Origin of the sequence: Klebsiella sp. MISC125 (assembly GCF_051131775.1) — a bacterium.
GTDB lineage: Bacteria > Pseudomonadota > Gammaproteobacteria > Enterobacterales > Enterobacteriaceae > Klebsiella.
In genome coordinates this window covers 4,413,698-4,471,368 of record NZ_CP180448.1, presented here as the reverse complement: position 1 = coordinate 4,471,368, position 57,671 = coordinate 4,413,698, and the positions used below count along the sequence as shown (strand labels likewise).

Sequence of the window (57,671 nt, the reverse complement as noted above, 5' to 3'; positions counted from 1 at the left end):
AACGACAGGATATCGGCCTGATAGCGTTGGCGTAAGGTTTCCGCCGTTTCGTGAACGCGATCGGCGTTAGAGACCATCACCAGATTCGCGCCGTCCCGAGCAAAGCGCTCAGCAATACCGGCACCAATTCCACGGCATGCACCAGTGATAACAACCGTTTTGTTTTTGAAATTTCTTTGCATTTTTTCTTCCCTTGTATAGGCCGGACGCAAGTGCGTCCGGCGGGGTAATGAAGACGTTATTAGCTGGTGGCTCCTGCCGTCGCCAGTTTCTCTTCATGGCGGCGCATCAGGATGACCTTGTTCTGTAGTTTCTGCTGGAACTGGTCGACGACGACGGCGGTGACGATAACCACGCCCTTAATGACCATTTGCCAGAAATCGCTGACTCCCATCATCACCATGCCGTCGGCAAGGAAGACGATAACGAAAGCACCAATGATTGAGCCAGTCACCCGACCACGGCCGCCCGCCAGCGCGGTTCCGCCGAGTACGGTGGCACCGATAGCATCCATTTCGAACATATTGCCGGTCATTGGGTGCGCGGTTTGCAGCTGCGAAGCGACAATCAGGCCAACGAACGCAGCGCACAGGCCAGAGAAGGCGTAGACGAAGATTTTTGCTTTAACGATTGGGACGCCGGCCAGGCGAGCGGCGGATTCGTTACCGCCAATAGCGTAGATATAGCGGCCCAGCGGGGTTTTGGTGGTCAGCCAGAAGCCAAGCAGCAGGAAGCCGATCATCAGCCAGATGGGCAGATAAATCCCCATTAACGTCCCGGACCCCAGGGTGGAGAAACCGGTGTTGCCCAGCGCTTCTATCCCGTTGAGGTTAGGATAGGTGCTGCCGTTGTTGAACAGCAGGGCGGAACCCCTGGCGACATACATCATGCCCAGCGTACAGATGAAAGGCGCGACGCCGAAGCGGGTGATCACCGCGCCGTTAATAAAGCCGACGAGGATGCCGAAAATGGCCACGCACAGAATCACTTCAGGCACATTGAAGAAGATGACGCTGCCGTTCCATAAGGGCAGACCGTTGGTCAATAATGCCCCCGCAACCATTCCGCAGATCCCGGCGACGGCACCGACGGAAAGGTCGATCCCTCCGGTCAGGATAACCAGCGTCATGCCGATGGCCAGCAGGCCGGTGATGGCCACGTGCTGAGTCATTATCAGCAGGTTAGATGTGGTCAGGAAATTCGGTACCATCACGCTGAAGAACGCGATAACCAGCAGCAGAGCGATAAACGTTCTGGCCTTCAGCAGGTACATATAAATCATATATTTCTGGTTCATGATGGATTCCAGCCTGATTAATCTTGAGGTGTTGAAGCCGCGATTAATTTTTCGCGGGTAACCGCATGACGCGGTAAATCGGCGGTAATACGGCCATCGGCCATCACCAGGATGCGATCCGCCAGCGCCATGACTTCATCCAGTTCCGATGAAGAGAACATCACTGCCAGACCCTGGTGGGCCATTTTGCCAATCAGGTGATAAACGTCAGTTTTGGCACCCACATCGATGCCGCGCGTTGGCTCATCGAGAAAAACAACCTGTGGTTGTGTCATTAACGCTTTGCCCAGCACCACTTTTTGTTGGTTGCCGCCGCTTAAAGAGGTGATTGGCAGTTCAGGATCGCTGACCTTAATAGCCAGTTCGCGAATCATCTCTTTGACGCTGACAATCTCTTTTTGCGGGTTCAGCCACTTCCATGCCTGGCGAAAACCTTTCAGGCTGAAATCAGATAAGGTCATATTCGATTGAATCGACATCATCTGCACCACGCCTTCGCCCTGCCGGTCCTCAGGAACTAACGCCAGCCCTTTTTTAAGCCGCGCCTGAAACTGAGTTTTGCCAATATTTTCACCGTTAAGATGGACGCTGCCGTTCTGGCAAGGCATCAGCCCGACCAGGCCTTTAAACAGCTCCGTGCGCCCGGCGCCCAGCAGGCCGTATATACCAATCACTTCCCCTTTACTTAATGTGAAGGTCACATCGTTGAGCTTATAACCGCCGCTGTGGTGTAACGCCGTCAGACCTTCAACGGCAAGTACCGCCTCGCCCTTCGGTGCGGGCTGATAGTCGAAATGTTTTTTCTTATCGCCGACCATCTGTTCGATGATCCACGGGATACTGGCATCACTGACCTCGCGCTCGCTGATAAAGCGTCCGTCGCGGAAAATAGTGATGTGGTCACCAATTTCCATCAGCTCTTCCAGTCGATGGGAAATATAAATAATGGTGACGCCGCGACGTTTAAGCTGCTCAATGACGTTAAACAGGATTTTGACTTCCGACTGACTGAGTGCAGAAGTAGGTTCGTCCATGATTAATACGCGCGTGTCCTTTGAAAGCGCGCGTGCAATTTCAACCAACTGCTGGTGACCGATGCCTAATTCACCAAGTTGGGTATAGGGATCGACATTGAGCTCCAGCCTTTCCAGTAATTTTTTGGCTAACTCATATTGATATTTTTCGTTGATCTTCCCTTTCTGGAAGAACTCGTTAGCCATGAAAATATTATCCATGACGTTCATATTCGGGAATAAATTTAATTCCTGAAAAATGATGCTGATTCCCTGCTTTTCGGCCTGGTGAGTCGAGCTAAGGGTAACCGGAGTACCATCAAGAATAATTTGACCGGAGGAGGGAGTTTCAACGCCAGCAAGCATTTTCATCATGGTGGATTTACCCGCACCATTTTCACCGATCAGAACGTTTACTTTATTTCGATAGACCCGATAGTCCACGTTATCTAAGGCAATAACGCCTGGATAAACGCGAGATAATCCGCGGGTTTCGATAATAACTTCAGATTCGACTGGTTGGGAATTGACGAGTTCTTGCCGTTGCATGTTATTGTCCTCCCGCACGAACAATTTTCGCTGGCGTAATATCAGGAATGGTCTGCGGAATATCCCAGGCTGAAAACACGCCATATACCTGTGTCGTTTCGCCGGTTTTCACCTGTGCCGCTTGAATCATATTGACCGCATGTTCGTTAATCGCCCGACCATATTCGCCAAACAGTACCTGGTCGTTAAAGTCCTGATAGCTGGCACCTTGATAGCCGTCGCGTAATAACGTCCCGCGCAGCGTTGGGCCAATTTGCACCACCACGTTGCTGCCGCTGAGATCCTGAATGGTCATTTTTCCGCTACGGGAAGCAGAATCAATTTTGCTGATATTACCTTCAACTTTGACGTAAAAAACGCATGGATTCTCATCCTGAGCGCGATAGCCTAACGTTTTGCAGGCGCTGTCGAAATCTTTCGCCGCGCGCAGGGCGGTCATCAACTCGGCAACGGGACGAGCCCTGGCAACGACCTGCGGAACGATCTGGTCCTGCCATGTTTTATCAATACTCGTCATGTGCGGATTGGGCGGGGATTTAAGATCGGCCAATTCTTGCTGAGAGACAATACGGCAGCCTCCAAGCGTAAGAACGGCCAGCGCCAGCCAGGTTTTTTTAAACATAATACTCTCCTATGCGCCCCCGTAGGGGCGCAACAACCCGAACTCAGGACTTGATATTGAAGTCCTGAACTTTGTCTGCATTGTCTTGAGTGATCAGAATCCCGCGGAACATCACGCGCTGCTTCGCTGGTTTTTCACCTTTTTGCAGGTAGTTATCCAGATCGGTCACGCCCTGAGCGGCGATAGCCTGGGCCTGGAGCATCACCGTCGCCTGCAGGGTTCCGGCTTTCACCGCATCGCGTTCGTCGTTGCTACCATCGATACCAACAACCACGACATCGGTTCGATTGGCGGCTTTCAGCGCGGCAATTGCGCCAAGAGCGACAGGACCGTTGCCGCAAATTACGCCCTTCACGTCAGGGTGCGCTTGCAGAATACTGTCCATAATGCGTTTGCCATCGATCAACGTCCCTTTGGCATCTTGCTTCGCCACGCTGACCATATCCGGGTATTGGTCGATAACCTGGTGGAAAGATTTAGAGCGGGTAACGCAGTTATTATCCGCAAGGTTACAGGTCAGTTCGGCATATTTTCCTTTCTCTGCCATCTTCTCAACAAATACGTTGGCGACTTCAGAACCGGCCTGGAAGTTATTATGGGTAATCTGCTCAAGGGCGACGTCATCGACAGGGATTTCGCGGTTGATTAATACCACTGGAATACCGGCTTTTTTCGCTTTTTCAATCGCCGCGACGCTGGCGGTAGAGTCAGCATTATCCAGAATAATGCCCTGAACTTTTTTACCGATGGCGGTATCGATCAGTTCATTCTGTTTTTTTACATCTTCGCCATGCGAAAGAATGGTGGTCTGGTATCCCAGCTCTTTTGCTTTCTCACTGGCGCCTTTGGCTTCAGAAGCGTAATACGGATTATCCAGCGAGTTTACCATGATCATGATGGTGCCTTTTTCCGCTGCCTGGGCGGCAAAAGAAAAAGCGGTCAGGGTAGCGGCTGTTAAAAGCGTTAAACGTAATTTCATGACAATTTTCTCTCTTGGTTGTTATTGTCGGGTACGGTGAAACAACGTAAGGCCTGAAAATCAAGTTTATGGGCCGGGGGTCTCCTTCTGTTGATGATTAAGGTTCGTCACACACGAGATTCCCTGGTGGGCGTCAGGCGGACGTTGCCGGTTTCCATAATGTTCTGTTCACCGCATGGCGCCACTCCTGCCATCTTTTCTGCAGGCGCTGGTGGCGGGCCATATCGGGGATAAATTCGCTGTGTTCGGTTAAGAAGGCTTTCAGGTCGGTCACCGAGCCTGGGGTCAGGGCTTTGCGGGCCAGAAGGGCTGCGCCAATCGCCGAGAGTTCGGCAACATCGCTGCGCATCACCGGGCATCCCAGCAGGTCGGCCTGATACTGCATTAACCAATCATTTTTCGTTGGGCCGCCGTCGACCATTAATGCCGCCAGGTGGAAGTCATCCTGCTGACGCATGGCGACAACAACATCGGCGATTTGATAGGTAATGGACTCCAGCGCGGCGCGAATCAGGTGCGCGCGTTTAACGCCACGGCTCAGACCGCAAATCACGCCGCGGGCGCTGTCATCCCACCATGGTGCGCCAAGTCCGGTAAGGGCTGGCACAAAATAGACGCCCAGCGTAGAGTCCACGGAGGCGGGGAGGGTATTGAGTTCGTGAGCCAACTCGGCATCAGAAAGCTCGCTTAAGCCGGTGCTGTCGGCCATCCACGCCACGGCATCGCCGGTATGCGGAATATTACCTTCTAGTCCGTAGGTGATGCTGTCGCCGTCGTGCCAGGCGATGGTGGTGGCCAGTGCGTCGATATCGCACTGTGCGGATTTTACCGGCGCCATCACTGATGACCCCGTGCCGTAGGTGGCTTTAACGCAGCCCAGTTCGCCAAGCGCGTGACCAAACAGCGCGGCGTGGGAATCACCCACCATCGCCATCACTGGGATACCGTCAGGGATATTGTTCAGCCCGCGGGTATAGCCAAATAATCCGCTGGAAGGTTTAATTTCCGGCAGCGCGGCGCGAGGGATTTGGAACAGCGCCAGCATCTCATCATCCCACTGCCCGGTTTGCAGATTCAGCAATTGGGTGCGTGCAGCATTGGAGTGATCGCAATGGAACGCTTCGCCCTGGGTTAAATTCCACAGCAGCCAGCTGTCGATGGTGCCGAGGCAGATTTCTCCGCGTTCAGCCAACATGCGGCCCTCAGGAATGGATTCCAGCAGCCAGCGCATTTTTGAGGCCGAGAACAAAGGCGCAATCGGCAGGCCAGTGATGGTTTTGATTTGCTGCTCTTTGTTGTCGCGGCGTAGTTCATCGCAAAACGCGGCGCTGCGGGTACACTGCCAGGTGATGGCGGCGTTAATGGGTTTACCGCTCTGGCGATACCAGCCTATGGCGGTCTCGCGCTGGTTGCTGATGGCCAATGCGGCGACGTTCTCTGCACCGACGTGTTCAACCGCTTTAGCGATTACGTCGAGCGAGGCTTCGACCAGAACTTCTCCCGATTGCTCGACCCAACCATCGCGCGGTGTTTGAATCGCCAGCGGCTGCGAGAATTTCACTACCACGTCACCGCGGCTATCGAGCACGACGGCTTTGGCGTTAGTGGTGCCTTCGTCCAGTGCAATGATGAACTCTTTACGTGTTGCCTGCATTAGGTAGTCTCCTGAGTCACACTTCGTCCTGGCGCGGAGGGGGAAGAGTCGGCATTCCTCTTTATCGCATTGCTTCTTAGCAGGCCATGATGTGACAATTCGTTTTCACTTTTTTAATCACTGAATATATATTCGATAGTGATTATTTATTTGATACCTTAGCCAGAAACTTCCCATCGGGCTACAGGAAAAGTTATCAATTGTGCTGGCAATCACACTTATCCGTTCGGTGGAGCATCTGACAATGAGTGAAAAAGAGAGCAGGTTAACGCATTTATCGTATTGAAATATAAATATTTATTTGCATTACCTTTACGCTTCCTGGAAAGCGTAAAGGCTGTGGGAAAGTGTTGGAATGAGGAAGTTAACCCGCGATAAGCAGGCGTGCGGTGGGGTAGTCAGTAATTAACACATCGATATAACCGCCTGATAGCGCACCTTTGATAGCCGCAACCTTATCGCTGCCGCCGGCAAGGGCCACCACGTTGGGGCACTTCTTCACTTTTTCCAGCGCCATGCCGATAACAGGATCTTCATCATCGCGTAACACCGCTTTGCCGTTTTTGTCGTAGTAGTGCAGGCAAATGTCTCCGACCGCGCCGCGTGCAGCCAGCACCTGAAGCATATCTTCGTGATAGTAGTTCCCCGACGTTTTAAGCAGTTGCGAAGGCTCGAGGATGCCAATGCCGACGATGGCAATATCGACTTCGTCAAAGCGGGCAATGACATCGGCGACATCTTTGCTGGCAACGAGACGATTTTTCTCCTCCGTTGAGCCTTCAATGCTTTGGGAAGGAAGCAGCCAGGCATCACAGTTAAGATGATGCGCCAGGGTCTGGGTGAGGATCGTTGCCTGGACATTGCCGTTTGGCCCTACGCCACCCAGCAGTTGAATCACGCCGTTGGCCTTCAGATTTTGCGCGTGAACTTCATCGACCATCGCACGAATGGTCGAACTCCAGGAGGAGACGCCAATCAGGTCTTTTGGGCGTAATCGCGTTTCCAGATAGTGGGCGGCGGCGGAACCAATGGCGCGCTTGATGGTGTGATCGTTCGCGTCCTCTTCGGTATCCACCACGATGGCTTGTTTAATTCCGTAGCGATCCTCGAGACCTTTTTCAAGATTGAGGAAAATATTGGATGGCTGAACAACGCTAATTTTGACCACGCCTTCCTTTTGGCAACGGGTAATCGCTCGGGAGATAAATGACTGAGAAAGCGAGAGAAGTTGAGCGATATCGGACTGCTTTCGTCCTTCAAGATAGTAAAGAGTGGCAATCTTAACTAATAGCCGTTGTTCATCCTGCTTAGCCATATATTTCCCCGAAAATCATTTACGTGCAGCCATTATCTTAGAGCTCATCATCATACGCGAAAAGAAAAGACAGTTAAGTGTGATGGATATCTAACTTTCGCCAATCCTCAAAAACAGCTATGGACAAAAACAGAACAGTGGCTGCATAATTGAATAAAGAATCATTATTGAATATATATTCATGATGATTTCAGGTCAACTGAAAAGTACCCAGGCGCTGTCAGGCCTGGTGGTAAGGAGGCAGAATGTTCCTGAGTATGATGCAGCGGCGTAAGCCTTGCGATGCGTTGCCTGGGGATGTCTGGTTTTTTTAGTCCCTGACGGAATAAATATTCCAAGTTGAAAATAAATTCAGAGGTATTAAATGAATCCCTATAGCTATGATGTCCAGGCACTTGAGCGTAAAGCCCGCGCCGTTCGTCGCCATATCGTCAGATTGAATGCCAACAGCCCTGCGGGTGGGCACACCGGAGCCGACCTGTCTCAGGTTGAACTGATTACCGCGCTCTACTTCCGCATTATGAACGTTGCGCCGGACCGTATTGCTGACGATCAGCGTGATATCTACATCCAGTCGAAAGGCCACGCGGTGGGTTGCTACTACTGCGTATTGGCCGAAGCGGGTTTCTTCCCCGTTGACTGGCTGGATACCTATCAGCATGCCAACTCTCATCTTCCTGGCCACCCTGTACGTCAAAAAACGCCGGGCATCGAACTCAACACCGGCGCGCTGGGCCACGGTTTGCCTGTTGCGGTGGGGCTGGCGCTGGCTGCGAAGAAAAGCAACAGCTCCCGCCGCATCTTTTTAATTACCGGCGATGGCGAACTGGCTGAAGGCAGCAACTGGGAAGCGGCTCTGGCCGCGGCGCACTATGGGCTTGATAACCTCGTCATCATTAATGACAAGAACAACCTCCAGCTGGCTGGGCCGACCCGTGAAATTATGAATACCGATCCGCTGGCCGATAAATGGAAAGCCTTCGGCATGACGGTAACCGAGTGCCAGGGCAACGACATGGCGTCGGTGGTGGCGACACTGGAAGGGCTGAAGCAGGAAGGTAAACCGAACGTTATTATCGCCAACACCACAAAAGGTGCCGGTATTTCCTTTATCCAGGGGCGTCCGGAATGGCACCACCGGGTACCGAAAGGCGAAGAAATTGCACTGGCACTGGAGGAATTGAAAGATGAGTAATGCAGAACACCTGGCGAGCGTGATGGTTGAAGCGTTTATTGATGCAGTTGAAAGCGGTGTTGATCTGGTACCGGTGGTAGCTGACTCAACCTCGACGGCAAAAATCGCCCCGTTTATTAAACAATTCCCTGGCCGCCTGGTTAACGTGGGCATCGCCGAGCAGAGTATGGTCGGCACAGCAGCTGGCCTGGCGCTGGGCGGAAAAGTTGCGGTGACCTGTAACGCCGCGCCGTTCCTGATTTCCCGCGCTAACGAGCAAATTAAAGTCGATGTTTGCTACAACAACACCAACGTTAAGCTATTTGGCCTCAATGCCGGGGCCAGCTACGGCCCGCTGGCGAGTACCCACCACGCGATTGACGATCTGGCGGTGATGCGCGGCTTCGGTAATATCCAGATTTTTGCCCCTTCTTCACCGCGTGAATGTCGGCAGATTATTGATTACGCCATTCGCTATCAGGGGCCGGTTTATATTCGCCTCGATGGCAAGGCGTTGCCGGAGCTGCACGACGAAAATTATCAGTTTGTGCCCGGTGCGGTAGTGACGCTGCGCGAAGGCGAAGATATCGCGCTGGTAGCAACTGGCTCTACGGTGCATGAAATCGTTGATGCGGCGCAGATTCTGGCCGATGCAGGGGTTCAGGCTAAAGTGGTGAGCGTGCCTTCAATCCGCCCTTGCGATACCGCCGCGCTGCTGGCAGCGCTGAAGCCATGCAAAGCGGTGATTACGGTGGAAGAGCATAACGTCAACGGCGGACTGGGTAGCCTGGTGGCGGAAGTGCTGGCGGAAGCGGGCGTCGGTATTAAGCTCAAGCGCCTGGGGATCCCGGATGGTGAGTATGCGGCTGCGGCAGATCGCGGCTGGCTGCGTAAACATCACGGTTTTGATGCGGCCTCTATTGCTGAACTGACGCAGAAGATGCGTTGATTTCAGCTTGTAGAAAAGTGTATGTCTCTGGAATTGCCCGGTGGCGGCTAGCGCCTTACCGGGCCTACAAAGAAAGCGCAACATGCTGATGTCGTGGTGTTTGTAGGCCGGGCAAGGCGTCAGCCGCCGCCCGGCAGAAATACGAGCACGGTGTCTAAAACGGCACCTTTTACGACGTGCAAAGCGTAATAACAAATTCTCCGGCCTTGATCCATTGCAGCCTAAACTCTTTAGCGGATAACCGAAGAAGCAAAATTCCTTCCTTTATATACACCAACTCAAAATCGGTAAAACCTCTTCCGGCTTGTACGTCCACATGGCAGGCCTTAAACGCGCTCTCTTTCGCCGAAAACGCCAGCGTCAGCGCCAGCTCAGGCGGTAAACCACTGTCATCCAGAACTCTTTTTTCCGCTGCGTTGACGATACTGCTTTCCAGATCTGCCGCCAGCGAAGGCGTCATGATCCTTTCGATATCAATGCCGACCGGCTGGGCAGAAACTACCGCCAGCGCGGTCTGTTTGCTGTGGCTGATGCTGCCGTACCACGGGGTGGGCCATAGGGGCTGGCGCTGGTCGCCAATGGCAGGAACGCTTTTCTCTCCCACTTCCTGTAGCGCATAAACCGCCGCAATACGCCCGGCAAGATGTTCGCTCTGCCGCTTGCGGGCACAGTCGGATAGCAGGACGTGATGCGGGAGCCAGAACAGATCTTCAGGCTGAAAGGTCGCCGGGTCGAAATCCACCCGCTGAAGTGAATGATCGGCAAGCTGAATGATTGAGTGTTGGATTTGCATCGTGGAATGTTAGCAGATTCTCCCGTCCGCCCTCTATGAGAAGAGGGCGGAGGAGATCAAGCTGAGCAATCAGAAGTGGGTATTGACGCTCATATACCAGGTACGGCCCGGTTCGTTGTAGGTATACGCACCTGCGCCAGCTATGTAGTTTGCACCTGCAAGATCGCCAGTTGTTTGTGCGTTACCTGCGCGCCACTGACGCTTATCAAAGACATTATCCACGCCGCCGGTCAGGCTGACATTTTTGGTTAGATCCCACGTCGCGCTTAGGCCAACGATGCTATAAGGGCTAACTTCAGCAGTTTCTGGACCAACTGCGGGTTGTCCTTTGTAGTTGTATTTTTTGGGTTGTTGTTTACCGTACCAAGTAAAGGTGGATTGTACTGAAAGGTCATCACGAGCCTGCCAGCTAAGGGTCGAATTCAACGTATACTCTGGAACAATCGATAAGCGATCGCCGGTTGTTTTGTTCTCGCTTTTCAGCATATAGGTGATGTTATTGGTCCAGTTCACCGTTTCACTTACCGGTACGTTTAATGTCCCCTCAAGGCCTTCAACAACGGCTTTTGGCACATTCTCCCATTGATACAGATCGGTTCCACTGTCATTTTTGTCAATGGGAGCATAGCCCGCTTCAATTTTATTCCGGTAATCGTTACGGAACCAAGTAATGCCAGCCAGCCAACCATCACGTTTAAACTCAAGACCGATTTCTTTATTGATGCTGGTTTCGGCCTTCAGATCATCATTACCTTGTAGATAGCAGCCACCGGCACTGGCATAACAGCCTTGGCCCTTACTGTATAAAATATAGTTTGGGTTGGTCTGGTATAGACTTGGTGCTTTATAAGCGCGAGCGATACCCATTTTCAGAGTAAAGTCATCGCCCAGACCTTGAGACAGATTTAGTGACGGGCTCCAGTTATTACCAACGATGCTATGGTGATCGAAGCGCAGCGCCGGAGTTAGCATGGTGCTCTCGGTTACTTCCATATTGTTCTCTGCAAACAGAGAAAAAATTTCTGCTTTTGAGTATGGGCTGCGATTTGTTGAATCTACGCCGGGAATCGTACCGCCAGTATTGTTACCGGTTAGCGGCTGACTATTGGAGCTCAAGTCTTTCATCCGCTGTTGGTTCCATTCAGTTCCAAGCGTCAGATTTTGGTTCACCAAAAGGTCGAAAGGTATGCTGATTTCACTGTGCAGCATAACGTCATCAAGATCGGTATCAACAAAAGATTCGCTGGCTTTTTCATTGAACTTGCCTTCTGTCCCCCCGGCGAGTCCTTCAGGAATTCGCGTGTTACGCGTGTGTTCATATTGTACCCAGTTACTGGTTGTAACTCCGTTATTCCAGCCACCATTCCATGTCAAAGAATAGTTTTGGCGATACATACGATTTGTTTCATCGCCGTATTTGGAGCGAGTATACGCGTCAGAGTTAGTGTTCTGGGTATCTCCCGCGTACAGATTGCCCTGGCGACTATAGCCAGCCTCAAACTCTAGAGACTGCATTGGAGCGAAATCCCAACGGACGGAACCATTGATATCTTTATTAATCACACCTTCTCGCCCAGCAGGGAGTGTAGTGGAATAAGTTCCTGCTCGTGCAGATTGATGCCCTTGGTTGATATCCCATGCGTCGGCTTGGGTTTTATCTAGGTTGCCGTACAACCGGAAGCTGAAATCCCCACCCATCGGCCCATTAAGACTAAAATTGGTTCGTTTGGTGGAACCTTCATCTTTATGTTCTGGTACATTGAAATATGTGTCCCATGAACCGTGCCACTCATCGCCGCCTTTTTTGGTGATGATATTCACGACACCGCCTGCCGCGCCGTTACCGTAGCGTGCGGCAGCCGGGCCGCGCAGGACTTCAATGCGTTCGATCATTTCTGGCGGAACCCAGCCGGTATCGCCGCGGGTATCGCGCTCACCGCGCCAGCCCTGGCGCACGGAGTTGCGGCTGGTGACGGGTTTGCCGTCAATCAGGATCAAAGTGTTTTCCGGGCCCATACCGCGAATATCAATCTGGCGGTTGTTGCCGCGCTGGCCGCTGGTGGAGTTGCCGGTCAGGTTAACGCCCGGCATGGTGCGGATAATTTCAGATACATCGCGCGCAGGCGGACGTTTACGGATTTCATCGGCGGTGATGGTTGAGACGCCCGGAGCCTGAAGGTTCTGTTCGGCGGCGGTAACGACCATGGTTTCGTCAGCGGTTGCGGCTTTGCTATCAGAGGAGGTTTCCGCCGCGCTCAGCGGAAAAGCAGCCCCATAGATTCCCAGATTGACCAGCAAGGCCAGGGATTTGATCCTGTTATTCATTGTAAATCCTGCTTTTCGTCGCCACCTTCCCCAAAAGCCCTTTCCCGTCGGGAGGGGAGGCGGTATCAATGTTGCCAGTAGAGGGCACAGGCACTCCGTCGCTGACTAAGAACCCGGCAGCAGGCTATTTTATTTGCCAGTTTGGACCTGGGCAGTGCTCGTACTCCTCGCGTACTCTATGTACGCTCCGGGTTCTCCGCGCTGTCCGTGTTCAAACTGCCGGCAACAATGACGCCTGCTGTCCTGGCTCTAAATAAGCCATCTCTGACATGTTTAATTTTGAAAGACGCGCTTCCCACAGCGCGCTAATACGCTATTGCAAATGAAAATAGTTATCAATAATATTATCAATAAATATTACGTTTATTGATACGTTTGTTGATAAATGTCACGATAAACATAAGGTTAAAAAAGGAATGCAAAAGACAGGAAGTGACGACTGGTGGCGAAGTATCTCCGGTCCGCAGATTGAGGCCGTTGACGACGCGTATCGGGTGACGTTCTGGTGGCGAGACCCGGCGGGCAGCGAGGCCTCCTCGACGATCCAGCGGGTATGGATTTACATCACCGGCGTCACCGATCATCATAAAAATTCGCTGCCGCAGACGCTGCAACGCGTTCCCGGTACCGATGCCTGGTTCTGGCAAACCACGCTCTCACCCACCTGGCGCGGGAGCTACTGTTTTGTTCCCTCCGAGCGCGATAACGATTTTTCCCCTGAGCTTTTTAACGGCGATAGCCCGGACCGTACGCTGCTGCGTGAAGGCTGGCGCAAACTGCTGCCGCGCGCGATCTCCGACCCGCTCAATCCGCAAAGCTGGAAGGGCGGCCGCGGTCATGCGGTGTCTGCGCTGGAGCTGCCTGAAGCCCCGGAACAACCGGGCTGGGCGCTGCGCGATGAACCTTATCAGCCGCCGGTCTGCATTGAGTGGCAGAGCCAGCGCCTGGGCAATACGCGACGGATCTGGGTTTACGCTACCGGTGATGCGAATCCGCAAGAGCGCCCTCTGGCGATTCTGCTTGATGGCCAGTTCTGGGCCGAAAGCATGCCGATATGGTCACCGCTGGCGGGGTTAACCCGCGAAAAGCGGCTCCCGCAGGCGGTTTATCTGCTGATTGACGTGATTGATAACCAGCATCGCGGCGAAGAGCTTCCCTGCAATGAAGCGTTCTGGCTGGCGGTTCAGGAAGAGCTGCTGCCGTTAGTTCGTCATATGGCCCCTTTCAGCGATCGCGCTGACCGAACCGTGGTGGCAGGCCAGAGCTTTGGTGGCCTGGCTTCAATGTTCGCTGCGCTCTACTGGCCGCAGCGCTTTGGCTGCGTGCTTAGCCAGTCAGGTTCCTACTGGTGGCCGCATCGCGGTGGGGTGCAGACGGGACTGCTGATTGACCGCCTAAGCCGCGGCGAGTTACACCCGCAAGGGCTGCGAATCTGGCTGGAAGCCGGTATTCGCGAGCCGATTATTTTTCGCGCGAACCAGGCGCTTCTCGCGCATCTGGAACAGCAGACGATTTTCTGGCGTCAGGTTGACGGCGGGCATGATGCGCTTTGCTGGCGCGGCGGGCTGACGGCGGGGTTAATCCAGCTGTGGCAGCCTTTATGCCGCGAAGAGTAGCAAAGTGCGCTTTACGAGGAATTTGAAATGCAATTCAGTAACCCCTTCGACAATCCGCAAGGGCAGTTTTACATTCTGCGCAATGATTTACAGCAGTTCAGCCTGTGGCCACACCACTGCTCGCTGCCGGAAGGCTGGGCGGTGGAGTGCCAGCCGCAGTCGCTAGAAGCGTGCAACGCCTGGCTGGCGGCGAACTGGTCAACCCTCACCCCCGCGCACCACGCGTCCTAAGGAGCTGATGATGACCACTCGTTTACCGCTGGTTGCGGCACAGCCGGGGATCTGGATGGCAGAGCGCCTCTCGACGCTGCCCGGTGCCTGGAGCGTCGCCCACTATGTAGAACTGCGCGGTGAGATCGACCCGGTTCTGCTCGGACGGGCGATTGTTACCGGACTGTCGCAGGCCGATACCCTCCGCATGCGTTTTTGTGAAGATAACGGCGAAGCCTGGCAGTGGGTCGATGAAACTCATGTGTTTGCCGAACCGGATTATCAGGATCTGCGCGCCGCGAGCGACCCGCACGCCGCCGCGCTGGCGCTGATGCAGGCCGACCTCGGGCAGAATCTGCGCGTAGACGGCGGCAATCCGCTGGTCTGCCATCAGCTGTTACGGGTAGGAGATAATCGCTGGTACTGGTATCAGCGTTATCACCATTTGCTGGTCGATGGCTTCAGTTTCCCGGCGATTACTCGCCAGATCGCTGCAATTTATCGCGCCTGGCAGCGGGGTGAAGAAACGCCTGATTCGCCGTTTACTCCCTTTGCGGAAGTCGTGGAAGAGTATCAACGCTACTACGGTAGCGACGCCTGGCAGCGTGACAAACAGTTCTGGCAGGCGCAGCGTAAAGCGCTACCGTCTCCGGCTTCGCTGTCTGCCGCGCCGCTGGCGGGAAGGGCGAGCGGCACCGATATCTGGCGCATGAAGCTGGAGGTCGATGCTGGCGTCTTTAGCCGTCTGGCAGCGAGTGCTCCGCAGTGTCAGCGTGCGGATCTGGCGCTAGCGCTGACCACCCTGTGGTTGGGGCGACTGTGCAGCCGAATGGATTACGCGGCGGGCTTTATCTTTATGCGCCGCATGGGGTCGGCGGCGCTAACCGCAACTGGACCGGTACTGAACGTCCTGCCGCTGGCGGTCAATATTGACGCGCAGGAAACGCTGCCCGAGCTGGCAACGCGCCTTGCCGGGCAGCTGAAAAAAATGCGCCGCCACCAGCGCTATGACGCCGAGCAGATCGTCCGCGACAGCGGCAAGGCGGCGGGTGATGAGCCGCTATTTGGCCCGGTGCTCAATATAAAAGTTTTCGATTATCAGCTGGATATCGACGGCGTGCAGGCGATAACCCACACTCTGGCGACCGGCCCGGTCAATGACCTTGAGCTGGCGCTGTTCCCGGACGAAGCGGGCGGTCTGTCGCTGGAGATTCTGGCCAATAAACAGCGTTACGATGAACAGACGCTGCGCGGGCATATCGCCCGGCTCTCCGCGCTGCTGACGCAGTTTGCTGACCATCCGGGCCTGCGCTGCGGCGACGCGAATATGCTATCGGCGGCGGAAATAACGCAACTGGAGCAGGTTAACAATACCGGCATTGCTCTGCCTTCCACCACGCTGAGCGCGCTGGTGGCGGAGCAGGCAGCGAAAACCCCGGATGCCCCGGCGCTGGTGGATGCCAACTGGCAGTTTAGCTACAAAGAGATGCGCCAGCAGGTGGTGGCGCTGGCGGAATTGCTGCGCGCACGCGGGGTTAAACCGGGCGATAGCGTGGCGGTGGCGCTGCCGCGTTCGGTGTTCCTGACCCTGGCGCTGCACGGCATTGTCGAAGCCGGGGCCGCATGGTTGCCTCTGGATACCGGTTATCCTGACGATCGTCTGCGAATGATGCTGGAAGATGCGCGTCCATCGCTACTGATTACTTCTGAGGATCAGTTGGCGCGCTTTAGCGATATCCCCAACCTGGAAAGTCTCTGTTACCAGCAGCCGCTGGAAGCGAGTGACGCTGCACCGCTGGCCATATCTCAGCCTGACCATACCGCTTATATCATCTTTACCTCCGGCTCTACCGGACGTCCTAAAGGGGTGATGGTCGGGCAAACCGCCATCGTCAACCGCTTGCTGTGGATGCAGAACCACTATCCGCTCTGTGCTGACGACGTAGTGGCGCAGAAAACGCCGTGCAGTTTTGATGTCTCGGTATGGGAGTTCTGGTGGCCGTTTATTGCCGGTGCGCAGTTGGTGATGGCCGAGCCTGAGGCCCATCGCGACCCGCTGGCGATGCAGCAGTTCTTCGCCCGCTACGGCGTGACCACGACCCACTTTGTGCCGTCGATGCTGGCGGCGTTTGTTGCTTCGTTGGATGCGCAAAATGTCGCCTCCTGTCAAACCCTGCGGCGGGTATTCTGCAGCGGTGAAGCGCTGCCGACGGCGCTGTGCCGGGAGTGGGAATCGCTGACCGGCGCGCCATTGCATAATCTGTACGGCCCGACGGAAGCGGCAGTGGACGTCAGTTGGTATCCGGCCTGCGGGCCTGAACTGGCGGCGGTCACCGGCACCAGCGTGCCGATTGGCTGGCCGGTATGGAATACCGGTTTGCGTATTCTGGATGCGTCGATACGCCCGGTACCGCCGGGCGTGGCGGGAGATCTCTACCTGACCGGCATTCAGCTGGCGCAGGGCTACCTGGGGCGTCCTGATTTAACCGCCAGCCGCTTTATTGCCGACCCTTACGCACCGGGCGAGCGCATGTATCGCACTGGCGACGTTGCCCGTTGGCAGGATTTCGGCGCGGTGGAGTATCTCGGGCGCAGCGACGATCAGCTGAAAATTCGCGGTCAGCGTATTGAGCTGGGCGAAATCGATCGCGTGATGTCGGAGTTGCCGGACGTCGCGCAGGCGGTGACTCATGCCTGCGTCTTCAACCAGGCGGCAGCCACTGGCGGTGATGCTCGTCAGCTGGTGGGCTATCTGGTTTCTGAATCTGGTCTGCCGCTGGATACCGCAGCGCTCAAAGCGCGGCTGGGGGAACAGCTGCCACCGCATATGATGCCGGTTGTGCTGATTCAATTACCGGAGCTGCCGCTGAGCGCCAACGGCAAGCTGGATCGCAAAGCGCTGCCGCTGCCGACGCTAAGCCGCGAGCGCAGCGGTCGTCCGCCGAAGCCGGGGATTGAAAGCACCGTGGCAACGGCGTTCAGTCAGCTGCTGGGTTGCGAAGTAAACGATATTGAAGCTGATTTCTTCGCTTTAGGTGGTCATTCGCTGCTGGCAATGCGCCTGGCGGCGCTGCTGAGCCGCGAGCTGGAACGTCAGGTGACGCCGGGGCAGGTGATGGTCGCCTCGACCGTTGGCAAGCTGAGCGCGCTGCTGGCTTCGGATCTCAGCGATGAGCAGGTGCAGCGCCTGGGCTTCGACACGATACTGCCGCTGCGAGCGAGCGATGGCCCGACGCTGTTCTGCTTCCATCCTGCTTCTGGTTTTGCCTGGCAGTTCAGCGTGCTGGCGCGTTATTTAAGTCCGCGCTGGTCTATCACCGGCATTCAGTCGCCGCGACCGCAGGGACCAATGGCGACGGCGGCGGATCTGGATGCGGTCTGCGAGCATCATCTGCAAACCTTGCTTAAGCAGCAACCGCACGGCCCTTATTACCTGTTCGGTTATTCGCTCGGCGGCACGCTGGCGCAGGGCATTGCCGCCCGTTTACGTCAGCGCGGCGAAGCGGTGGCGTTCCTCGGGCTGCTGGACACCTGGCCGCCGGAAACGCAGAACTGGGCGGAGAAAGAGGCTAACGGTCTGGATCCTGAGGTGCTGGCGGAGATCGAACGGGAACGTGAGGCGTTTCTTGCCGCTCAGCAGGGGCAGGCTTCCGGCGAGCTATTCAGCGTTATCGAAGGCAACTATGCCGATGCAGTACGCTTGCTGACTACCGCCCACAGCGCGAAGTTTGACGGTAAAGCGACGCTATTCGTGGCGGAGAGAACCCGTCAGGCGGGGATGGAGCCGCAGGTGGTCTGGGGGCCATGGGTTGGTGAGCTGGAGGTCTTTAGCCAGGATTGCGCCCATGTGGATATTATCTCTCCACAGGCCTTTGAGGCGATCGGCCCGGTAGTCAGGGAGATTTTGGGGTAATTGAACGCCGGGTAGCCCTCACCCTAACCCTCTCCCACAGGGAGAGGGGACCGATCGGCAGGGCGCGGGCGGTGGCTTTCTACCTTCGAATTGTCGTTGGGGGCCAATGTCAAAAATGAGCGCGGGTTTTCTCCCTCTCCCTGTGGGAGAGGGGACAGATCGGCAGGGCGCGGGCGGTGGCTTTCCACCTGCGAATTGTGGTTGGGGACCAATGTCAAAAATGAGCGCTGGTTTTCTCCCTCTCCCTGTGGGAGAGGGGCGGGGTGAGGGGAAAGGAACTACCGACGTCCTAACGGCACCACCAGCGGCGTATGCGCCACCGGATCTTCAATGATCGTACAGCGCAGGCCGTAAATCTTCTCGATCAGCTCCGCGTTAACAATCTCTTTCGGCGCGCCTTCCGCGACGATTTTGCCATCGCGCAGGGCAATCAAATGGGTGGCATAGCGGCAGGCCTGGTTCAGGTCATGCAGCACCGCCGCCAGCGTATATCCCTTCTCCCGATTTAGCTCGCTTAGCAGTTCCAGCAGATCGATCTGATGGCTGATGTCGAGCCAGGTGGTCGGCTCGTCGAGCAGCATTATTGCCGTCTCCTGAGCCAGCACCATGGCAATCCACGCCCGCTGACGCTGGCCGCCTGAGAGCGTATCGACGCTTTGCAGCGCCAGGTCGGTGATCCCGGTGGCTTTCATCGCCTTGCTGACCGCCTCTTCATCCTCTTTGCGCCAACGAGTAAACATCGGTTGGTGCGGATAGCGCCCACGAGCCACCAGCTCCTGAACGGTGATATCGCCCGGCGTGGTGGCGTTTTGCGCCAGCAGGCCAATGCGTTTTGCCACCTCTTTACTGGCGTAATGCTGGATCTGCTCACCATCGAGCCAGACATGACCGCTGGTCGGCGTCATCAGACGACTAAGGGTGCGCAGTAGCGTCGATTTACCGCAGCCGTTAGGGCCAATAATGGCGGTAAAATGTCCATCGGGAATGGTCACGTTCAGCGATTCGGCGATGGTCTTTTTGCCGTACGCCAGGGTCAACTGGTCGCCGCGCAAACGGGAAGTTACAGCGGTCATTTTTTGCGGGACTCCTGAATTAACAACGCAATGAGGTAGATACCGCCGAGGCTGACGGTCACCACGCCCACCGGTAACTGATAAGGCATAAACAGGCGCTGCGCGCAGTAGTCAGAGAGTGCCAGCACCAGCGCGCCGCACAGTGCGGATTGAGTCAGGCCCCAGCGAGCGGTACCGCTAAGGCGGCGCGCGATATGCGGTGCCACCAGGGCGATAAATGAAATTGGCCCGGCAAGCGCGGTGGCGGCGGCGGTAAGTACCACCCCGACCAGCATCATCAGCAGGCGCGAACGCTCAACCCGCACGCCCAACGCGCAGGCGGTATCGTCGCCCATCTCCAGCAGCCGCATGCGTCGCGCCAGCAGCGCGGCAAAAACCAGCATCAGCAGAATCAGCGGCGCGGAGGGCCAGGTTTTGCCCCAGGTCAGGCCGTTAAGGGAACCGGCATACCATAACCCGGCTGAGAGCGCGGTTTCCAGCGAGGCGCGCAGCAGCAGCCAGGTGTTAAACGCCACCAGCATGGCGCGGATGCCGATGCCGATAATAATCAGGCGAAAGGTCTCAATGCCGTTGCGCCAGGCCAGCAGCCAGACCACCAGCGCGGTGAGGATGCCGCCAGCCATTGCCGCCATGGCGATGGCTGCCAGGTTCTGGCCGAACATAACCATCGCCACCAGCACGCCGCTCCAGGCACCGGTGTTAAAGCCCATGACGTCCGGGCTGCCCAGCGGGTTGCGGGTCAGCGACTGGAAAATCGCCCCGCTGACGCCGAGCGCGGCACCGATCAGCAGCGCCATCAGCACGCGCGGCAGACGCCATTCGGTCACCACCATGGTGACGTTGCGCGGCGCATCGCCAATCAGCGCGGAGATAACTTGCTCAACGCTTAACGGTACCAGGCCGGTGCCAAGCCCCCACAGGGAGACCAGCACGCTGGCGATCACCAGCAGCAGGCAGCTAAAAATCAGGCGGCGAGAAGGGGCAATCACATTCCACCTCCGCGCGGCTGGCGGCGCACCAGCCAGATCAGAACCGGCGCGCCGATAAAGGCGCTGACCACCGATACACGAAGCTCGCCGGGAACCAGCAGGCGGCCAAGCACATCGGCAAACAAGAGCAGGGCAGGAGTGGCCAGCAGGGTGACCGGCAGCGACCAGCGATGATCGGCTCCCACCAGCCAGCGGGCCATATGCGGCATCATCAGGCCGATAAAGGCAATTGGCCCGACGACTGCCGTGGCGCTACCGCACAGGACGGTAATCGCCAGCAGCCCAATCAGTTGAGTACGCGCGACCCGGCTGCCGAGCGCGGTCGCCGTATCGTTGCCGAGACTGAGGCTATTGAGCGCCCGGCTGAGCAGCAGCGAAACGAGACCGGCAATCAACACCGGGATCAGGACGATTTTCAGGGTTTGCAGCGTGCGCACGTCCAGTGAACCCGCTTGCCAGAAGCGCAGTTGATCGTAGACGTCGGGGTTAAGCAGGGCGATACCGCTGGAAAGGCCTTCGAGCACCGCCGCCAGAGCCACACCCGCGAGGGTCAGGCGCACCGGGCTAAGCTGACCGCCGCCCTGGCTGCCGGTAAAGGCCACCAATAACGATGCGCCGAACGCGCCGCAAAAGGCCATCAGCAGTTGTTCCTGTGGCGAAGAGATACCAAACAGCGCCGCGCCGAGCACGATAGCAAAGCTGGCGCCGGAGTTGACGCCGAGGATCCCCGGGTCGGCCAGCGGGTTGCGGGTCAGGGTTTGCATCAGCGCCCCGGCGAGGCCCAGCGCGGCGCCCGCCAGCAGTCCGGCGAGGGTTCGCGGCAGTCGGGCATCAAGGACGATGGTGCAATCGGCGCTTTGGCAGGTACCGGTAAAAGCATCGACGACGACGCTAAACGGCAGGGGTTTCGCGCCAATCAACAGGCTGAGCGCAACGGCGATGGTTAAAACGATCAAAAGACCCGGCACGGCAAAGGCGCGCGCCGTGGTCATGGAAGACGACATGGCTTACATCCCTGACATGATAATGATAGTAATTATCGTTATCGATTCTATTCGGTTATGTTAGCATGTGCACCCATAAAAATGGTATGGAAAATAATAACAAGGCGCTGTCATGAACCGACAATCCCGGCTGCTGAATCTCAGCCTGCTGAAAACTCATCCGGCCTTTCGCGCCGTCTTTATCGCCCGCTTTATCTCAATTCTGTCGCTTGGCCTGCTGGGCGTGGCGATCCCGGTACAGATCCAGATGATGACCCACTCGACCTGGCAAGTGGGGTTGTCGGTCACCTTAACCGGCGCTTCGATGTTTGTTGGCCTGATGGTGGGCGGCGTGCTGGCCGACCGCTATGAGCGCAAGCGCTTGATTCTGCTGGCGCGCGGTACCTGCGGGATCGGCTTCGTCGGCCTGTGCCTGAACGCCATGCTGCCGGAGCCGTCGCTAATTGCTATCTATCTGCTGGGGATCTGGGACGGCCTGTTTGCCTCCATTGGCGTGACTGCGCTGCTGGCGGCGACTCCGGCGCTGGTCGGGCGGGAAAACCTGATGCAGGCGGGGGCGATCACCATGTTGACGGTGCGTCTGGGTTCGGTGATTTCGCCGATGATCGGTAGCCTGCTGCTGGCCACCGGCGGGGTAGCCTGGAACTACGGTCTGGCGGCGGCCGGGACCTTTATTACCACTCTGACGCTGCTGCGTTTACCGCAGTTAGCGCCGCCTCCGCAGCCGCGTGAACATCCGCTGAAATCGCTGCTGGCGGGAGTGAAATTCCTGTTTAACAGCCCGCTTATCGGCGGCATCGCGCTGCTCGGCGGTTTGCTGACGATGGCGAGCGCGGTTCGTGTGCTCTATCCGGCGCTGGCCGGAAGCTGGCAGATGTCGACATCGCAGATTGGCCTGCTGTACGCCGCGATCCCTCTGGGTGCGGCGCTGGGGGCGTTGACCAGTGGGCAGCTGGCGCAGACGGCGAAGCCCGGGGCGCTAATGCTGGCGTCTACCGTGGGGTCGTTTGTGGCGATTGCGTTATTCAGTCTGATGCCGATGTGGGAACTTGGCGCGCTGTGCCTGGCGGTGTTTGGCTGGCTGAGCGCGATAAGCTCGCTGCTGCAATATACGTTGATTCAGAGCCAAACTCCGGAAAATATGCTCGGACGCATCAACGGCTTGTGGACGGCGCAGAACGTGACCGGCGATGCGATTGGCGCGGCTCTGCTCGGCGGTCTGGGTGCGATTCTGACGCCAGTGGCTTCGGCAAGCGCTAGCGGCTGGGCGCTGGTGATTGTTGGGGTGATCCTGGTTGGATTGTTGCGTGAGCTGCGCCGCTTTCAGCGACCGGAGATGGTCAGCGAAAGTTAAATACGCTGGGCTTTCCCGGAGGCGGCGCGTTGCGCCTGTCCGGGCTACCAAACCTGCAGGTGGCGGCGAACCCGTAGCCCGGTCAGCGCAGCGCCACCGGGACGAAGCCGCGCTGATGCATGAGGTCCGGCACATTTCCCGGAGGCGGTGCGTTGCACCTGTCCGGGCTACCTGAGCGGCAGACGGTGGTGAATCCGTAGTCCGGTCAGCGCAGCGCCATCGGGAAAAATAACCGAGAGGCGAGAATAGCAATAATAAAAAGCCCCGGATGGCTCCGGGGCTTGTTATCACTCGTCAGTGAGGGTTAACGCTTAGTACGCGCCAAGGTCGGTCCAGACGGCGAACTGGCCGCAGTTCAGGTCCGGCTGGTTGCCCTGAGACCACCATTTCACCTGGTAGTTATGACCTTTCCAGCTTACGATTTCGAAAGTACCCCAGTTTCCGCCATAAACAGTGCTTGAGCTCCAGGTTGGGTAAGGTGCAGTCTCATCCGCTGGAACAACATCATCTTCCTGCTGAGATTCGTCATCGGCATCATTCTGATCGTCCGCAGGCTCATCATCGAACTCTTCTTCGGACTCGTCTTCGTCTTTGTCCGTCTGGGAAGCGGCAACCACAGAGAGCACAAAGCGCTGCTGTGTTGACGGCTCGCCCCAGGTATCGCGAACGAACAGAGTGAAGGTGAACTCAGTATCCACGGTCACTTCCGGAACATTGAACTCGATAGTCGCAGTGGTTTTGTCCGCCAGATCGATAGCCGCAGGCACGCCCCAGCTGTAGGTCAGGTCGTCTTGATCTTCATCAGACGATTTTTCGCCGGAAAGACGAACGCGGGAGCCGCCAACTACCATCAGCTCAATAGCCGCTTTTGGCGCATGGTTTACTGACGGTTCGATCTGCTCTTCATCTTGATCCTGTTCCTGCTCTTCTTGCTCTTCTTCATCAGTCGGTTCAACGTTGATACCTTCGAAGTAGAACGGCGCCATATCAACGACTTTAGAAGAGATCTCGTAGCCCAGACCTTCACGCGCGGCGTTAACCAGCACGCCGTTGTCCTGATCGATAGTCCAGGTGAACATCGCGCCCAGGCCCAGGCTCGCTACGTATTCGCCTTTGGCTTTCACTGAACGCGGGGTGTCCAGAGACATAAACAGTTTGGTTTCCGGATTGTACAGGTAGTCAGCGTCGGCAACCTTGTCGGTGTAAACGTTAAAACCGTTACGGCCTTTCTGGTTTTCCAGATCCAGGTAGTTATAAATCACGTCATACCATTCGGTCGTGCCGGATTCGAAAGTACCCACGGTGGTACCGGTGCCTGCATCATAGGTGCCTTTCAGCGGAGACAGGGATTCCAGTTCGGCGTTGCGGCCGTTACGGGTGTAGCCTGCATAACCAACGTTGATACGGTCAGCCGGGAAGCCTTCGGACAACAGGTGATCAACGATGGTGTTCACTGCCCAGCCGCCTTCTTCCAGCGCTTTCAGGTTAGTGTGGTGCGCAACGGTCTCAGCCCACGGGGTGCCGAAGAAGTCATAGGTCATCAGGTTGATGCCGTACAGACCGGCATTCAGCAGCGCTTTGACGTTAGAGTAATCGAACGTTTTAACCACAGCGGAGCTGGCGATAGAGATTTTTACGTTGCTCAGGCCTGCGGAATCCAGTTGCTTACGTAGCTCGCCAATCAGCAGGGCATAGTTTTCACCATCTTCCGGACCGCACGGGTTACCCGCGCCTTCATGGTTCGGGTATTCCCAGTCGATATCCACTTCGCTGAACATCGGGAACTGTTTGAACAGTTTCACCACGCCTTTGGCGAAGACTTTACGGGATGAATCAGAAGCAGCGGTTTCGTGGAAACCGTTACTCATGGTCCAGCCGCCGATGCTCATGGACAGCGCCAGTTCGTGGCCCTGAGCTTTTGCTTTGGTTTGCAGGTCACGCAGGCCGCCGAGCAGGCCTTTGGTGTTCGACTGAGTGACGGTTTTCGGATCGACGTCCCAACCGCTGACATCGTGTCCGACGTTAACGTAGGACTGGAAATCGCCCCACGGGTCGAGGAAGGTCGGCTCATATTGCACTTTACCGCACGACTCTGCGCCTTCGGCAACCACGTCACGCCATAGACCGTCCACTTTATGGAATCCGGTCACGCCGACAAAACCGACAATGATTTTGTCATAGGCTGTCGGGGAAACGTTGGTCAGATCGTAGCCGCGACCGCGGTTATCTTTTGAATCCCCACCCTGCAGACGGCCATCGTACTGAGACCAGTCGGTGTAGTAACCGAAGACTTTTGGTTTAGTGGTAGAGGACTTGTATTGGTTATAAACCGGTTTTGTGACGCGGGCAGAGGTATAGCTATAGTTGCTCACTTCGGTTGCCGGGTTAAAACCATCAGCTGCGTTGCTGGTTTCAGTAAGGGTATCGCCTTTAATCAATTTGCTGGTTGCCACGTTAATTTCCTTTTGCTGTGAATGCTCACCGTGAGTGGTGTGGAGCAGATAATCGGCTAACGGGCTGCCCAGGGCTAATCACAAAACAACACAAAAAACGATGATATTTCGGCTGAGGAAAGAGTGATGGCGATGAGGTGTTTGGGCTGGATATAAATAAGAAAGTGTTTTTATAACAAAGAGATGATGTTGGAAATGATGTCTGATGATATCCCGGCGGCATGCGCCGGGACGATGATGTTAACCAAAGAGCGTTGATAACCGTTGCAGCACCAGCAGGGCGCTGTAGTAATCAAGGCGGAAGGTTTCGGTCCCCAGCGGATAAACGCGTTTGCCTTCGACCGCAGGCAGATGCGACAGCAGCGGGTTGGCGTAAATCGCATCGGCGTCTTTTTGGTCACCGGCGAACAGGAACAGGCTCTGGCCGTTAAGCCCGGCGGCTAAATTCTCCCCACCCAACTGCACAATATCATGGCGTTTCCCCTGGCTCTGGCTGGCGTGTAGCCCGGTGGGCAGGTCGGCAAGAGTAAAGCCCAACTGTTCGAGCATCTGTCCCTGAGCGGATTCTTTGGTCCAGATATTGGCGCTGTGGGCCGCTGCGGTGTAGACCAGCGCGGTGACCGGCTGCGGCGGTAGCTTCATCTTTTCTTTCAGCGCCACCAGCTGTTTATCAAATTCAGCAATTCTCCCGGCGGCCTGTTTTTCATGGCCGGTGATATTCCCCAGTTGGGTCAGCAGCGCCTGCCAGCTTTTATCATCGTAGTTAATGATGAGCGTCGGGGCGATGGTGGAAAGCTGATCGTAGAGCGTCATTGCCGAATCACCGCCGGTGGCGCTAATCAGTATCAGGTCCGGCATCTGGGCTGCAACGGCTTCGGCGCTCGGCTCGCCAATATAAAGTCGCGACAATTTGCGTTCTTTCGCCACATCGCTCCACTGACGCAGAAAACCCTGACTATCGGCGACGCGGTTATTGGGCGTGGTGGCCCCGCTGGCGACGACTGGCGCGTCAATTGCCAGTAGCGAGCCGGTTAGCGTTACGCTGGTGGAGACAATGCGCAGCGGCTGGCTTTCCAGCGTATGCGTTCCGCGGCTGTCGGTAATCTGGCGCGGCCAGTCTGCCGCCAGCGCTGAGCTAATTCCTAAAATCGCCAGACCGCTGGCGAAGAGAGTACGGCGGCAAAAAGTGGAGAAATTCACGTATTCGCATCCTGATTAAGTTGTGATAAATGCTTCTCATTTTCAGCTTTGCGCCGCGTGGATGCAAGTCTAAGTAGCACAACATGCTACCTGTACGGTTGACATGTAGAGCAATACCTTTTAGGTTAGCCAACCAAAATATAAATGATAATTATTCGTAATATCTTTATCGTTTTTTGGAGGATGATATGGAAACGTCTTTGGCTGAGGATGTTCGGGAGAAAAAAATGACCCTGTCGCCGGAAAGCTTCTTCTTTATGTCGCCGTACCGCAGTTTCAGAACGTCTGGCTGCTTTAGCCGCTTTTCGCATCCCGCCGCCGATGGCGACAATCTGGCCGGTGAGTTCCAGAGCAAGATGGCGGCTGCGTTTAAAGAGGCGCGTGCTGCGGGGATTGCAAAGCCAGTGATGGTTGGCGCTATCCCGTTTGATACCAACGAGCCGTCCGAGCTGTTCATCCCTGAGCGCTGGGAAGACTTTTCTCGCACCGAAAAACAGCAGTCCGCGCGTTATGCATCAAGCCAGACGCCAATGGACGTGGTGCAGCGTCGGGAAATTCCCGAGCAGGACACCTTTATGGCGATGGTTGAGCGCGCAGCGGCCCTGACCGCGACGCCGGAAGTGGACAAAGTTGTCTTGTCGCGCCTGATTGATATCACCACTCGCGAACGGGTTGATAGCGGGGCGCTGCTTGAGCGCCTGATCGCCCAGAACCCGGCCAGCTTTAACTTTCACGTGCCGTTATCAGACGGCGGCGTGCTGCTGGGCGCCAGCCCGGAACTGCTGCTGCGTAAAGAAGGGGCGCATTTTAGCTCGGTGCCGCTGGCCGGTTCGGCCCGCCGTCAGCCGGACGATGTGCTGGATCGCGAAGCGGGGCATAAGCTGCTGGCGTCGGCAAAAGACCGTCATGAGCACGACCTGGTGACTCAGGCGATGAAAGCCGTATTAACGCCGCGCAGCAGCGAACTCTCTCTGCCGGACTTCCCGCAACTGACCACTACGCCAACCCTGTGGCATCTGGCGACGCAGATTCAGGGGACCGCGCTGGCAAAAGAAAACGCCATGTCGCTCGCCTGCCTGCTGCACCCGACGCCAGCGCTGAGCGGTTTCCCGCATCAGGTGGCGAAACGCCTGATTAACGAACTGGAGCCGTTTGATCGCCAACTGTTTGGCGGCATTGTCGGCTGGTGCGATGACGAAGGTAACGGCGAGTGGGTGGTGACGATTCGCTGCGCCCGTCTGCATCAGCACACGTTGCGCCTGTTTGCTGGCGCAGGCATCGTCCCGGCCTCTTCGCCGCTGGGCGAGTGGCGCGAAACCGGCGTCAAATTGACTACCATGCTGAACGTATTCGGCTTGCAATAAGGGACTATGATGATTGAATTTAATCGCTGGCCGGAAGATTTTGCGGCCCGCTATCGGCAAAAAGGTTACTGGCAGGATCTGCCGCTCACCAATCTGATTACTCGCCATGCGGAAAACGACGCCATCGCGATTATCGAAGGCGACAAACAGTACAGCTATCGCGAATTCAACCGTCTGGTGGATAACCTTGGCTTCTCGCTACAACGTCAGGGCCTGAAGCGCGGCGAAACGGCGCTGGTGCAACTGGGTAACGTTGCGGAATTTTATATCACTCTGTTTGCGCTACTGCGTATTGGCGTTGCGCCGGTTAACGCGTTGTTCAGCCATCAACGTAGCGAGCTGAATGCCTATGCCACCCAGATTGAACCCGCGCTGCTGATTGCCGACCGCGAACACGCGCTGTTTGCTGGTGATGCTTTTCTTAACGCGTTTGTTGAGCAGCATCCGTCGGTACGCGTGGCGCTGCTGCTGAACGACAGCGGCGAGCAGAGCCTGACGGCGGCCATTGAACAACCGGCCGATAATTTCGTGGCGAATCCGACGCCTGCCGATGAAGTGGCGTTTTTCCAGCTTTCCGGCGGCAGTACCGGCACACCGAAGCTGATCCCGCGCACCCATAACGATTATGACTACAGCATTCGCCGCAGCAATGAACTGTGCGGTGTGAGCGCCGAAACGCGCTATCTGAACGCGCTTCCCGCCGCCCACAACTACGCCATGAGCTCGCCGGGTTCATTAGGCGTGTTCCTCGCCGGTGGCGTGGTGGTGCTGGCGCATGACCCGAGCGCCACGCTGTGTTTCCCGCTGATTGAAAAACACCAAATCAACCTGACCTCGCTGGTGCCGCCTGCGGTGAGCTTGTGGCTACAGGAGATCCATGACTCCGGCAGCAATGCCCAGCTGCAATCGCTGCAGCTTTTACAGGTTGGCGGAGCGCGCCTGTCCGCGACGCTCGCCGCCCGTATTCCGGCGGAAATTGGCTGCCAGCTTCAGCAGGTCTTCGGCATGGCTGAAGGGCTGGTGAACTACACCCGCCTCAACGACAGCCCGGAGCGCATTATCAACACCCAGGGCTGCCCGATGTGTCCGGATGATGAAGTGTGGGTGGCCGATGCCGATGGTAATCCGCTGCCGCGCGGTGAAGTGGGGCGCCTGATGACCCGTGGACCCTATACCTTCCGCGGCTACTACAAAAGCCCGCAGCACAATGCCGAAGCGTTTGATGCCGACGGTTTCTACTGCTCGGGCGATCTGATTTCGATCGACGAGGATGGCTACATCACCGTGCAGGGTCGGGAGAAAGATCAGATCAACCGCGGCGGTGAAAAGATCGCAGCGGAAGAGATCGAAAACCTGCTGCTGCGCCATCCTGCGGTGATCCACGTTGCGCTGGTCAGCATGGAAGACAGCCTGCTGGGCGAAAAAAGCTGTGCATATCTGGTGGTCAAAGAACCTCTGCGCGCGGTGGCGGTTCGCCGCTTCCTGCGTGAACAAGGGGTCGCTGAATTTAAACTTCCGGACCGCGTGGAGTGCGTTGACGCGCTGCCGCTGACGCCGGTGGGCAAAGTCGATAAAAAACAATTACGTCAGTGGCTGGCTGAACGCAAGCTGGGCTGAAGGAGAAGACAGAATGGCAATCCCTAAATTACAGGCTTACGCGCTGCCGGAAGCCAGCGATATCCCGGCGAACAAAGTGAACTGGGCATTTGAGCCGTCCCGTGCCGCGCTGTTAATCCATGATATGCAGGAATATTTCCTCAATTTCTGGGGCGAAAACAGCGCAATGATGGAGAAAGTGGTGGCCAACATCGCTGCCCTGCGCGATTTCTGCAAACAGAATAACATTCCGGTGTTTTACACCGCGCAGCCAAAAGAGCAGAGCGATGAAGACCGCGCGCTGCTGAACGATATGTGGGGGCCGGGCCTGACCCGCTCGCCGGAACAGCAGCAGGTGATCGCTGCACTTGCGCCGGACGACAACGACACCGTGCTGGTGAAGTGGCGCTACAGCGCATTCCATCGTTCACCGCTGGAAGAGATGCTGAAAGAAGCCGGTCGTGACCAGCTGATCATCACCGGTGTTTACGCCCATATTGGCTGTATGACCACGGCGACCGACGCGTTTATGCGCGATATTAAGCCGTTCTTCGTTGCCGATGCGCTGGCTGATTTCAGCCGTGAAGAGCACCTGATGGCGCTGAAATACGTCGCGGGTCGCTCCGGTCGGGTGGTGATGACCGAAGAGCTGCTGCCGCTACCGGCGTCGAAAGCCGCGCTGCGCGCGCTGGTGCTGCCGCTGCTGGATGAATCCGACGAGCCAATGGATGATGAAAACCTGATCGACTACGGTCTGGATTCGGTGCGTATGATGGCGCTGGCCGCCCGCTGGCGTAAGGTTCATGGCGATATCGACTTCGTGGTGCTGGCGAAAAATCCGACCATTGATGCCTGGTGGGCGCTGCTTTCCCGCGAGGTGAAATAATGTCTGGATTAGATTTTCACGGACAGACCGTGTGGATTACCGGCGCGGGCAAAGGTATCGGCTATGCGACCGCGCTGGCGTTTGTTGAGGCTGGCGCGACCGTGACCGGTTTTGACCTGGCGTTTGAAGGCGACAATTATCCTTTCGCCACCGAGACGCTGAACGTTGCCGATGCGCAGCAGGTGGCGCAGGTCTGCGGCCGCCTGCTGGATAATATCGAGCGACTGGATGTGCTGGTCAATGCCGCCGGAATTTTGCGCATGGGGGCGACCGATACGCTGAGTCTGGAAGACTGGCAGCAGACCTTTGCCGTCAACGTCGGCGGAGCATTTAACCTGTTCCAGCAGACGATGGCGCAGTTTCGCCGCCAGAAGGGCGGGGCAATTGTCACCGTGGCTTCCGACGCCGCACATACCCCGCGCATTGGCATGAGCGCTTACGGCGCTTCGAAAGCGGCGCTGAAGAGCCTGGCGCTGACCGTCGGCCTTGAGCTGGCGGGCAGCGGTGTGCGCTGTAATCTGGTTTCTCCTGGATCGACGGATACTGATATGCAGCGGACGCTGTGGGTCAGCGACGACGCTGAACAGCAGCGTATTCGCGGTTTCGGCGAGCAGTTTAAGCTGGGCATTCCGTTAGGGAAAATTGCCCGCCCGCAGGAGATCGCCAATACGATTCTGTTCCTCGCTTCCGCCCACGCCAGCCACATCACGCTGCAGGATATCGTGGTGGACGGCGGCTCGACGCTGGGGGCATAAATGGCCTGGAAACGTCAGCTGACGCTGGATGAGCTTAATGCGACCAGCGCGAATACGATGGTGGCGCATCTGGGTATCGTCTATACCCGGATTGAGGAGGGTGTGCTGGAGGCCGAAATGCCGGTCGACGGCCGTACTCATCAGCCTTTTGGCTTGTTACACGGAGGCGCATCGGCGGCGCTGGCGGAAACCCTCGGCTCCATGGCCGGGTGGTTGATGACCGAAGAGGGCCAGTGCGTGGTGGGGACCGAGCTCAACGCCACCCATCACCGGGCGGTTTCCAGCGGCAAAGTGCGCGGCGAATGCCGTCCTCTGCACCTCGGACGCCAGGGCCAGAGCTGGGAGATTGCCGTATTTGACGAGCGGGGCCGGCGCTGCTGTACCTGCCGTCTGGGCACGGCGGTCCTCGGCTGAGGAGACGCCTGTTCCCGGCTTGCGGCGTGAACGCCTTCGCCGGGCTACGGGCTACCGTGGCAGCTGTGCGGAATATTGTCCCGGAGGCGATGCTGCGCATCTGTCCGGGCTTGTATGATGACTCCATCAGAAAGAACCGGCCAGTTCTCTCTGATGGCGGTCCGGATGCCGTGTCCGGGCTTAGGCTTTCGCGCCTGTTCCGTAGATCTTTGCACCGGACTGCCGTTCTTTCTCATGTGATAAACCGGACAGTATCATGGACCGGCTTTCACCGGTAACCCGTATTCGCAAGGTTGGTTTCACTATGGAAAATGAACTGTACTTCATCGGCATTGATGTTGCCAAAGCTAAGCTCGATGTTGATATCCTGCGCCCTGATGGTCGACATCGCGGTAAAAAATTCGAAAATACGCCCTCCGGACATGAAGCGCTTGTCCGCTGGCTTCGCAGCCATGATGTGAACCATGCCCATGTCTGCATGGAGTCCACCAGTACCTACATGGAAGAGGCTGCCGCGTATCTGAGTGATGCCGGTTATACCGTCTCCATTATCAACCCCGCCCTGAGTGCCGCCTTCGCCCGTAGTGAAGGGTTGCGCAGTAAAACCGACAAAGTCGATGCCCGTATGCTGGCGCACTTCTGCCGGGAGAAACGTCCGTCAGCATGGGAGGCACCGCACCCGACAGAGCGAGCCCTGAAAGCGCTGGTGTTACGGCATCAGGCGCTGACAGAGATGCAGACGCAGGAGAAAAACCGTCAGGAAACAGCCCCGGAGGTCCAGTTAGCGAGCATCGATGTGCTCCTGGAGTGCCTGAGTGCTGAACTGAAACGTATCGAAAAACAGATAAAAGACCTGACGGACAACGACCCGGATATGAAGCAACGGCGGAAGCTGCTGAACAGCATCCCGGGTATCGGCGAGAAAACGGCGGCGGTCCTGCTGGCGTATACGGGACTGAAGCTGAGGTTTGCCACAGCGCGGCAGTTCGCCGCGTATGCAGGGGCTGACGCCGGTGCAGCATGAGTCAGGCAGTAGCGTGATGCGGGCGAGCCGGATGAGTAAAGCGGGTCCGGTTCAGTTGCGCAGAGCATTATATATGCCAGCAATATCAGCGCTGTATCACACGGCGTGGGGAAAAGCGTTCAGAAAGAGACTGGAAGGGAATGGCAAACGCGCGAAAGTTATCATAGGGGCGATGATGCGCAAGCTGGCGCAGGTGGCGTACGGAGTGCTGAAGTCAGGGGAGCCGTTCGATGCGTCACAACATGGAATAGCGGTAGCGTAGGGACGAAAAGACTGCGGGAATAGAAAAACAGCACCCAGAGGGTGCTGTCGGTGGTGTGTCTGTCATCCAGAAACCGGAGAGAGCCCCGCAACTAAAAATGGTTGCCGATGCTCACAGTATCTACGGGTTTGCAACCGTCTGCGGTAGGGTAGCCCGGACAGGCGCAACGCGCCGCCTCCGGGAAACACATCGCGGTGCAGCTACAGAATATCCATCTCCATTTTCATTCATTTTCCTGCCAGAAGTGATCTCGCTAGCAATGTGAGATAAATCATTGCCGTCAGGCGACATCTGCATCGTTTCTAAGTTGTTAAAATCCATATTGTGTTCTAGAAACAAATTGTAACATCCTGATTACCCTACCTGTGGAACACAATGATGAATAATTCAGGGAAATACCTTATCTGGACACTGCTCTCCGTTATCGGAGCCTTTGCCCTTGGTTATATCGCGTTAAACCGGGGTGAACAGATCAACGCGCTATGGATTGTCGTCGCGGCAGTCTGCGTGTATCTGATCGCCTATCGTTTCTATGGCCTGTATATCGCAAAAAACGTGCTGGGAGTTGACCCGACGCGGATGACGCCTGCGGTGCGTCACAACGACGGTCTCGACTATGTCCCGACCGACAAAAAAGTGCTGTTCGGTCACCATTTTGCGGCGATTGCCGGAGCGGGCCCGCTGGTCGGGCCGGTGCTGGCAGCGCAAATGGGCTACCTGCCGGGGATGATCTGGATCCTCGCGGGCGTAGTGCTGGCCGGGGCGGTGCAGGACTTTATGGTGCTGTTCGTCTCTACCCGACGCGACGGGCGTTCGCTTGGCGAGCTGGTCAAGGAGGAGATGGGGCCCACCGCTGGGGTACTGGCGCTGGTGGCCTGTTTTATGATCATGGTGATCATCCTCGCGGTACTGGCGATGATCGTGGTGAAAGCGCTGACTCACAGCCCGTGGGGGACTTACACCGTGGCCTTCACCATCCCGCTGGCGATATTTATGGGGATCTATATTCGCTATCTGCGCCCGGGTCGCATCGGCGAGGTATCGGTGATTGGCCTGGTGATGCTGGTATTCGCCATTATCTCCGGCGGCTGGGTGGCGGAAAGCCCAACCTGGGCACCGTGGTTTGATTATACCGGCGTACAGCTGACCTGGATTCTGGTGGGCTATGGCTTTATCGCCGCCGTCCTGCCGGTGTGGCTGCTGCTGGCACCGCGCGACTACCTCTCCACTTTCCTCAAAATCGGCACCATCGTCGGTCTGGCGATCGGTATCCTGATTATGCGCCCAACCCTGACGATGCCCGCGCTGACCAAGTTTATTGATGGCACCGGTCCGGTCTGGAGCGGCAGTATGTTCCCGTTCCTGTTTATCACTATCGCCTGCGGCGCGGTCTCCGGCTTCCATGCCCTGATCGCCTCCGGTACCACGCCGAAAATGCTGGCTAACGAAGGTCAGGCCTGCTTTATCGGCTACGGCGGTATGCTCATGGAGTCCTTCGTGGCGATTATGGCGCTGGTGGCAGCCTGTATTATCGACCCGGGCGTCTACTTCGCCATGAACAGCCCGATGGCAGTGCTGGCCCCGGCGGGCGTCACCGATGTGGTGGCATCAGCGGCGCAGGTGGTGAGCAGTTGGGGCTTTACCATTACGCCTGATACCCTCAGCCAGATAGCTAAAGAAGTGGGCGAGCAGTCGATTATCTCCCGTGCGGGCGGCGCGCCGACGCTAGCGGTGGGGATGGCCTACATCCTGCACGGCTCGCTGGGTGGGCTGATGGACGTCTCCTTCTGGTATCACTTCGCGATTTTGTTTGAGGCGCTGTTTATCCTCACGGCGGTAGACGCCGGGACGCGTGCAGCGCGCTTTATGCTTCAGGATTTGCTGGGAGTGATAAGCCCGGGGCTGAAGAAAACCAGTTCGCTTCCGGCTAACCTTCTTGCGACCGGGCTATGCGTACTGGCGTGGGGTTACTTTCTGCATCAGGGCGTGGTCGACCCGCTCGGCGGCATCAACACCCTGTGGCCGCTGTTTGGTATCGCCAACCAGATGCTGGCAGGGATGGCGCTGATGCTCTGCGCGGTGGTACTGTTTAAGATGAAACGCCAGCGCTATGCGTGGGTGGCGCTGCTGCCAACATCCTGGCTGCTGATTTGTACCCTGACGGCAGGCTGGCAGAAGTCATTCAGCACCGATACCAAAGTCGGCTTCCTGGCGATTGCCAATAAGTTCCAGGCGATGATCGACAGCGGCAACATCCCGCCGCAGTACACCGAATCGCAGCTGGCACAGCTGGTGTTTAATAACCGTCTGGACGCCGGTCTGACCATCTTCTTTATGGTGGTTGTGGTGGTGCTGGCGCTGTTCTCAATTAAAACCGCGCTGGCGGCGCTGAAAGAGGACAAACCGACGGCGAAAGAGACCCCTTACCAGGCGATGCCTGCTGATGCAGACAACCTGGTGGCTCAGGCTAAACGCGCGCACTAATAGAGTTAGCCCCTTTCCTGAATGGGAAAGGGGCAGTGGTTAGAGGTAAATATGTTCGATACCCTTTCGAAAGCAGGAAAATATTTAGGTCAGGCGGCGAAAATGATGATTGGCGTTCCGGATTACGACAACTACGTCGAGCACATTCGCGCCACTCACCCTGAGCAGACGCCGATGACCTACGAAGAGTTTTTCCGCGAACGCCAGGATGCGCGCTACGGCGGCAAAGGTGGGGCGAAGTGCTGTTAATAAAAAGGGCTTCAGATTCTGAAGCCTCAGATTACTGACAAAGTGCGCTCTTCTGGAATTGCCCGGTGGCGGCTAGCGCCTTACCGGGCCTACGGGGAGTGCATAACTTGATGATATTGATGGTTTTGTAGGTCGGGTAAGGCGTCAGCCGCCACCCGACAGGAATACAGCACCATATCTAAACCAAGTTTGTCATCAGTCTCGGGCTTCAGATTCTGAAGCCTTTTTCTTTTTTACGCCGTCTCACCCTGCGCCAGCTTCTGTTTGATGCCTTCGTAGTACTGATCGTTGATCACGTATTTCTTCATAAACAGACCGACGATCAGGTTAAATGCGGACGGGATCAGCGTCATCATCAGGGTGATGCCCAGCAACGATGACGGCGACTGTTCGACATCTGCCTGATAACCGAAGAAGCTCAGCGAAAAGCCGATAAATCCACCCGCCAGCCCCATTCCCAGCTTTTGGAAGAAGAGGATCCCGCCAAACGCCAGCCCAGAAACGCGGGTGCCGGTTTTCACTTCGCCGTAGTCCACTGCTTCTGCGATAGAGGCCCAGTACACCGGCAACTGCATGTCGCCCAATAGCGTAATGATGAAAAAGAAAACAAACGCCAGATAAATGTTCTGCTCGCCAACGACGAAGTACATGGCAACCCCGGCGACGAAGGTTAGCAGCTGGGTATAACGGAACATTTTGATTTTGTCGTAGTAGCGAGTAATCGTCCCGGCCAGCAGCATCGCCATAACGGACGCCACAACCCCGGTGGTCAGAAACGGAGAAATCAGCTCGTTGCCGCCGTGCAGATAGTACTTGGCATAATAAGCCGCGACCGAGTTACGCACGATACCGCCAAACATGATTAACGCAATCGATACGCCGAGGATCAACCACTGGTCATTCTTCATCAGATTCTTGAACTGAGTCGGAAAATGGATGTGCTCGGTTTTATGCGTAATGCGCTCTTTTACCGTGAAGAAGCAGCAAATACACAGCAGCGTCGACACAATCCCCATCGATCCCATCGCCAACTGGTAGCCGCTGGCCAGGTTGTTTTTGCCAAAGTACAGCGCCGCCATCGGTACGATAATGGTGACTAAAAACATAGCGATTTTGGTCATCACAAAGCGATAGCTGTTCGCGCTCAGACGTTCTTTAGGATCGTCGGTGATGACGCCGATGAGTGAAACGTAAGGGATTGAGATAAACGTATAGGTCAGCGTCAGCGCAATGTAGGAACCCCAGGCCCAGATAAGCTTGCCTGTATAGTCAAAATCTGGCGTGGTGAACATCATCCAGATGGTTATCCCAAACGGGATGGAGAAAAACAGCAGATAGGGACGATATCTTCCCCAGCGACTCTCTGTTTTGTCGGTCATCATACCAATCAGCGGGTCGATCACCGCATCGATAAAGCGTACGCCAATCAGCAGAATCCCCAAATCGCCAGGGGTCAGGCCGTAAACGTCCGTATAAAAATAGGTGATAATCATCGCCATCGACATCATGACGATAGCGATAGCCATATCACCAGCACCAAAGCCAATCTTTTCCCCGATTGAAAGTTTCATAGTCTCACATGTCCTGATACGAGAGTTTTTGAGGCGTCGCCGCAGTTCATTAAAAGTAATATCACCAAATTGGTATCTACCACAATAAAAATAAATGCCTTTTGAGATGCTGAGTATTTATTTTTATAATTATTTGATTTGATTAATTTTATTAAAATTTATTTTGATGTTTATCACATATTTTTGCACTTTTAATTTTTATTTCTTCTGATTGTTGGTTTGATTGGTATCTACCAATTTTGATTGTCAGTGTGATGTTAATGAATGAGAGCCTGATTCTGCTAGCGCAAAATCAGTAACCGGTCAGCTAGTCGGATCGGGCTCTTACCTCTATGACTATTAAGGATATTTATATGGCTTTAGTTGGATACGATTCGGTGGTTTACAACAAAATTTTCGGGGCGCTGGCGTGTGCGGGGATGGGCGATGCGCTCGGCGCGGCGACGGAATTGTATAGCATCGATGAGATTAAACAGAAGTGGGGCGGTTGGTTAGACAAGTTTGTCGAGCCGCCACTGGATACTTTTGCCGGTTCACTAAAGGGTGTGGCGGGTTTAATCACCGACGACTCAAGCCAGATGTATGTTTTAGCGGAAGCGCTGATTGCTGCGGGCTACGGGCAATTTACCAATGATGACTGGAAAGCCGCGCTGCTGCGCTGGGCCGATATGATGCCTTACGCGATGTACAAAGGGCCAACCACAGAACAGGTCGTCAAAGCGCTACGTGAAGGGTATCCGACCAATACTATCGGGCGTATTGGTACCTCGACCCGTCAGGCACCCAATGTTGGCACTACCAACGGCGCGGGAATGCGCGTGGCACCAGCCGGGTTAATCTATCCAGGCCAGCTAACGAAGGCCTGCGACCTCGCGCTGCTGACCTGCATTCCCTCGCATGATACCAATATCGCTATTGCCAGCGCCTGTGCAATTGCGGGCGCAACTTCTCAGGCAATGGTGGTTGATACCACGCTGGATGAGATTATTGACGCCAGCCTGGAAGGTGCACGCTATGGCGAATCGCTGGCGAAAAAACATGCGCGCTGCGTCGCCGGTCCTTCCATTGAAATGCGCACCCGACTGGCGGTAAAAATCGCCCGCGAAGCAGATTCACTGGAAAAATGCCTGTATGAGATTGAAGGCTATATCGGTAACTCCGTGGCGGCGCATGAGTCCATCCCGGCGGCAATTGGTCTGCTTGCCTTCTGCGAGGGGCGTCCGTGGGAGACCATTGTCGCCGCAAGTAATGTCGGTAACGACACGGACAGTATTGCTACGATGGCCGGGGCGATTGCGGGTGCCTGGAAGGGATTCGACGCGCTGCCGAAAGAGCAGTATGCGTTTTTCAACTCCGTAAACAGTCGCGACTTTAATCTGCCGGAGATAGCTTCCGGGCTGACGAAGCTGGCCATGGAATCTCTAAAAGGTTAACGAAAAATGAGAGCGGATAGGGAAGAGAAGGTCATCATGCCATTGTCCAGCACCCGGCAAGAAATTGCCGGGATCTCCGGTCTGCTATCCGCGATTCAGTCTCAGTCTGATGGTCTGGAGGCACTAGCGGATATTGATTTTTCCTCGCTGGAACAGCTGTACCTGGTGGGGTCTGGAGATTCATACGCCATTGCGCTGATGGTAGAGGCATATCTGAATCGTTGTGGGGCGATTCGATGCCGCGCCGTGCAGTCGTTTACCTTCCTGGGCCTGTCAGCGGCGCATTTTAGCGCTGGTTCGCTGGTGGTTGTCATCAGTGCCAGCGGCAGGCCTTCTCCGGTTCTCGATGCGCTTGCCCATGCGCTCACGATGAAAGCCGGGGTTGTAGGGATGACCAACTCACCGGGAAGCCCGTTTGCTAACTTATCGTCGCGAATGCTGTTTACACAGGCATGTAAAAAAGGGATGCCGACCCAAAGTAGTTCCGCAACGCTGTTTTTATTAATGAGGCTGGCTGAGCGGATTATTCAGGCGAAAACGGCGGTGCCAGAGATAACCAATGTCGATATTCCACATTTGGCTCAGGATTGGGAAAACGTGCAGTGGCAGACATGGCTGACGGAGTATGCTGAGGCATTTTTCTCCCGTCGGGTGGTGTTTCTGGGAAATGGAATGACCTGGGGGATGGCGTATCTGGCGTCAAATCTTATGTCCTGCGGGCCGCAGATAGAGGCTCATTTTTTCCCGATTGAAGAGTATTGCCATGCACTAAGGCTCAACCAGGCCAATCAACAGCACCTTGTGGTGATGTTTCCCGAAAAAGATAAAGACCTGGCACTGTGTGCCTCTATTCAGCAGCGTTTGACTCGCCAGGGGGCATTGTCATATTGCTTTGCGCCGCCAGGGAATTTCAGAGCGCATGATTATTTACAGCGAAATATACTGCTGCTTTTCCAACTCTCTTTAACACTGGCGGAGCGTTATGTCGCAATGGGTGGAGAGCGCGTTACATTCGAGGATACGAAATGATAAAAAAATATGATGTCGTTGCGGTCGGAAGTGGCAACATTGATTTGGTTTTTCGGGTGCCCAGGCTGCCGGGAAATGATGACAAAGTCGTTGGCAAAAAAATATCCGAAAATGTGGGCGGCACTGTAGCGAATAGCGCGTGCATGATGTCAACGCTGGGGTTGAAGGTGGTCTCGTTATCCAGCGCTGGCGACGATCGCTATGGTCAGTTGATTGTCGATGATTTTAATCGTCACGGTGTTGATACCCGTTATATCAAAATCAACCCAGGCCAGGACCCCAATATGGCGATTATTATTCTCGATGAGAGCGGAGAGAAGTCATTAATCTATGCTCCGGGGGATAATTGTGAATGGGATCCGCAGACGGCGTTTACCGCGATTGCTGAAAGCGACATTATGTACACCATGCCGGGCGACCTCGGAAAATATGCTATTCAGGCACAGTATGCTCATGCACATCATACCCTGGTGGCGGTCGATATTGAGCCGCATATTGCCAGCGATAAAGAGCAACTGGCGGAAATATTAAATCTGGCCGATATTGCTATTTTTAACCAGGACGGTTTTACCGCCAGCTGCAATTGCGACCCGGAATGGCCGGTGTTGCATGCGCTACGCCGCAAATATTCGCTGTCTGCGCTGGTGGTGACCTGCGGCGCAGCAGGAGTTATCGCCGTAACCGAGCAGGAAGAAGCTCGTCATCCGGGTTTTAAGATCCCCGTTGTTGATACCACTGGCGCAGGGGACACCTTTAACGCTTCATTTATTTACACCTGGGCACATAACTATAAATTAGCGCCAGCGATAGAGTTTGCCAGTGCTGCCGCCGCGCTGAATATTATGCAGATAGGTGCCAGAGGACATTTGGCCAGTATTGACGAAATTAGCCAGTTTATTTCATCCGCAAAAGGAAAGGAGTAGGTTTTGAATATTAAAAATATTTTATTATCCGGTGCTGCACTTTCAATATTACTGGGTTTTTCAACGTACTCTGTTGCCAATGAATCGGGCCTTAAATTTCTTGGCGAGTATACGATACCGACGTCATTTACCTGGAAGAATGTGCCCTTTGGTGGACTCTCGGCAATTCGCTGGCATGAAGGCGAGCAGCGTTTTTATGCTATTTCTGACAGTCGAAATACCCCGACGGAAGGTAAACCGCGTTTCTATAAACTGAAAGTCGATCTCTCCGCCGAAGGCATTAAGGATGTCGTCGTTGAGCAGCAGTACGATCTTCTTGATGCCGGTGGCGAAGCGTTTAAAAAGGGATTTGTCGATGCGGAAGGGATGGTCATCACCCCAGAAAATCAGCTGCTCTGGACCTCTGAAGCCGGTAGCCCGCTGCGTAAAAGCACGTTAACCGGCAAATTCGTTGAAGACCTGAGCGCTGTCTTTCCTGAGGGGTATTCGGTTGATAGTAAAAAAGAGGATCCCGAAGGATTTCGCAGCGGCATTTCCTGGGAAGGACTTTCGTTTACCCCGGATAATCAATATCTGTTCGTGGCGGCTGAAGGGGCATTAAAACAAGATGGTCCGCTGGCCTCGCCAATGAACTCAAGCCCGGCGCGGATTTTAAAGTTCCGCTATCACGGCGGTGATAAGAAGCCCGAACTGGAAAAATCCTTCCTTTACAACGTTGATCCAGTGGCTCATATCTCGACGTTTGGGATTAACGATAACGGCGTGTCGGAAGTTTTAGCGCTTAATGAAAATAAACTGCTGGTGGTTGAGCGTTCCGGACGTAATGCCTCGGAAGGGTTTAACGACTGGGATTTTTCCGTCAAGGTGTGGCTGGCGGACACTACGGCAAGCACGGATATCAAAGAGATTAAATCGCTGGCGCAGGTTGAGAAGCGGAGCATTATTCAATCGGCGGTGAAAAAATTGCTGATTGATTTCTCTGATGTGACGAATGCACCGGACTGCATAGAAGGTGTCACCTTCGGCCCGCTAATTGACGGTAAAAAGACGTTGATATTTGTCTCGGATAATAATTTCCAGCCGTATCAGAATACCAAGTTTTATCTGTTCCAGGATGTAAACGATATTCTGAAGTAGCCGAAGTATTTCCCCCGGGAATAAAGCTAATTTCGCCGGGGGATCGGTTTATTTACGGTTAAAGCTGTCTTTGGTAATTTTTATTTCGTAAGAGTAGCGGCTGGCAGGGTAGATCATTTCGACATATTCCATCGGTTTTCTATTAATGGAAAGTGTGACTCTGGTACAGGTCAGAATGACATCATGAACGGAGAGTTCCAGCAGCGAGGCTTCAGCAGAAGAGGGCTGGCGAGCGCTAATGGTTTCATAAGCTTCGAGCAGTTCAAGTCCCATTTTCTCGGCCAGGAGTTTATACAGAGAGCCAAATTCCAGTAGCTCTTCCTCGGTAAACGCATTGTTTTCATCGATAGGAAGATAGGTCGTTTGAATACCCATCGGGGTGGTATTGTCAAAACGCACTCTCTTGATCCGCAAAACTCGGGTATGACTAGAGAGCTGTAACGCATTACGGATAGGTTCATTCACCGCAACGAAGCCGAATTCGAGGATCTGCTGTTTCGGCGTGCCTTTACGCGCGAGGATATCATCGGTGAATCCGTGTAACTGGCGCTGGGAACGACGGCTGAGTTCAGGAAGAACGAATGTCCCGCGGCCGTGTTCGCTATGTAGATAGCCTTTTTGGCGTAAATGTTCGATAGCCTTGCGCACGGTGGTACGACTGGTTTGATAGCGTTCAGCTAACTCGCGTTCGGTGGGGATGGTTTCATTTTCTGGCCATTCATAGTTATCGATTTTTTCTTTAATGATGGTGAACAGATCCAGATATTTTAGCGACTGTGAGTCATTGCTCGATGGGGAAGACAAACCTGACATATGCTTTTTCGTTCCGTGGTTGGTACCAATAATGCATTAACTGTAGTGGTTTTTAGATTTTGATGCAATTGAAGCACGATTTTGAATAAATGAATTAACATAACTTATTGTATTTAAATGATTTTTTGATTATTGTTTTGAATGTGAACTTTGTCACACCTTGCTTTATTGTTATAGTGGTATCTACCAATTTTTCATTGTATACTTTTTACCATGAACAATCTCTGGTAGAGATGATTAACTGAATATATAGGATTTCTTTCCTTTATTAAGGACGGCCATTCTTTATTTCTACTCAAGGGTTTTGTATGTCTGAGGTTTTTATTGCTCTTTTGGTTGGGGTTGTGACTGGCCTTATATTTAGTATTTTTAAACTGCCAATACCTGCACCGCCGGTGCTACCGGGAATTATCGGTATTGTTGGCGTCTATCTTGGTAGTAAAAGTTATCACGTTATTATGCAATTCATTGGATGATATAAAGTTTTAAGGATAATATCAGTGTTATCAATACCAAAGATTATTTTGCATGAACATCTGGAGGGGTCAGTGACGGCTAATTTAGCGGTCCACCTGTCGCGAAAAAATGGAATTGCTTTATCAAATGATTATATAAAGCAGCGTGCCATCCCCGGAGATTATGAGTATGTGTGGGACACATCAGATTTCAGTCATTTTATTAATATTTATGACTTTATCTCATCATTAGTTCAGACTCCGGAAGATTATTATCTGATAGCGATGGATTTCATTTCACGCAATGCGCAAGCGGGGATGATCTATTGTGAGTTGCTTATTTCACCAGACCATATGATGAAGGTTGGCGACGGTGATGGCGAGAGCAATTATCTTGCCTGTTTGCGTGAGGTGACGCGGGCAATAAAAGACGCTGAGGAACGATATGGTACGGTCACCCGCCTGCATGTTGTTCTTATCAGGCACGATGGAATAGAGCGAGCGGGTGCGGTTGTGGATCTTTTTCTGAACAACCCAGATCCTTATATTGTTGGTGTCAATGTCGCCGGGCATGAAGGAATACATCGTTTCAATGATTATGTTCCTTCTCTCAACATGCTCTATCAGCAAGGTCTGCGCGGCTCTTTACATGCCGGGGAAATCTGCGGTGCACAAAGTGTAAAAGAGGCGCTGGCTGCCGGTGCTTCGCGTATTGGTCACGGTATTCGTGCCATCGAATGTCCGGAGCTTATTGCGGAACTTGTTGAGAAAGAAATATTACTCGAAGTCTCATTAACCAGTAATCATTTGCTGATTAATGATATCCGGCAAGGGAATAGCACTCATCCCATCAGAGCGCTTTATGATAGTGGCGTGAGGCTAAATCTTAATACGGACGATGCCGGCATTTGTGCAACGGATATATTAAAAGAATATCAGTTTGCTATGGACTCATTTGGTTTTCAACGCGCAGAACTGATTGATGTTTCGATGATGGCGATTGAATCTGCATTTGTTAATGAAGATATACAGAAAACGCTTTTAGATAAATTGTGCTCAGCGGTGACGGATGATGATATGGCCTTTTTTGCTAAAGGCAGTGAAGTCGCTCATTCGCCAGCGCTCCGCGCCAGGTTTGCTACACGATATAAACAACTACGTCGACCAGACAATTATGATAAGGGGTAGATAATGAAAAGAATAATTCCAGTTGCAGCATTAGTATTGACCGGTCTGGCGGCGCACAGCGTTTACGCTGAACAGCCGCATGGTTTTATCGATTATCGTCACGAATATTTAGATAAGAAAAGAACCCACGCCGATCGTGTTGAATTCGGAACCTTCTTTAGTAATGGTATCGGGTTAATGGGTGAGTTACGTTACAACACTCAGGAAGGCAATAAGGATAAATGGGACCCGTCGCAGTTTAATAACAATGGTTCCGGCCTTTCTATTGTTTACCGTTTTAAGCCACTGGATGATAAAAACTTCTGGCTGGAGCCGATGTTCTGGTTGGATTCTACCGAATACTGGACCACCTACGAGTATGGTTTATCCGCGGGTTATAACTTTAGCAAAGCCTGGCGCGTCTCCGGTCGTTTCCGTTATGACATGGATAAAGCCACCAGTAAATCAAAAGGCTATGGTAACGATGATCGCAATAACCGCCGTTACGATCTGTGGGTTGATTATCGCCCGGATAATAGCAATTTCCAGTATCAGCTGAATCTTGTTTATTATAACAACGGCTATATTACCTGGGATAATGGCAACGAAAACTATACCGCTTCGTTCAAAGTCGGTTATAAGTTTGGTTCATGGGTGCCTTACGTCAGTATTGCTGATTACCGCGGTACCGATAAAACTACTGATGAGCGCCAGGGTCGTTATCGTATGGGTTTAACTTATACCTTTTAAAAACTAAACATTATTAAATAAGGGACTGTTATGATTAAAGTCTGCAGGTATGCTATTGCCCTGTCTTTATTAAGCTATATTCCTCTTTCTCTGGCAGAAGTGACGACGATTGAATCGGATTCCTATGAAACCGTCGGTAAGATAATTAAAGAGAAGGACACACGTTATCAGCCAGAAAATGTCTTACTGGTATTTGATATCGATAATACGGTCCTGACCAGCCAGCTCGAAGTGGGCGGCGATATCTGGTATCAATGGCAAACCAATAAGCTACCGTTGAAACCCAGCGCTGACCAGAAGGTCTCTTGCTTATATGAAGATTCCATTGCGCTGCTTTATAATATTGGCACCATGACGTTGACCGACCCCGGGTTAGCGGCGCAGATGAAATCCTGGCAAGAGAAACACAGCGTTTTCGCGCTAACCTCGCGCGCTCCGGATACCCGCTATGCTACTGAGCGTGAGCTGAAAAAGAACGGTATCAATTTTAGTGCTTCACCACTTAAGCCGCTTAATGCAACCGATGCGCCTCTTTATGAGGGCAGACTGAAACGCTCTTATATTTATGGCAACGGCATCATGCTGTCATCCGGGCAGGATAAAGGCGTGATTCTGGATTTCTTGCTCGATAAAACGCAGCGTCAATATCAGTCCGTTGTTTTTGTTGACGATGGTATTGCCAATATCAACGCTATGAAGAATATGCTGGCGAGCGATAAATATAAAAATGTCGATTCCGTTCTGGTTCATTACACCAAAGTAGAATCAGATCTGATTAAGAAGCAGGGGGCGGTATTAACCGCTGAACAGGCGCAGCAGATGAGCAGCGAATGGACAAAGCTCTCCAGTACTTTGCAGACCATTTTCCCGGAGCGGGTGCAAAGCTGTAGTTCAGACAAGAAATAGCGTCTTCGACATAAGTAAAGATTAACGGCTCTGGTCATAGCCGTTAATCTTACTTCGCACGGGGGTTAACCCTCTTTCGGCAGATACAGGCTGATTTGTTCCTGTGTGCAGCCGTATATTGCCGCCAGCTTTTCGCGGGTGCGCTTTTGCGGGCGGGAGTCGATAGCTTCTAGCTGGGAAACCGCAGACTGACTCACGCCAAGCTTATCGGCTACTTCCTGCTGCGACAGGCCACGTAGGATACGCCAGGCAGCCTGCAGGCTGACTTTCTCACGATGCATGATGTCGCAGACGCTGTCAGGTAATGGGACATCGTCGAATTCATCAGATTCGTAGGGGACGTCTTCCCACTCTTCCTCTTTTTCATCATCGTATTCCGCCATTTTCAGACGCATCTGGAAGTATTCGTTATAGGGGATCACCACATATTGTGGGTTGCCCTCGTCATCCTTAATTAGTTGCACAGCCATAAGGCGTTGCCTCCTCGTGAAGATAGGTTGTTGAGGTTCTGCGCTTTATCGCGACGACATAGCAGCTTTCAGATATCCCCTCAAACTGTGTGAAGATGATTCGATAATCGCCTACACGCAACCGATAATGATCTTCGGGCGCCGACTGCTTGAGTTTTTTAATATCCGGAGCCGGTGCATTTTTATCATCCATGGTGCGTAGCTTTTCTTTGATTCTCTCCTGATAGCGGGAATCTATTGCGGCGAGCTGTTTTTCTGCGCTTTTCGACCAAAAAACGATCATCCTGACCTCCACTTTATGTCAAAGCTCATCATAAGTAAATAATAAGATTATAAGTAAATTTAAATTATCTTATAGGAGACGATAATGCAGATTTTATGCGGAATAAAGACAGAAACATCGGCTTTGCGAGGCGACTCGAAATCGCCTCCGCCGGGCGGCAGAGGCGAATTAAACGGGGGAATTAACCGGCGAAGCGTTCGACTTTTTCGAACGCCGCGCGCAGGGTTTCGGCGTTCAGCTCAACCGGCAGGAAATGGATGGACTCCACCGGGCGCAGGGTATGAGCGATGACTTGATCCAGCTCCTGGCGATTGTTGATATCGACCTCCAGCGCTGCCAGGGTGGTCGGCAGGTTAAAGCGCTGATACGCCTGCACCAGCTGCGCCAGCACATCGTCCTGACCAAGCAGGGCGCTCTGTACCAGAATGCCGTAGGCGACTTTGGTTCCATGCAGATATTTCTCGGTCTGCGGCAGCACCGTCAGGCCATTGTGCACCGCATGGGCGGCGGCGACGCGAGTGTAGCGCTCGCCTAATCCGCCGACCATACCGCCGCCGGCGATAACCGCGTCTACCACATCGCGGAAAGCCTGAGTCAGCTCGCCGCGCTGCTGGTCGGCCAGCGCGGTTTCGCTGCTTTCCAGCAGCACATCGCGGATCGCCAGCGCGCCGTTGATGCCGAGGCGCACGGTGAGCGGCAGCGTCTCCGGCTGCGGGGCCAGTACCACCGCTTCATACCACTTCGCCAGCGTATCGCCGATACCCGCCAGCAGATATTCCGCTGGTGCGTTGAGGATAATTTGCGGCTCCACCAGCACGAGGAAGTTGGCGTCGTCGAAGATTTCAAACTGCAGCGCCTGACCGGCGTCGTTGTACCACACTGACAGCGGCGTCCACGCTGCGCAGGTGGCGGCGATGGTGGGGATCGCCACTACCGGCAGGCCGAGGCGGCGGGCCAGCGCTTTCGCGGTGTCCAGCAGCGCACCGCCGCCGACGCCAATCACCACTGACCGATCGTCACCTGACTCGCGGGCCAGTTCGCTGACGTCGCTTTCGCTGCAATGACCTTTAAATAAGATTCTTTTGGCTCCAGGAGCGTTAAACGCTTCCGGCAGGAAATCCTGCGCGCCAGCGATAGCCCGCTCGCCGTAAACCCATACCGCCCGTGAAAGCTGCTCTTCGCTATAAAAATCATGCAGTCGGGCCAGGCTGCCGGGATGGGAGTAGTAGTTGGCGGGGCCGGGGACCACGCGGATATCGCTGTGACTCATAAATGCTGTCCTTGTTGTGTTTCGCTAACCTGATGTTATGTCTGGACATCCAGATGGCTAATATTATTTCGCTTTATCTTATGCCTTTTATGCATTTGTCAGTCAAGGGCGGCTATGAAAAATTCATTAAATCAGAAGATTAATCGACAGGGTACAGGGGATGACCGGCAATCGCCTTGAGATGCAAAACATTAGCCTGGCCTTTTCTGGCTTCCGGGCGCTGAGCAACGTGGCATTCACCCTGAAAGGCGGTTCGGTGCATGCGCTCACCGGGGCTAACGGCGCGGGGAAATCGACGCTAATGGCGGTGCTGTGCGGTACGCACGCGCATTACGAAGGCGAAGTGGTGATCAACAATCAGCCGGTGAGTATTCGCTCGCCGCGCGATGCCAAACAGCTGGGTATTCATCTGGTGCAGCAGGAGGTAGATGTTGCGCTGGTTCCGGGCCTGAGCATCGCCGAAAACATTATGCTCGACAGGCTGGCGGAACCGGGGATCGCCTTTCGCTGGGGACGACTGCGTCAACTGGCGCGCGAAGCGCTGACCCAGCTGGACGTCACCCTCGACGTGCGGCGTTCAATCGATAGCTGCACGCTGGCGGAAAAACAGCAAATTCTGCTGGCCCGCGCCCTGTCGCATCATTGCCGTTTTCTTATCCTCGACGAACCCACCGCGCCGCTGGACCAGAACGAAAGCGAACGCCTGTTTGCGGTGGTTCGCCGCCTGCAGCAGCAGGGGATTGGCGTGGTGTTTATCTCGCATCGTATTCATGAGCTGAAGGCGATTTGCGACACCCTGACGGTGCTGCGCGACGGTCGCCTGATTGAGAGCGGGCCGATGGCTGAACTGAGCGGTGAGCAGATCGTCGAGAAGATGCTCGGCCATGAGCTGAGCGATATCTTTCCGCCGAAGCGTCCGCCGCACAGCGATGAGGTGCTGCTGCAGGTTGAAGGGCTGCACGACGAAGGGTTGCTGCAGGATATCTCCCTGCGCCTGCGCAAGGGGGAAATTCTCGGTATTGCCGGGCTGGCTGGGGCCGGGAAAACGGAACTGTGCAAGGCGCTGTTTGGTGCCAGCAAAAGCCGCCTGACGCATGGAGAGCTGAACAACCAGCCCTGGCGACCGCGCGATCCGGCGGATTCGGTGGCACGCGGTCTGGCGCTGGTGCCGGAAGAGCGGCGCAAAGAGGGGATTTTTATCGAGGAGCCGGTGGCGATGAATCTGGCGGTCAGCGCCGATAACAGCTTTTCCCGCTGGAGCCTTTTTGGTCATCGTCAGGCCTGGCGCTGGGCGGAAGAAGTCATTGCGCGGGTGGGTATTCGCACTTCCGGACCGGCGCAGACCCTGCGCCGCCTCTCCGGCGGCAATCAGCAAAAGGTAGCGATTGGTAAATGGCTGCGCGGCAACGCCAACGTGCTGATTTTCGATGAGCCGACCAAAGGCGTCGATGTGAAAGCCAAAACGGATCTATTCAATCTGATTGATGGCCTGGCGCGGGAAGGCAAAGGGGTGATTTACGCCTCGGGCGAATTCTCTGAGCTGGTCGGCTTGTGCGATCGCATCTGCGTGCTGTGGGACGGACGCATCGTGGCGGAAATTCCCGGCGCTGAGGCCCGGGAAGAGAACATTCTTTATTACTCCACCGGAGGAGCAGCAGCGTGAGTAAGGCCCTGACAGTTAACGCGACGGTATCGGGCCGTCAGCGATTTTTTGATTTTCTCTACAAATGGGGCATGTTGCTGACCGTTGTTCTGCTGATCGCCGTTTTTGGCCTCGCGTCGGACAACTTCCTCGACCCGTTTAACATCATCAACATCCTGCGATCCATCGCCATCGTGACGGTGATCGCCATCGGCGTGTCGATATCGCTGACTATCGGCGGCTTTGATTTGTCGGTGGGATCAACCGCCTCGCTGGCCAACGCGCTGGTGATTTCGCTGTTCGTCTGGCACGGCTTTGGCACTACCGAGGCGATTCTTATCACCCTCGCGCTCTGTACTTTAGTCGGGCTATTTAACGCTTTTCTGATCGTGATCCTGCGTATTCCCGACATGCTGGCGACGCTTGCCAGCCTGTTTGTGATTCAGGGGGTGGCGATGACTTACAGCTACGGCGGATCAATCACCGAAAACATGGTGCTGCCGAGCGGCGATATGGCGGAAGGTGCGATTCCGGCAGCGTTTGGTTTACTGGGGCAGGTGCCGACTATCGTGATCATTATGCTGGTGGTGACCGTTATCGCCCAGCTGGCGCTCTCTTTTACCACTCACGGACGGCGGATGTACGCCATCGGCGGCAACCCGGAAGCGGCGCGCCTGTCTGGCCTGCGGATCACTCGCTACAAAGTGGCGGCCTACGTCATTGCTTCTCTGCTGGCAGGGCTGGGCGGCATTCTTCTGGCTTCGCGCATCGGTTCATCGCAGGTGAATGCCGGTAGCGGCTATCTGATGGATGCGGTCGCGGCGGCGTGGATCGGCTTTTCGCTGGCCGGTTCCGGTAAACCAAACGCACTCGGTACGCTGGTGGGGGCGGTGATTCTGGGCGTGCTCTCCAACGGCCTGGTGATGCTCTCGGTGCCGTATTACGCCATGGACATTATTAAAGGGCTGGTACTGGCTGGCGCACTGGCACTGACTTATTTTCAGCGCCGCACTTAAAATTTTACAGGGTAAACACTATGAAAAAGATAACGCTTTCACTCATCGCGCTGGGGTTGTTCAACTCTGCGGTGGCCTTTGCTGAAACCCCGACGCCGGTTCCGGCGGCGATTGCCGAACATAGCGGCCCGATTCGCATCGCGGTGATCCGTAATTTGGGCTCTGACGATAACACCACCCAGTTTGTCTCTGGGGCGATTCAGGAAGGTAAAAAGCTCGGTTTTAAAATCAGCACCTTCCTCAGCAACGGTGATGATGCCAAATTTCAGGACTTCGTTAACCAGGCGATTAGCCAGAAATATGACGGCATTATCCTTTCCCAGGGGCGCGACCCTTACGCCACCGCGCTGGTGAAAAAAGCCGTGGATGCAGGGATTAAAGTCTCGGTCTTCGATACCGCAGTCAACGGCGAAATTCCGGGCGTGACCGTCACCCAGCAGGATGACGCCTCGCTGACCGAACTCTCCTTTGGCCAACTGGTGAAAGACTTCAACGGCAAAGCCAATATCGTCAAGCTGTGGGTCGCAGGCTTCCCGCCGATGGAGCGCCGTCAGGCCGCTTACCAGACATTGCTTAAGCAAAATCCCGGCATCAAGGAGCTGGAGTCGATTGGCGCCGTCTCTTCTGACGTGCAGGGCGATACCGCCAACAAAGTCGGCGCGATCTTAGCCAAATACCCGAAAGGCAAAATTGATGCTATCTGGGGCACCTGGGATGCCTTCAGCCAGGGCGCTTATAAAGCGCTGAAAGAGAATGGCCGCACCGAGATCAAGCTCTACAGCATCGATATTTCTAACCAGGATCTGCAACTGATGCGCGAATCCGGAAGCCCGTGGAAGGTGAGCGTGGCGGTGGATCCGAAGCTTATCGGCGCCACCAACGTGCGTCTGATCGCCAATAAGATTGCTGGTGAAGCGACTCCGGCCACCTACGACTTTAAAGCCGCGGCGATCCCACAGGCGCTGCTGGCGGCGCAGCCGGGAGCGGTGAACGTCGCCTCGCTGGGTAAAATTATTCCGGGCTGGGGCCAGACCGAAGACTTTATCGCCCCGTGGTTCGCCACTCTGGAAGCGAAAAACAAATAATAGCGTCCGGTGGCTGTCTGGTGCCCTCACCCCGGCCTCTCACACGGGGAGAGGGGGAAAACCAGCGCCACCCGGCAACAGGAGCTAACGTGACGGCATTACCCACCCCCGAATATAGCCGCAATATGCGGCTGATTGGGCATAGCGAACAGGGGGGACGCCCGGATGGCGTCCAGTTGATGGTGCACCGCGGCTTTGCTTACATCGGCCATATGGTGTCGCAAGGCTTTTCGGTGGTCGACGTGCGCGATCCGAAAAATCCGCGAACGGTCAATTACATTGCCGCGCCGCCCGGTACCTGGAACGTCCATTTGCAGGCCCATGACGATCTGCTGTTGGTAATCAACGCCCGGGATCTGTTTGCCGATGCCCGCTTTGCCGACGAAAAGGTTTACTACACCCGCTCGGTGGGCGAGACGGTCAGCGACGTGCAGGATAAGGGCTGGAGCGCCGGACTGCGGGTTTTTGATATTTCGACGCCGGATAAACCGCGCGAAATCAGCTTCCTGTCGCTCAACGGGATCGGTATTCATCGGATCTGGTACGTCGGTGGACGCTGGGCCTACGTTTCCGCGCTGATCGACGGTTTTAGCGATTATATTTTCCTGACCATCGATCTGGCCGATCCGCGTAAACCTGAAGTCGCCGGGCGCTGGTGGCTGCCGGGGATGAATCAGGCGGCGGGGGAAACTCCGCACTGGCCCGAAGGTAAGCGCTATGCCCTGCATCACGCGATTATCGCCGGGGACACCGCCTACGGCAGCTGGCGCGACGGCGGCCTGACGCTGCTGGATGTCAAAGACCGCGCGCAGCCGAAGCTGATTAGCCATCGCAACTGGAGCCCGCCGTTTGGCGGCGGTACCCATACCGCGCTGCCGCTACCGGACCGGGATCTGCTGGTGGTGCTTGATGAAGCGGTGCTGGATAACCAGCAGGATGGCGAGAAGCTGATCTGGCTGTTTGATATTCGCGACCCGACAAACCCGGTGAGTATTTCGACTTTCCCGCAGCCGGATGAGACTGACTATGTGGCGAAAGGGGCGCATTTCGGCCCGCATAATCTGCATGAAAACCGTCCCGGCAGCTTTGTCAGCTCAACGCTGATTTTTGCCACGTACCAGAATGCGGGCGTTCGCGCTTACGATATATCTAACCCTTATCGACCGGTGGAAACCGGGGCGCTGGTGCCTGCAGCACCGGCAAAAATGATGGATACCCGCCCGGGCCGCCCGCCGGTGATTCAGTCCTGCGATGTGTTTGTTGATGCGCAGGGAATTATCTACAGCACCGATTACAACGGCGGGCTGTCGGTGATTGAGTATCTGGGGTAGGGGATTGTGGTTATTGCCTTCCCGGGTCGCGGCGTAAACGCCTTACCCGGGCTACAAGTTTGCGGTCGGCTATGACCAGGTAGCCCGGGCAAGACGCATTAGCGTCGCGGCCCGGGAACGATTAACCGTACTGGCGAATTCGCGCAATCAGCTCATCGACGCTGTCGATGCGATCGGCAAGCACAATCAGCGCTTTACCCAGCGTGATGGCGTGGCGCAGGCATTCATGGCGCATGGTTTCGTCCTGAATAGTGTCGATATCCGCCACGTGCGACAGCCCGACGCTGCGGCGAATCAGCTCGGTACCGCAGAAGCCAATAGCATCAGCCCACGCTTTCTTCAGGAACGTGGAGGCATAGCCGGGGTAAGCCAGCGCAGCGTCGCGGGTTTTTTCCGCCGCCAGCGCCTGGAAACGCTCGGCGAAGGTATTCCAGAACTGCTGAATATCGTTCAGGCGCTGCTCGCGTGCGGCGGCGGCATCGCGAATACCTAAATGCCCAGGCAGGCCGCAGTAGTTGAGCAGCAGGTTGCCGATGGCGGTGCCGATATCAAAACCAATCGGCCCGAAATAACCGAACTCGGCGTCGATAGCCTTAAAGCTGCCCTCAGCGACGAATATCGAGCCGCTATGGATATCGCCGTGCAGCAGCGCTTCGGTATGGGAGAAGAAACGGTGCTTCAGCGCCGCAACCGCCAGCTTTAGCTGTGCATCGTCGCGCAGGGCGACGACATCGGCTTCCAGCGCCGCGGGGTAGTTATTGCGCTCGTGAACCTGATACGGATCGTTAAAGAACAGATCCTCGGTGATTTCGCACATCTCTGGGTTAATAAATTGTGCCACCTGGGCCTTTTTCTCATGCGGATGCAGATAAAAGTCGCTGGTGTGAAACAGCGCCTGGGCCAGGTATTCCCCCAGCTGGCTGGCGGCCTGCGGGTAGTAAACATTGTTAATCAGCTCGCCGCGCCAGATGCGATGATCGGAGAGATCTTCCATCACCATCACCGCCAGCTCGGGATCAAAATGCAGAATTTGTACCGTGTGCTGCGGGCAGTGCTGATAGTGAGCGACCAGAGTTTGCGCCTCAAGGCGGGCGCGGTCGAGCGTCAGCGGCCAGGACTCCCCGACGCAGCGCACGTAGGGCAGGGCCTGCTTAACGATAACCCGGCTGACGCCCTGGTTATCAAAAATTTTAAATACCAGATTGAGGTTGCCGTCGCCCACTTCCTGTGCGGACACCAGTTCTGACGGGTTATCGAGACCGCCAAATTGTTGTGCGTAAGCCACCGCATCGTTGGCGGTGAAAGTATGGTATTGCGACATTGCCTTGATCCTCAAAATTCTGATTAAGCCGTTCAGACGTCTATACTTCTGGATTCCATCCTGACACAATGTGATACAACAACGCAACAGGGATTTAACTAAATGCAGACACTACAGACCACCAGCCTGCGGGTAAGCGAAAATCAGCTCTTTATTCTTGACCAGCAGGCTCTACCGCAGGAGAAACGCTGGCTGGCGGCGGATAACGTGGCGCTGCTGGTGGACCATATTCTCGCTCTACGGGTGCGCGGTGCGCCGTTGATTGGCCTTTCCGCCAGCCTGCTGCTGGCGCTGTTGGGGAAGCGCGGTCTGACCCGCGATGAACTTTCTCAGGCGCTGGAGACGCTGCGCGCGGCGCGTCCGACGGCGGTAAACCTGATGAATAATCTCGATCGTATGAAGCTGGCGCTGGCGGAAGAGAACTATCCCCAGGCGCTGGAAGCGGAAGCGCTGCGCCTGATCGCTGAAGATAAGCAGCTTTGTGCCCATATTGCCGAAGCTGGCAGCGCCCTGGTCACGCCGGGCAGCCGCCTGTTAACCCACTGTAATACCGGCGGTCTGGCGACGGCAGGGGTGGGTACCGCGCTGGGGGTGATTGCGCTGGCGCACGAGCAGGGGAAAGTGGCGAACGTATGGGTGGATGAAACGCGTCCTCTGTTACAGGGCGGACGCCTCACCGCCTGGGAGCTGGGTGAGCTGGGCGTGCCGTATCGGTTGATTACCGATTCGATGGCCGCCAGCCTGATGGCGCAGGGGCAGGTCGATGCGGTTTGGGTCGGCGCCGACCGTATTGCGGCTAACGGCGACGTGGCGAATAAAATCGGCACCTATTCGCTGGCGGTGCTGGCGAAGTATCACCAGATCCCGTTTTATGTGGCTGCGCCGCAGACCACCCTTGACCGTCATTGTCCGAACGGCGCAGCGATCCCGATTGAGCAGCGGGCGGCGGCGGAAGTGACCGGCGTCGCTGGAAGTTTTGGCGCGGTGCAGTGGGCACCGAAAGACGCGGCGGTCTACAACCCAGCGTTTGACGTGACGCCCGCCGCGCTGATTAGCGGCTGGGTGCTGGATACTGGCGTGGTGACCCCGGCGCAGGTTGCAGCCGGGGCGTTTGCGTTAGAAAGCGCTTAAGTTAAAACGCGAAGCTACCTCCATAGCTTCGCGTCCGTTATGGATAAAGCGCACCTCTCTCAATTGCCTACGAAACGGTTGTAGGTCAGGTAAGGCGCTAGCCGCCACCTGACAAGCGTGCGGGCACGATAATTAAATCATGGCAGCACCATCTCGACAGCCGGAGCGGACTGCCGGTCGATATGCTGGCCCAGCGCCGTCAGCGCTGCCTGATAAGGGCACAGCGTCCCGACATCAGTCGTCTGGCAACCCGACTGACGCCACTCCTGGCGCAGCATCGGGTGCTGGCTATCCGGCGTTTGCAGACGGCGTAAATCGTCCAGACCTTGCGCCTGGAAGTAGACGCGCAGGTAGCGTTGACCGTTGTGGGTATCGCGCCAGCGTTCCAGCACCAGGCTGCTGCCCGGCGGGATATTGCCGCGGCTGTATCCCGGTAGCTGCCAGCTAAAATCCATCAGCGTGCGCACCATGGCGATATTGGTGTCGTGGGCCACCAGCAGCAGCCAGCGCACGTTCGGTGTTGCGCCTTCTTTTACCCCTTCAAGCATGGCGTTGAGCAGAATCGACCCGCGTTTTTGCGCGGTATAAAAAACGTCGTTGCTCAGGTCGTAGTTTTCCGTGAGCAGCGGCAGCAGGGCGGTTATCTGGCTGGCACGGGTGATGTTGCCCCACGCCAACTGGCTGAGCGGTAGGTTTTCGCTCCAGCCCAGGCGCAGCGTCTCGACCATATTAGCCATCACGCTCAGCCCGCTAATCGAGGTTTTGCCGCTTTTGCTCTGCTCCACCTGCCACGGTAGATCAAACACCGGGCAGGGCTTATTGGCTACGCATACTGCGTTTTTTAGCAACTGAATCACCGGAGCCAGCGCCTGCCGACGCTGTGCCAGATCTCCGGCTTTCGCTTTCACCTCCGCCAGCTGGCGAGCGGGGTCGGTTTGCGTGGCGGCAAACTTATCGGTCTGAAACAGCGGGTCGGCGTCGGTGCTGACGTGATGAATCTCTACGCCGCAGCCGGGAAATGCGCCATCAACCAGCGCTTGTGCGGTGGCTCGCGTGCGCTGCAAGGGGCTGGCGCGAACGTAAATCTCCCCGCTCGTCGGGCAGCCCGCCGTCAGCAGGCCGAGCTGGCGATAGTGTGCGCCTTCTTCGCGCCCTTTATTCACCACCGCGGCATAGCCATGGCCGGTCAATTCGCCGTCGTGAGTGGTCCACTGAGTCCACGGGCGCTGGGTTGCCGCTTCGATGGCCTCCCGGTTGCCTGGCGTTGGCGGGCGAATACCATGGCGGCTGAGTTCAACCACTTTTTCCAGTTGATACTGCGTTGTGGCGTGGCCCGGGGCCGCCAGCAGCGGCAGGGCGCAGGCAAGCAGCAGGCGTAGCAAAACCTGATGTCGTACAGGCATCATAAGATCTTCCTTATTGGTTAAAGGGTTATGAAGAGAATGAAGTCTGACGTTCTATCGCGTGTCGTCTGGCGACAATCGCGGCGGTGGTAAAACAGAATAGCGCGGACATCAGGCCGGTGCCCACCCAAAACAGCGACAGCGTACTGAAGTCGTACAGCGTTTTACCGTTTTCGATAATTGCCGTTTTGTCGATGATTATCCCGGTCAGAAACTCGCCGAGGCCGGCCCCCGCGTAGCTGGCGATACCGATGGTGCCGAGCGCTGCGCCTGCGGCTTTGCGCGATGAGATATCGACGGCAATTAATCCGCCGAGGAAGCAGGTCAATGCGCCGATGGTCGCGCCGAAAATAATCATCGCCAGAATATCGCTGTAGTAGCCGTGCGGCGACCAGAGCATTAGCGCGAAGCCTGCGGTGTTGAGCAGGCTGATAAACCCGGCCATCACGCTGCGGTTACGCGGGAAGAAGCGATCGGAGAGCATCCCGGCGATAATAGTTCCGGCAATCCCGGCAATAGCGTTGACCCCGACAATGCCTGACGCCTCCAGGGTGGAATAGCCTTTATCCTGCTCAAGGAAGAAGATCCCCCACGAGTTCACCGCATAGCGGTCGATATACATAAACGCCGAGGCCAGCGCCAGCGTCCACAAGGCCGGATTGCGCAGCGCCAGCAGCTGGTTTTTAAACACCGAGCCGCGCGCTTCGGTCTCCTCCAGCGGTTCATCGCGAATCACGTTGATTGACGGAAAGCCGCTGCTTTGCGGGGAGTCGCGCATAAACAACAGCAACAGCACGATCCCGGCGGCACCGAGCGCGGCGGTTGAGAGATAGCCCATCTGCCAGCCAAACCCGGCAATCACCGCCGCGATCACCATATAGGTCATCGCTTCGCCGATGTTATGCGCCGTTGACCAGATGGCGTAAAAGGTGCCCCTCTCTTTGCAGCCGTACCAGCGCGCCAGCGACACCGCGCACGGGCCGACACCCATCGACTGCGCCCAGCCGTTGATCCCCCAG

48 protein-coding genes and 1 pseudogene (2 of these 49 running past the window's edge) are annotated in these 57,671 nt (G+C 55.3%); 27 read left to right on the top strand and 22 right to left on the bottom strand.

The features are described from left to right. The 7 genes from ACMYSL_RS21065 to ACMYSL_RS21035 all read right to left on the bottom strand — a co-directional run. On the bottom strand, positions 1-182 hold the start of the coding sequence (locus tag ACMYSL_RS21065) for an SDR family oxidoreductase (RefSeq protein ID WP_110273248.1). It extends 616 nt beyond the left edge of the window; only the first 182 of its 798 coding nucleotides appear in the window; it begins with the start codon at positions 180-182; its stop codon lies beyond the left edge, outside the window. 59 nt (positions 183-241) lie between these two features. Continuing rightward, positions 242-1,297: an ABC transporter permease gene (locus ACMYSL_RS21060; RefSeq protein WP_304256891.1), complete on the bottom strand. Its 1,056-nt coding sequence runs from the start codon at positions 1,295-1,297 to the stop codon at positions 242-244. Positions 1,298-1,314: 17 nt separating this feature from the next. Continuing rightward, complete coding sequence (locus ACMYSL_RS21055) at positions 1,315-2,859, bottom strand: sugar ABC transporter ATP-binding protein (RefSeq protein WP_110273250.1); 1,545 nt, start codon at positions 2,857-2,859, stop codon at positions 1,315-1,317. Between the two features lies 1 nt (position 2,860). Next, positions 2,861-3,481 (bottom strand): DUF2291 family protein, encoded by a 621-nt coding sequence (locus ACMYSL_RS21050; protein WP_182237074.1) that lies wholly within the window; start codon positions 3,479-3,481, stop codon positions 2,861-2,863. A gap of 43 nt (positions 3,482-3,524) precedes the next feature. Then, complete coding sequence (locus ACMYSL_RS21045) at positions 3,525-4,460, bottom strand: D-ribose ABC transporter substrate-binding protein (RefSeq protein WP_110273252.1); 936 nt, start codon at positions 4,458-4,460, stop codon at positions 3,525-3,527. A 133-nt stretch (positions 4,461-4,593) separates the two neighbouring features. Then, positions 4,594-6,114 (bottom strand): FGGY family carbohydrate kinase, encoded by a 1,521-nt coding sequence (locus tag ACMYSL_RS21040; protein ID WP_434659843.1) that lies wholly within the window; start codon positions 6,112-6,114, stop codon positions 4,594-4,596. 364 nt (positions 6,115-6,478) lie between these two features. Next, positions 6,479-7,429, bottom strand: a complete 951-nt coding sequence (locus tag ACMYSL_RS21035) for a sugar-binding transcriptional regulator (protein WP_182237070.1) — start codon at positions 7,427-7,429, stop codon at positions 6,479-6,481. A 364-nt stretch (positions 7,430-7,793) separates the two neighbouring features. Here ACMYSL_RS21035 and ACMYSL_RS21030 point away from each other — a divergent pair, with 364 nt between their 5' ends. Together ACMYSL_RS21030 and ACMYSL_RS21025 are read left to right on the top strand one after the other, a co-directional pair. Further along, a complete protein-coding gene (locus ACMYSL_RS21030) occupies positions 7,794-8,624 on the top strand; it encodes a transketolase (protein WP_110273255.1) in 831 nt (276 codons plus the stop codon). Further along, positions 8,617-9,552: a transketolase family protein gene (locus tag ACMYSL_RS21025; RefSeq protein ID WP_434659842.1), complete on the top strand. Its 936-nt coding sequence runs from the start codon at positions 8,617-8,619 to the stop codon at positions 9,550-9,552. The genes ACMYSL_RS21030 and ACMYSL_RS21025 overlap by 8 nt, the downstream gene beginning before the upstream one ends. A gap of 169 nt (positions 9,553-9,721) precedes the next feature. On the opposite strand, the gene entD is transcribed toward ACMYSL_RS21025, so the two are convergent. Beyond that, positions 9,722-10,345: an enterobactin synthase subunit EntD gene (entD, locus tag ACMYSL_RS21020; RefSeq protein ID WP_434659841.1), complete on the bottom strand. Its 624-nt coding sequence runs from the start codon at positions 10,343-10,345 to the stop codon at positions 9,722-9,724. Between the two features lie 69 nt (positions 10,346-10,414). Continuing rightward, entirely contained in the window at positions 10,415-12,670 is a 2,256-nt protein-coding gene (locus ACMYSL_RS21015) for a TonB-dependent siderophore receptor (protein ID WP_434659840.1), read from the bottom strand. Positions 12,671-13,086: 416 nt separating this feature from the next. Here ACMYSL_RS21015 and fes point away from each other — a divergent pair, with 416 nt between their 5' ends. Genes fes through entF form a run of 3 tightly spaced genes read left to right on the top strand, consistent with a single transcriptional unit; the run spans position 13,087 to position 18,409 of the window. Then, entirely contained in the window at positions 13,087-14,286 is a 1,200-nt protein-coding gene (fes, locus tag ACMYSL_RS21010; RefSeq protein WP_434659839.1) for an enterochelin esterase, read from the top strand. Between the two features lie 27 nt (positions 14,287-14,313). Then, positions 14,314-14,517, top strand: coding sequence for an MbtH family protein (locus ACMYSL_RS21005; protein ID WP_434659838.1), 204 nt, complete (start codon positions 14,314-14,316; stop codon positions 14,515-14,517). A 10-nt stretch (positions 14,518-14,527) separates the two neighbouring features. Then, positions 14,528-18,409, top strand: a complete 3,882-nt coding sequence (entF, locus tag ACMYSL_RS21000; RefSeq protein ID WP_434664188.1) for an enterobactin non-ribosomal peptide synthetase EntF — start codon at positions 14,528-14,530, stop codon at positions 18,407-18,409. Between the two features lie 278 nt (positions 18,410-18,687). Here the strand turns inward: entF and fepC are convergent, their stop codons facing one another. Genes fepC through fepD form a run of 3 tightly spaced genes read right to left on the bottom strand, consistent with a single transcriptional unit; the run spans position 18,688 to position 21,475 of the window. Beyond that, positions 18,688-19,482 (bottom strand): iron-enterobactin ABC transporter ATP-binding protein, encoded by a 795-nt coding sequence (gene fepC / locus ACMYSL_RS20995; protein ID WP_434659837.1) that lies wholly within the window; start codon positions 19,480-19,482, stop codon positions 18,688-18,690. Continuing rightward, positions 19,479-20,471, bottom strand: a complete 993-nt coding sequence (gene fepG, locus ACMYSL_RS20990; RefSeq protein ID WP_181483115.1) for an iron-enterobactin ABC transporter permease — start codon at positions 20,469-20,471, stop codon at positions 19,479-19,481. Before fepG ends, fepC begins: the two co-directional genes overlap by 4 nt. Further along, entirely contained in the window at positions 20,468-21,475 is a 1,008-nt protein-coding gene (gene fepD / locus ACMYSL_RS20985) for a Fe(3+)-siderophore ABC transporter permease (protein ID WP_182237054.1), read from the bottom strand. Before fepD ends, fepG begins: the two co-directional genes overlap by 4 nt. Positions 21,476-21,587: 112 nt before the next feature. Here fepD and entS point away from each other — a divergent pair, with 112 nt between their 5' ends. Next, the gene (gene entS, locus ACMYSL_RS20980) at positions 21,588-22,829 is read left to right on the top strand and encodes an enterobactin transporter EntS (protein ID WP_434659836.1); all 1,242 of its coding nucleotides are present in this window, start codon (positions 21,588-21,590) and stop codon (positions 22,827-22,829) included. 311 nt (positions 22,830-23,140) lie between these two features. Here entS and ACMYSL_RS20975 read toward each other — a convergent pair whose 3' ends face one another. Together ACMYSL_RS20975 and fepB are read right to left on the bottom strand one after the other, a co-directional pair. After that, a complete protein-coding gene (locus ACMYSL_RS20975; protein WP_434659835.1) occupies positions 23,141-25,282 on the bottom strand; it encodes a glycosyl hydrolase family 18 protein in 2,142 nt (713 codons plus the stop codon). A gap of 240 nt (positions 25,283-25,522) precedes the next feature. Next, positions 25,523-26,482 carry a Fe2+-enterobactin ABC transporter substrate-binding protein gene (gene fepB / locus ACMYSL_RS20970; protein ID WP_434659834.1) on the bottom strand — a complete coding sequence of 320 codons (960 nt, stop codon included), beginning with the start codon at positions 26,480-26,482 and terminating at the stop codon, positions 25,523-25,525. 188 nt (positions 26,483-26,670) lie between these two features. Here fepB and entC point away from each other — a divergent pair, with 188 nt between their 5' ends. From entC to ACMYSL_RS20930, 8 genes and pseudogenes are all read left to right on the top strand, one after another. Then, complete coding sequence (gene entC / locus ACMYSL_RS20965; RefSeq protein ID WP_434659833.1) at positions 26,671-27,846, top strand: isochorismate synthase EntC; 1,176 nt, start codon at positions 26,671-26,673, stop codon at positions 27,844-27,846. A gap of 9 nt (positions 27,847-27,855) precedes the next feature. Continuing rightward, positions 27,856-29,463, top strand: a complete 1,608-nt coding sequence (entE, locus tag ACMYSL_RS20960; RefSeq protein WP_434664187.1) for a (2,3-dihydroxybenzoyl)adenylate synthase EntE — start codon at positions 27,856-27,858, stop codon at positions 29,461-29,463. A gap of 13 nt (positions 29,464-29,476) precedes the next feature. Further along, the gene (entB, locus tag ACMYSL_RS20955; RefSeq protein ID WP_182237043.1) at positions 29,477-30,328 is read left to right on the top strand and encodes an enterobactin biosynthesis bifunctional isochorismatase/aryl carrier protein EntB; all 852 of its coding nucleotides are present in this window, start codon (positions 29,477-29,479) and stop codon (positions 30,326-30,328) included. After that, positions 30,328-31,083, top strand: coding sequence for a 2,3-dihydro-2,3-dihydroxybenzoate dehydrogenase EntA (gene entA, locus ACMYSL_RS20950; RefSeq protein WP_434659832.1), 756 nt, complete (start codon positions 30,328-30,330; stop codon positions 31,081-31,083). The genes entB and entA overlap by 1 nt, the downstream gene beginning before the upstream one ends. Further along, the gene (entH, locus tag ACMYSL_RS20945; protein ID WP_142466582.1) at positions 31,084-31,497 is read left to right on the top strand and encodes a proofreading thioesterase EntH; all 414 of its coding nucleotides are present in this window, start codon (positions 31,084-31,086) and stop codon (positions 31,495-31,497) included. Between the two features lie 304 nt (positions 31,498-31,801). Beyond that, positions 31,802-32,783, top strand: a pseudogene (locus tag ACMYSL_RS20940) (IS110 family transposase). 378 nt (positions 32,784-33,161) lie between these two features. Then, the gene (cstA, locus tag ACMYSL_RS20935) at positions 33,162-35,267 is read left to right on the top strand and encodes a pyruvate/proton symporter CstA (protein WP_139538884.1); all 2,106 of its coding nucleotides are present in this window, start codon (positions 33,162-33,164) and stop codon (positions 35,265-35,267) included. A gap of 51 nt (positions 35,268-35,318) precedes the next feature. After that, a complete protein-coding gene (locus tag ACMYSL_RS20930; RefSeq protein ID WP_004130340.1) occupies positions 35,319-35,516 on the top strand; it encodes a YbdD/YjiX family protein in 198 nt (65 codons plus the stop codon). 233 nt (positions 35,517-35,749) lie between these two features. Here the strand turns inward: ACMYSL_RS20930 and ACMYSL_RS20925 are convergent, their stop codons facing one another. Continuing rightward, the gene (locus ACMYSL_RS20925) at positions 35,750-37,087 is read right to left on the bottom strand and encodes an MFS transporter (RefSeq protein WP_434659831.1); all 1,338 of its coding nucleotides are present in this window, start codon (positions 37,085-37,087) and stop codon (positions 35,750-35,752) included. A gap of 353 nt (positions 37,088-37,440) precedes the next feature. Here ACMYSL_RS20925 and ACMYSL_RS20920 point away from each other — a divergent pair, with 353 nt between their 5' ends. From ACMYSL_RS20920 to ACMYSL_RS20905, 4 genes are read left to right on the top strand one after another with little or no spacing between them, the layout of a single operon-like run. After that, positions 37,441-38,520 (top strand): ADP-ribosylglycohydrolase family protein, encoded by a 1,080-nt coding sequence (locus ACMYSL_RS20920; protein ID WP_434659830.1) that lies wholly within the window; start codon positions 37,441-37,443, stop codon positions 38,518-38,520. Between the two features lie 6 nt (positions 38,521-38,526). After that, positions 38,527-39,549, top strand: a complete 1,023-nt coding sequence (locus ACMYSL_RS20915) for an SIS domain-containing protein (RefSeq protein ID WP_434659829.1) — start codon at positions 38,527-38,529, stop codon at positions 39,547-39,549. Further along, complete coding sequence (locus ACMYSL_RS20910; protein WP_434659828.1) at positions 39,546-40,472, top strand: carbohydrate kinase family protein; 927 nt, start codon at positions 39,546-39,548, stop codon at positions 40,470-40,472. The genes ACMYSL_RS20915 and ACMYSL_RS20910 overlap by 4 nt, the downstream gene beginning before the upstream one ends. Before the next feature lie 3 nt (positions 40,473-40,475). Next, entirely contained in the window at positions 40,476-41,609 is a 1,134-nt protein-coding gene (locus tag ACMYSL_RS20905; protein WP_434659827.1) for an esterase-like activity of phytase family protein, read from the top strand. 48 nt (positions 41,610-41,657) lie between these two features. On the opposite strand, the gene ACMYSL_RS20900 is transcribed toward ACMYSL_RS20905, so the two are convergent. Continuing rightward, entirely contained in the window at positions 41,658-42,422 is a 765-nt protein-coding gene (locus ACMYSL_RS20900; protein WP_434659826.1) for a GntR family transcriptional regulator, read from the bottom strand. A 308-nt stretch (positions 42,423-42,730) separates the two neighbouring features. Between ACMYSL_RS20900 and ACMYSL_RS20895 the strand changes: the two genes are divergently transcribed. From ACMYSL_RS20895 to ACMYSL_RS20880, 4 genes are all read left to right on the top strand, one after another. After that, positions 42,731-42,898, top strand: a complete 168-nt coding sequence (locus tag ACMYSL_RS20895) for a XapX domain-containing protein (protein ID WP_434659825.1) — start codon at positions 42,731-42,733, stop codon at positions 42,896-42,898. Positions 42,899-42,970: 72 nt separating this feature from the next. After that, on the top strand, positions 42,971-44,065 hold the full coding sequence (locus ACMYSL_RS20890; RefSeq protein ID WP_434659824.1) for an adenosine deaminase family protein: 1,095 nt from the start codon (positions 42,971-42,973) through the stop codon (positions 44,063-44,065). Between the two features lie 3 nt (positions 44,066-44,068). Then, positions 44,069-44,794 carry an oligogalacturonate-specific porin KdgM family protein gene (locus ACMYSL_RS20885; protein ID WP_434659823.1) on the top strand — a complete coding sequence of 242 codons (726 nt, stop codon included), beginning with the start codon at positions 44,069-44,071 and terminating at the stop codon, positions 44,792-44,794. 30 nt (positions 44,795-44,824) lie between these two features. Continuing rightward, entirely contained in the window at positions 44,825-45,700 is an 876-nt protein-coding gene (locus ACMYSL_RS20880; protein WP_434659822.1) for a DUF2608 domain-containing protein, read from the top strand. Positions 45,701-45,765: 65 nt separating this feature from the next. Here ACMYSL_RS20880 and ACMYSL_RS20875 read toward each other — a convergent pair whose 3' ends face one another. The 3 genes from ACMYSL_RS20875 to ACMYSL_RS20865 form a co-directional block, all read right to left on the bottom strand. After that, positions 45,766-46,170 carry a helix-turn-helix domain-containing protein gene (locus ACMYSL_RS20875; RefSeq protein WP_110273283.1) on the bottom strand — a complete coding sequence of 135 codons (405 nt, stop codon included), beginning with the start codon at positions 46,168-46,170 and terminating at the stop codon, positions 45,766-45,768. After that, positions 46,151-46,453 carry a type II toxin-antitoxin system RelE family toxin gene (locus ACMYSL_RS20870; RefSeq protein WP_434659821.1) on the bottom strand — a complete coding sequence of 101 codons (303 nt, stop codon included), beginning with the start codon at positions 46,451-46,453 and terminating at the stop codon, positions 46,151-46,153. The genes ACMYSL_RS20875 and ACMYSL_RS20870 overlap by 20 nt, the downstream gene beginning before the upstream one ends. A gap of 181 nt (positions 46,454-46,634) precedes the next feature. Next, positions 46,635-47,723: an oxidoreductase gene (locus ACMYSL_RS20865; protein ID WP_434659820.1), complete on the bottom strand. Its 1,089-nt coding sequence runs from the start codon at positions 47,721-47,723 to the stop codon at positions 46,635-46,637. Positions 47,724-47,883: 160 nt separating this feature from the next. Here ACMYSL_RS20865 and ACMYSL_RS20860 point away from each other — a divergent pair, with 160 nt between their 5' ends. The 4 genes from ACMYSL_RS20860 (at position 47,884) to ACMYSL_RS20845 (ending at position 52,797) form a co-directional block, all read left to right on the top strand. Beyond that, the gene (locus ACMYSL_RS20860; RefSeq protein ID WP_181483095.1) at positions 47,884-49,386 is read left to right on the top strand and encodes a sugar ABC transporter ATP-binding protein; all 1,503 of its coding nucleotides are present in this window, start codon (positions 47,884-47,886) and stop codon (positions 49,384-49,386) included. Then, the gene (locus ACMYSL_RS20855) at positions 49,383-50,381 is read left to right on the top strand and encodes an ABC transporter permease (protein WP_142514795.1); all 999 of its coding nucleotides are present in this window, start codon (positions 49,383-49,385) and stop codon (positions 50,379-50,381) included. The genes ACMYSL_RS20860 and ACMYSL_RS20855 overlap by 4 nt, the downstream gene beginning before the upstream one ends. Positions 50,382-50,401: 20 nt before the next feature. Beyond that, entirely contained in the window at positions 50,402-51,466 is a 1,065-nt protein-coding gene (locus tag ACMYSL_RS20850; protein ID WP_182237012.1) for a sugar ABC transporter substrate-binding protein, read from the top strand. 89 nt (positions 51,467-51,555) lie between these two features. Then, the gene (locus ACMYSL_RS20845) at positions 51,556-52,797 is read left to right on the top strand and encodes an LVIVD repeat-containing protein (protein WP_434659819.1); all 1,242 of its coding nucleotides are present in this window, start codon (positions 51,556-51,558) and stop codon (positions 52,795-52,797) included. A 121-nt stretch (positions 52,798-52,918) separates the two neighbouring features. Here ACMYSL_RS20845 and mtnK read toward each other — a convergent pair whose 3' ends face one another. Continuing rightward, a complete protein-coding gene (gene mtnK / locus ACMYSL_RS20840) occupies positions 52,919-54,118 on the bottom strand; it encodes an S-methyl-5-thioribose kinase (protein WP_434659818.1) in 1,200 nt (399 codons plus the stop codon). A gap of 102 nt (positions 54,119-54,220) precedes the next feature. Here mtnK and mtnA point away from each other — a divergent pair, with 102 nt between their 5' ends. Continuing rightward, the gene (mtnA, locus tag ACMYSL_RS20835; RefSeq protein WP_434659817.1) at positions 54,221-55,249 is read left to right on the top strand and encodes an S-methyl-5-thioribose-1-phosphate isomerase; all 1,029 of its coding nucleotides are present in this window, start codon (positions 54,221-54,223) and stop codon (positions 55,247-55,249) included. Positions 55,250-55,386: 137 nt separating this feature from the next. On the opposite strand, the gene ACMYSL_RS20830 is transcribed toward mtnA, so the two are convergent. Both ACMYSL_RS20830 and ACMYSL_RS20825 read right to left on the bottom strand, forming a co-directional pair. Beyond that, positions 55,387-56,655 (bottom strand): histidine-type phosphatase, encoded by a 1,269-nt coding sequence (locus ACMYSL_RS20830; RefSeq protein WP_434659816.1) that lies wholly within the window; start codon positions 56,653-56,655, stop codon positions 55,387-55,389. A gap of 25 nt (positions 56,656-56,680) precedes the next feature. Beyond that, on the bottom strand, positions 56,681-57,671 hold the 3' portion of the coding sequence (locus tag ACMYSL_RS20825) for an MFS transporter (protein WP_434659815.1). It continues 368 nt past the right edge of the window; 991 of the gene's 1,359 nt are visible here — the last part of the coding sequence; the start codon falls outside the window, past its right edge — the gene reads right to left on this strand; the stop codon is at positions 56,681-56,683.

What these genes read in the sequence shown, in the direction of transcription:
- entE (WP_434664187.1), top strand. Translation starts at nt 27,856, where the DNA reads ATGATTGAATTTAATCGCTGGCCGGAAGATTTTGCGGCCCGCTATCGG.
- ACMYSL_RS20915 (WP_434659829.1), top strand. Translation starts at nt 38,527, where the DNA reads ATGAGAGCGGATAGGGAAGAGAAGGTCATCATGCCATTGTCCAGCACC.
- mtnA (WP_434659817.1), top strand. Translation starts at nt 54,221, where the DNA reads ATGCAGACACTACAGACCACCAGCCTGCGGGTAAGCGAAAATCAGCTC.
- cstA (WP_139538884.1), top strand. Translation starts at nt 33,162, where the DNA reads ATGAATAATTCAGGGAAATACCTTATCTGGACACTGCTCTCCGTTATC.
- ACMYSL_RS21030 (WP_110273255.1), top strand. Translation starts at nt 7,794, where the DNA reads ATGAATCCCTATAGCTATGATGTCCAGGCACTTGAGCGTAAAGCCCGC.
- entS (WP_434659836.1), top strand. Translation starts at nt 21,588, where the DNA reads ATGAACCGACAATCCCGGCTGCTGAATCTCAGCCTGCTGAAAACTCAT.
- ACMYSL_RS21045 (WP_110273252.1), bottom strand. Translation starts at nt 4,460, where the DNA reads ATGAAATTACGTTTAACGCTTTTAACAGCCGCTACCCTGACCGCTTTT.
- entA (WP_434659832.1), top strand. Translation starts at nt 30,328, where the DNA reads ATGTCTGGATTAGATTTTCACGGACAGACCGTGTGGATTACCGGCGCG.
- ACMYSL_RS20910 (WP_434659828.1), top strand. Translation starts at nt 39,546, where the DNA reads ATGATAAAAAAATATGATGTCGTTGCGGTCGGAAGTGGCAACATTGAT.
- ACMYSL_RS20870 (WP_434659821.1), bottom strand. Translation starts at nt 46,453, where the DNA reads ATGATCGTTTTTTGGTCGAAAAGCGCAGAAAAACAGCTCGCCGCAATA.
- ACMYSL_RS20920 (WP_434659830.1), top strand. Translation starts at nt 37,441, where the DNA reads ATGGCTTTAGTTGGATACGATTCGGTGGTTTACAACAAAATTTTCGGG.
- ACMYSL_RS20875 (WP_110273283.1), bottom strand. Translation starts at nt 46,170, where the DNA reads ATGGCTGTGCAACTAATTAAGGATGACGAGGGCAACCCACAATATGTG.
- ACMYSL_RS21050 (WP_182237074.1), bottom strand. Translation starts at nt 3,481, where the DNA reads ATGTTTAAAAAAACCTGGCTGGCGCTGGCCGTTCTTACGCTTGGAGGC.
- ACMYSL_RS20885 (WP_434659823.1), top strand. Translation starts at nt 44,069, where the DNA reads ATGAAAAGAATAATTCCAGTTGCAGCATTAGTATTGACCGGTCTGGCG.
- entF (WP_434664188.1), top strand. Translation starts at nt 14,528, where the DNA reads ATGACCACTCGTTTACCGCTGGTTGCGGCACAGCCGGGGATCTGGATG.
- ACMYSL_RS20880 (WP_434659822.1), top strand. Translation starts at nt 44,825, where the DNA reads ATGATTAAAGTCTGCAGGTATGCTATTGCCCTGTCTTTATTAAGCTAT.
- entD (WP_434659841.1), bottom strand. Translation starts at nt 10,345, where the DNA reads ATGCAAATCCAACACTCAATCATTCAGCTTGCCGATCATTCACTTCAG.
- ACMYSL_RS20860 (WP_181483095.1), top strand. Translation starts at nt 47,884, where the DNA reads ATGACCGGCAATCGCCTTGAGATGCAAAACATTAGCCTGGCCTTTTCT.
- fepC (WP_434659837.1), bottom strand. Translation starts at nt 19,482, where the DNA reads ATGACCGCTGTAACTTCCCGTTTGCGCGGCGACCAGTTGACCCTGGCG.
- entH (WP_142466582.1), top strand. Translation starts at nt 31,084, where the DNA reads ATGGCCTGGAAACGTCAGCTGACGCTGGATGAGCTTAATGCGACCAGC.
- ACMYSL_RS20925 (WP_434659831.1), bottom strand. Translation starts at nt 37,087, where the DNA reads ATGAAACTTTCAATCGGGGAAAAGATTGGCTTTGGTGCTGGTGATATG.
- ACMYSL_RS21015 (WP_434659840.1), bottom strand. Translation starts at nt 12,670, where the DNA reads ATGAATAACAGGATCAAATCCCTGGCCTTGCTGGTCAATCTGGGAATC.
- ACMYSL_RS20830 (WP_434659816.1), bottom strand. Translation starts at nt 56,655, where the DNA reads ATGATGCCTGTACGACATCAGGTTTTGCTACGCCTGCTGCTTGCCTGC.
- fes (WP_434659839.1), top strand. Translation starts at nt 13,087, where the DNA reads ATGCAAAAGACAGGAAGTGACGACTGGTGGCGAAGTATCTCCGGTCCG.
- ACMYSL_RS21040 (WP_434659843.1), bottom strand. Translation starts at nt 6,114, where the DNA reads ATGCAGGCAACACGTAAAGAGTTCATCATTGCACTGGACGAAGGCACC.
- ACMYSL_RS20900 (WP_434659826.1), bottom strand. Translation starts at nt 42,422, where the DNA reads ATGTCAGGTTTGTCTTCCCCATCGAGCAATGACTCACAGTCGCTAAAA.
- fepD (WP_182237054.1), bottom strand. Translation starts at nt 21,475, where the DNA reads ATGTCGTCTTCCATGACCACGGCGCGCGCCTTTGCCGTGCCGGGTCTT.
- mtnK (WP_434659818.1), bottom strand. Translation starts at nt 54,118, where the DNA reads ATGTCGCAATACCATACTTTCACCGCCAACGATGCGGTGGCTTACGCA.
- ACMYSL_RS20865 (WP_434659820.1), bottom strand. Translation starts at nt 47,723, where the DNA reads ATGAGTCACAGCGATATCCGCGTGGTCCCCGGCCCCGCCAACTACTAC.
- ACMYSL_RS21060 (WP_304256891.1), bottom strand. Translation starts at nt 1,297, where the DNA reads ATGAACCAGAAATATATGATTTATATGTACCTGCTGAAGGCCAGAACG.
- ACMYSL_RS20930 (WP_004130340.1), top strand. Translation starts at nt 35,319, where the DNA reads ATGTTCGATACCCTTTCGAAAGCAGGAAAATATTTAGGTCAGGCGGCG.
- ACMYSL_RS20895 (WP_434659825.1), top strand. Translation starts at nt 42,731, where the DNA reads ATGTCTGAGGTTTTTATTGCTCTTTTGGTTGGGGTTGTGACTGGCCTT.
- entB (WP_182237043.1), top strand. Translation starts at nt 29,477, where the DNA reads ATGGCAATCCCTAAATTACAGGCTTACGCGCTGCCGGAAGCCAGCGAT.
- entC (WP_434659833.1), top strand. Translation starts at nt 26,671, where the DNA reads ATGGAAACGTCTTTGGCTGAGGATGTTCGGGAGAAAAAAATGACCCTG.
- ACMYSL_RS21035 (WP_182237070.1), bottom strand. Translation starts at nt 7,429, where the DNA reads ATGGCTAAGCAGGATGAACAACGGCTATTAGTTAAGATTGCCACTCTT.
- ACMYSL_RS20850 (WP_182237012.1), top strand. Translation starts at nt 50,402, where the DNA reads ATGAAAAAGATAACGCTTTCACTCATCGCGCTGGGGTTGTTCAACTCT.
- ACMYSL_RS21025 (WP_434659842.1), top strand. Translation starts at nt 8,617, where the DNA reads ATGAGTAATGCAGAACACCTGGCGAGCGTGATGGTTGAAGCGTTTATT.
- ACMYSL_RS21055 (WP_110273250.1), bottom strand. Translation starts at nt 2,859, where the DNA reads ATGCAACGGCAAGAACTCGTCAATTCCCAACCAGTCGAATCTGAAGTT.
- ACMYSL_RS21005 (WP_434659838.1), top strand. Translation starts at nt 14,314, where the DNA reads ATGCAATTCAGTAACCCCTTCGACAATCCGCAAGGGCAGTTTTACATT.